This window comes from Pseudohalioglobus sediminis (assembly GCF_008370495.1).
Classification (GTDB): domain Bacteria; phylum Pseudomonadota; class Gammaproteobacteria; order Pseudomonadales; family Halieaceae; genus Halioglobus.
Genome location: NZ_VTUX01000006.1, coordinates 172,824 through 230,163, shown reverse-complemented (window position 1 = coordinate 230,163; position 57,340 = coordinate 172,824). Strand labels below are relative to the sequence as shown.

Annotated in this window: 57 protein-coding genes and 1 tRNA gene (2 of these 58 only partly in view); 37 read left to right on the top strand and 21 right to left on the bottom strand. The window is 57.7% G+C overall.

The window, feature by feature from the left end:
• Positions 1–52 carry the 3' end of an AraC family transcriptional regulator gene (locus tag F0M18_RS13750; RefSeq protein ID WP_149612021.1) on the top strand. 995 nt of this gene lie to the left of the window's left edge, so only the last 52 of its 1,047 coding nucleotides appear in the window; the start codon falls outside the window, past its left edge; the stop codon is at positions 50–52.
• Between the two features lie 19 nt (positions 53–71).
• On the opposite strand, the gene F0M18_RS13745 is transcribed toward F0M18_RS13750, so the two are convergent.
• Positions 72–659 carry a lytic transglycosylase domain-containing protein gene (locus tag F0M18_RS13745; protein ID WP_149612020.1) on the bottom strand — a complete coding sequence of 196 codons (588 nt, stop codon included), beginning with the start codon at positions 657–659 and terminating at the stop codon, positions 72–74.
• Positions 660–663: 4 nt separating this feature from the next.
• Positions 664–2,376, bottom strand: a complete 1,713-nt coding sequence (locus F0M18_RS13740) for a proline--tRNA ligase (RefSeq protein ID WP_149612019.1) — start codon at positions 2,374–2,376, stop codon at positions 664–666.
• A gap of 290 nt (positions 2,377–2,666) precedes the next feature.
• Between F0M18_RS13740 and F0M18_RS13735 the strand changes: the two genes are divergently transcribed.
• The 18 genes from F0M18_RS13735 to F0M18_RS13650 all read left to right on the top strand — a co-directional run bounded on the left by F0M18_RS13735 (position 2,667) and on the right by F0M18_RS13650 (position 15,925).
• Complete coding sequence (locus tag F0M18_RS13735) at positions 2,667–3,104, top strand: HU family DNA-binding protein (RefSeq protein WP_149612018.1); 438 nt, start codon at positions 2,667–2,669, stop codon at positions 3,102–3,104.
• 195 nt (positions 3,105–3,299) lie between these two features.
• Positions 3,300–3,578: an FmdB family zinc ribbon protein gene (locus F0M18_RS13730; protein ID WP_149612017.1), complete on the top strand. Its 279-nt coding sequence runs from the start codon at positions 3,300–3,302 to the stop codon at positions 3,576–3,578.
• Between the two features lie 44 nt (positions 3,579–3,622).
• Positions 3,623–5,404 (top strand): aspartate--tRNA ligase, encoded by a 1,782-nt coding sequence (gene aspS / locus F0M18_RS13725; RefSeq protein ID WP_149612016.1) that lies wholly within the window; start codon positions 3,623–3,625, stop codon positions 5,402–5,404.
• Between the two features lie 21 nt (positions 5,405–5,425).
• Positions 5,426–6,169, top strand: coding sequence for a YebC/PmpR family DNA-binding transcriptional regulator (locus F0M18_RS13720; protein WP_149612015.1), 744 nt, complete (start codon positions 5,426–5,428; stop codon positions 6,167–6,169).
• A gap of 130 nt (positions 6,170–6,299) precedes the next feature.
• Positions 6,300–6,818 (top strand): crossover junction endodeoxyribonuclease RuvC, encoded by a 519-nt coding sequence (ruvC, locus tag F0M18_RS13715; protein WP_149612014.1) that lies wholly within the window; start codon positions 6,300–6,302, stop codon positions 6,816–6,818.
• A 10-nt stretch (positions 6,819–6,828) separates the two neighbouring features.
• The gene (gene ruvA / locus F0M18_RS13710; RefSeq protein ID WP_149612013.1) at positions 6,829–7,443 is read left to right on the top strand and encodes a Holliday junction branch migration protein RuvA; all 615 of its coding nucleotides are present in this window, start codon (positions 6,829–6,831) and stop codon (positions 7,441–7,443) included.
• On the top strand, positions 7,440–8,498 hold the full coding sequence (gene ruvB, locus F0M18_RS13705; protein ID WP_149612012.1) for a Holliday junction branch migration DNA helicase RuvB: 1,059 nt from the start codon (positions 7,440–7,442) through the stop codon (positions 8,496–8,498). The genes ruvA and ruvB overlap by 4 nt, the downstream gene beginning before the upstream one ends.
• Positions 8,498–8,908 carry a tol-pal system-associated acyl-CoA thioesterase gene (gene ybgC / locus F0M18_RS13700; RefSeq protein ID WP_149612011.1) on the top strand — a complete coding sequence of 137 codons (411 nt, stop codon included), beginning with the start codon at positions 8,498–8,500 and terminating at the stop codon, positions 8,906–8,908. Before ruvB ends, ybgC begins: the two co-directional genes overlap by 1 nt.
• A 19-nt stretch (positions 8,909–8,927) precedes the next feature.
• Positions 8,928–9,638: a protein TolQ gene (gene tolQ / locus F0M18_RS13695; protein WP_149612010.1), complete on the top strand. Its 711-nt coding sequence runs from the start codon at positions 8,928–8,930 to the stop codon at positions 9,636–9,638.
• Positions 9,639–9,674: 36 nt separating this feature from the next.
• Entirely contained in the window at positions 9,675–10,064 is a 390-nt protein-coding gene (gene tolR, locus F0M18_RS13690) for a protein TolR (RefSeq protein ID WP_149612040.1), read from the top strand.
• Positions 10,061–10,828, top strand: a complete 768-nt coding sequence (gene tolA / locus F0M18_RS13685; RefSeq protein WP_149612009.1) for a cell envelope integrity protein TolA — start codon at positions 10,061–10,063, stop codon at positions 10,826–10,828. The genes tolR and tolA overlap by 4 nt, the downstream gene beginning before the upstream one ends.
• Entirely contained in the window at positions 10,828–12,126 is a 1,299-nt protein-coding gene (gene tolB / locus F0M18_RS13680; protein WP_188109719.1) for a Tol-Pal system beta propeller repeat protein TolB, read from the top strand. Before tolA ends, tolB begins: the two co-directional genes overlap by 1 nt.
• A 50-nt stretch (positions 12,127–12,176) precedes the next feature.
• Entirely contained in the window at positions 12,177–12,698 is a 522-nt protein-coding gene (pal, locus tag F0M18_RS13675) for a peptidoglycan-associated lipoprotein Pal (protein WP_149612008.1), read from the top strand.
• 19 nt (positions 12,699–12,717) lie between these two features.
• Positions 12,718–13,650, top strand: coding sequence for a tol-pal system protein YbgF (ybgF, locus tag F0M18_RS13670; RefSeq protein ID WP_262500952.1), 933 nt, complete (start codon positions 12,718–12,720; stop codon positions 13,648–13,650).
• A 19-nt stretch (positions 13,651–13,669) separates the two neighbouring features.
• Positions 13,670–14,335, top strand: coding sequence for a 7-carboxy-7-deazaguanine synthase QueE (gene queE / locus F0M18_RS13665; protein WP_149612006.1), 666 nt, complete (start codon positions 13,670–13,672; stop codon positions 14,333–14,335).
• A gap of 2 nt (positions 14,336–14,337) precedes the next feature.
• Positions 14,338–15,012 carry a 7-cyano-7-deazaguanine synthase QueC gene (queC, locus tag F0M18_RS13660; protein WP_149612005.1) on the top strand — a complete coding sequence of 225 codons (675 nt, stop codon included), beginning with the start codon at positions 14,338–14,340 and terminating at the stop codon, positions 15,010–15,012.
• Between the two features lie 93 nt (positions 15,013–15,105).
• A tRNA-Lys gene (locus tag F0M18_RS13655) sits at positions 15,106–15,181 on the top strand.
• Between the two features lie 327 nt (positions 15,182–15,508).
• Entirely contained in the window at positions 15,509–15,925 is a 417-nt protein-coding gene (locus F0M18_RS13650) for a hypothetical protein (RefSeq protein WP_149612004.1), read from the top strand.
• 89 nt (positions 15,926–16,014) lie between these two features.
• On the opposite strand, the gene F0M18_RS13645 is transcribed toward F0M18_RS13650, so the two are convergent.
• The gene (locus F0M18_RS13645; RefSeq protein WP_149612003.1) at positions 16,015–16,368 is read right to left on the bottom strand and encodes a hypothetical protein; all 354 of its coding nucleotides are present in this window, start codon (positions 16,366–16,368) and stop codon (positions 16,015–16,017) included.
• Positions 16,369–17,330: 962 nt separating this feature from the next.
• Here F0M18_RS13645 and F0M18_RS13640 point away from each other — a divergent pair.
• From F0M18_RS13640 to F0M18_RS13620, 5 genes are all read left to right on the top strand, one after another.
• The gene (locus tag F0M18_RS13640) at positions 17,331–17,975 is read left to right on the top strand and encodes a hypothetical protein (RefSeq protein ID WP_149612002.1); all 645 of its coding nucleotides are present in this window, start codon (positions 17,331–17,333) and stop codon (positions 17,973–17,975) included.
• A gap of 90 nt (positions 17,976–18,065) precedes the next feature.
• The gene (locus tag F0M18_RS13635; RefSeq protein ID WP_149612001.1) at positions 18,066–19,958 is read left to right on the top strand and encodes a hypothetical protein; all 1,893 of its coding nucleotides are present in this window, start codon (positions 18,066–18,068) and stop codon (positions 19,956–19,958) included.
• Between the two features lie 122 nt (positions 19,959–20,080).
• Positions 20,081–20,476: a hypothetical protein gene (locus F0M18_RS13630; RefSeq protein ID WP_149612000.1), complete on the top strand. Its 396-nt coding sequence runs from the start codon at positions 20,081–20,083 to the stop codon at positions 20,474–20,476.
• 34 nt (positions 20,477–20,510) lie between these two features.
• Positions 20,511–20,834 (top strand): hypothetical protein, encoded by a 324-nt coding sequence (locus tag F0M18_RS13625; protein WP_149611999.1) that lies wholly within the window; start codon positions 20,511–20,513, stop codon positions 20,832–20,834.
• A gap of 112 nt (positions 20,835–20,946) precedes the next feature.
• Positions 20,947–23,163 carry a hypothetical protein gene (locus tag F0M18_RS13620; RefSeq protein ID WP_149611998.1) on the top strand — a complete coding sequence of 739 codons (2,217 nt, stop codon included), beginning with the start codon at positions 20,947–20,949 and terminating at the stop codon, positions 23,161–23,163.
• Between the two features lie 643 nt (positions 23,164–23,806).
• Here F0M18_RS13620 and F0M18_RS13615 read toward each other — a convergent pair.
• From F0M18_RS13615 to F0M18_RS13590, 6 genes are read right to left on the bottom strand one after another with little or no spacing between them, the layout of a single operon-like run.
• The gene (locus tag F0M18_RS13615; RefSeq protein WP_149611997.1) at positions 23,807–24,262 is read right to left on the bottom strand and encodes a hypothetical protein; all 456 of its coding nucleotides are present in this window, start codon (positions 24,260–24,262) and stop codon (positions 23,807–23,809) included.
• 40 nt (positions 24,263–24,302) lie between these two features.
• Positions 24,303–24,731, bottom strand: coding sequence for a hypothetical protein (locus F0M18_RS13610; protein WP_149611996.1), 429 nt, complete (start codon positions 24,729–24,731; stop codon positions 24,303–24,305).
• Between the two features lie 44 nt (positions 24,732–24,775).
• A complete protein-coding gene (locus F0M18_RS13605) occupies positions 24,776–25,387 on the bottom strand; it encodes a hypothetical protein (protein ID WP_149611995.1) in 612 nt (203 codons plus the stop codon).
• An 18-nt stretch (positions 25,388–25,405) separates the two neighbouring features.
• On the bottom strand, positions 25,406–26,230 hold the full coding sequence (locus tag F0M18_RS13600) for a hypothetical protein (protein WP_149611994.1): 825 nt from the start codon (positions 26,228–26,230) through the stop codon (positions 25,406–25,408).
• 34 nt (positions 26,231–26,264) lie between these two features.
• Positions 26,265–26,981: a lytic transglycosylase domain-containing protein gene (locus F0M18_RS13595; RefSeq protein WP_149611993.1), complete on the bottom strand. Its 717-nt coding sequence runs from the start codon at positions 26,979–26,981 to the stop codon at positions 26,265–26,267.
• A gap of 2 nt (positions 26,982–26,983) precedes the next feature.
• Positions 26,984–27,472, bottom strand: coding sequence for a hypothetical protein (locus F0M18_RS13590; RefSeq protein ID WP_149611992.1), 489 nt, complete (start codon positions 27,470–27,472; stop codon positions 26,984–26,986).
• Between the two features lie 130 nt (positions 27,473–27,602).
• Between F0M18_RS13590 and F0M18_RS13585 the strand changes: the two genes are divergently transcribed.
• On the top strand, positions 27,603–28,109 hold the full coding sequence (locus tag F0M18_RS13585) for a hypothetical protein (RefSeq protein ID WP_149611991.1): 507 nt from the start codon (positions 27,603–27,605) through the stop codon (positions 28,107–28,109).
• A 498-nt stretch (positions 28,110–28,607) separates the two neighbouring features.
• Here F0M18_RS13585 and F0M18_RS13580 read toward each other — a convergent pair whose 3' ends face one another.
• The 5 genes from F0M18_RS13580 to F0M18_RS13560 form a co-directional block, all read right to left on the bottom strand.
• A complete protein-coding gene (locus F0M18_RS13580) occupies positions 28,608–30,134 on the bottom strand; it encodes a sensor histidine kinase (protein ID WP_149611990.1) in 1,527 nt (508 codons plus the stop codon).
• 7 nt (positions 30,135–30,141) lie between these two features.
• Positions 30,142–30,864, bottom strand: a complete 723-nt coding sequence (locus F0M18_RS13575; protein WP_149611989.1) for a response regulator transcription factor — start codon at positions 30,862–30,864, stop codon at positions 30,142–30,144.
• Positions 30,865–31,385: 521 nt separating this feature from the next.
• Positions 31,386–34,028 (bottom strand): ATP-binding protein, encoded by a 2,643-nt coding sequence (locus F0M18_RS13570; protein ID WP_149611988.1) that lies wholly within the window; start codon positions 34,026–34,028, stop codon positions 31,386–31,388.
• Positions 33,991–35,289 (bottom strand): hypothetical protein, encoded by a 1,299-nt coding sequence (locus F0M18_RS13565; protein WP_149611987.1) that lies wholly within the window; start codon positions 35,287–35,289, stop codon positions 33,991–33,993. The genes F0M18_RS13570 and F0M18_RS13565 overlap by 38 nt, the downstream gene beginning before the upstream one ends.
• 112 nt (positions 35,290–35,401) lie before the next feature.
• Complete coding sequence (locus F0M18_RS13560) at positions 35,402–40,390, bottom strand: hypothetical protein (RefSeq protein WP_149611986.1); 4,989 nt, start codon at positions 40,388–40,390, stop codon at positions 35,402–35,404.
• 639 nt (positions 40,391–41,029) lie between these two features.
• Between F0M18_RS13560 and F0M18_RS13555 the strand changes: the two genes are divergently transcribed.
• Entirely contained in the window at positions 41,030–42,973 is a 1,944-nt protein-coding gene (locus F0M18_RS13555) for a RyR domain-containing protein (protein WP_149611985.1), read from the top strand.
• A 46-nt stretch (positions 42,974–43,019) separates the two neighbouring features.
• On the opposite strand, the gene F0M18_RS13550 is transcribed toward F0M18_RS13555, so the two are convergent.
• A complete protein-coding gene (locus tag F0M18_RS13550; protein WP_149611984.1) occupies positions 43,020–43,769 on the bottom strand; it encodes a hypothetical protein in 750 nt (249 codons plus the stop codon).
• A gap of 33 nt (positions 43,770–43,802) precedes the next feature.
• On the bottom strand, positions 43,803–44,213 hold the full coding sequence (locus tag F0M18_RS13545) for a zf-TFIIB domain-containing protein (protein WP_149611983.1): 411 nt from the start codon (positions 44,211–44,213) through the stop codon (positions 43,803–43,805).
• Between the two features lie 337 nt (positions 44,214–44,550).
• Here F0M18_RS13545 and F0M18_RS13540 point away from each other — a divergent pair, with 337 nt between their 5' ends.
• From F0M18_RS13540 to F0M18_RS13530, 3 genes are read left to right on the top strand one after another with little or no spacing between them, the layout of a single operon-like run.
• Positions 44,551–45,291: an efflux RND transporter periplasmic adaptor subunit gene (locus tag F0M18_RS13540; RefSeq protein ID WP_188109718.1), complete on the top strand. Its 741-nt coding sequence runs from the start codon at positions 44,551–44,553 to the stop codon at positions 45,289–45,291.
• Complete coding sequence (devC, locus tag F0M18_RS13535; protein ID WP_149611981.1) at positions 45,288–46,448, top strand: ABC transporter permease DevC; 1,161 nt, start codon at positions 45,288–45,290, stop codon at positions 46,446–46,448. Before F0M18_RS13540 ends, devC begins: the two co-directional genes overlap by 4 nt.
• Positions 46,449–47,552, top strand: a complete 1,104-nt coding sequence (locus F0M18_RS13530; RefSeq protein WP_149611980.1) for an ATP-binding cassette domain-containing protein — start codon at positions 46,449–46,451, stop codon at positions 47,550–47,552.
• 58 nt (positions 47,553–47,610) lie between these two features.
• Here F0M18_RS13530 and F0M18_RS13525 read toward each other — a convergent pair whose 3' ends face one another.
• The 3 genes from F0M18_RS13525 to F0M18_RS13515 are packed head-to-tail and all read right to left on the bottom strand — an operon-like array spanning position 47,611 to position 48,762.
• Complete coding sequence (locus tag F0M18_RS13525) at positions 47,611–47,931, bottom strand: DUF6482 family protein (protein WP_149611979.1); 321 nt, start codon at positions 47,929–47,931, stop codon at positions 47,611–47,613.
• Positions 47,932–47,958: 27 nt separating this feature from the next.
• Complete coding sequence (locus F0M18_RS13520) at positions 47,959–48,414, bottom strand: DUF3429 domain-containing protein (protein ID WP_188109717.1); 456 nt, start codon at positions 48,412–48,414, stop codon at positions 47,959–47,961.
• A 30-nt stretch (positions 48,415–48,444) separates the two neighbouring features.
• A complete protein-coding gene (locus F0M18_RS13515) occupies positions 48,445–48,762 on the bottom strand; it encodes a hypothetical protein (RefSeq protein WP_149611977.1) in 318 nt (105 codons plus the stop codon).
• Between the two features lie 197 nt (positions 48,763–48,959).
• Between F0M18_RS13515 and F0M18_RS13510 the strand changes: the two genes are divergently transcribed.
• Complete coding sequence (locus tag F0M18_RS13510; protein WP_262500951.1) at positions 48,960–49,394, top strand: c-type cytochrome; 435 nt, start codon at positions 48,960–48,962, stop codon at positions 49,392–49,394.
• Between the two features lie 26 nt (positions 49,395–49,420).
• On the opposite strand, the gene F0M18_RS13505 is transcribed toward F0M18_RS13510, so the two are convergent.
• Entirely contained in the window at positions 49,421–49,642 is a 222-nt protein-coding gene (locus F0M18_RS13505) for a hypothetical protein (RefSeq protein WP_149611976.1), read from the bottom strand.
• A gap of 15 nt (positions 49,643–49,657) precedes the next feature.
• The gene (locus tag F0M18_RS13500) at positions 49,658–50,452 is read right to left on the bottom strand and encodes an SDR family oxidoreductase (protein ID WP_149611975.1); all 795 of its coding nucleotides are present in this window, start codon (positions 50,450–50,452) and stop codon (positions 49,658–49,660) included.
• Between the two features lie 157 nt (positions 50,453–50,609).
• On the opposite strand from F0M18_RS13500, the gene arsM reads away from it, so the two are divergent.
• The 7 genes from arsM to F0M18_RS13465 all read left to right on the top strand — a co-directional run.
• Positions 50,610–51,461: an arsenite methyltransferase gene (arsM, locus tag F0M18_RS13495; RefSeq protein WP_149611974.1), complete on the top strand. Its 852-nt coding sequence runs from the start codon at positions 50,610–50,612 to the stop codon at positions 51,459–51,461.
• Positions 51,462–51,610: 149 nt separating this feature from the next.
• Positions 51,611–53,221: an acetolactate synthase large subunit gene (locus F0M18_RS13490; protein ID WP_188109716.1), complete on the top strand. Its 1,611-nt coding sequence runs from the start codon at positions 51,611–51,613 to the stop codon at positions 53,219–53,221.
• A gap of 275 nt (positions 53,222–53,496) precedes the next feature.
• Complete coding sequence (locus F0M18_RS13485) at positions 53,497–54,228, top strand: sulfotransferase (RefSeq protein ID WP_149611972.1); 732 nt, start codon at positions 53,497–53,499, stop codon at positions 54,226–54,228.
• Positions 54,225–55,259, top strand: a complete 1,035-nt coding sequence (locus tag F0M18_RS13480; RefSeq protein WP_262500950.1) for a glycosyltransferase family 2 protein — start codon at positions 54,225–54,227, stop codon at positions 55,257–55,259. The genes F0M18_RS13485 and F0M18_RS13480 overlap by 4 nt, the downstream gene beginning before the upstream one ends.
• 3 nt (positions 55,260–55,262) lie before the next feature.
• Positions 55,263–55,817, top strand: coding sequence for a haloacid dehalogenase-like hydrolase (locus F0M18_RS13475; protein WP_149611971.1), 555 nt, complete (start codon positions 55,263–55,265; stop codon positions 55,815–55,817).
• A 42-nt stretch (positions 55,818–55,859) separates the two neighbouring features.
• Positions 55,860–56,789 carry a UbiA family prenyltransferase gene (locus F0M18_RS13470; RefSeq protein WP_149611970.1) on the top strand — a complete coding sequence of 310 codons (930 nt, stop codon included), beginning with the start codon at positions 55,860–55,862 and terminating at the stop codon, positions 56,787–56,789.
• Positions 56,786–57,340: the 5' portion of a class I SAM-dependent methyltransferase gene (locus F0M18_RS13465; protein WP_149611969.1), read on the top strand. The gene runs 345 nt beyond the window's last position; 555 of the gene's 900 nt are visible here — the first part of the coding sequence; the start codon lies at positions 56,786–56,788; the stop codon falls past the right edge of the window. Before F0M18_RS13470 ends, F0M18_RS13465 begins: the two co-directional genes overlap by 4 nt.

Sequence of the window (57,340 nt, the reverse complement as noted above, 5' to 3'; positions counted from 1 at the left end):
TCACCGGTCATTCAAGAAGTGGACCGGGTTGTCCCCGGGTTCCTATCGCTGATACTCCGCTGGTTGGGGCACTATTCCGACCAGTCCAGCGGGTCGGTGCGCCAGTGGCGGCTCCACGCGCGATACACCTTGTTGGAGTAGACCCGACTACCAACACTTCCGTTATAACGGGCCAGTGCCTTATGCAGTCTTCCGTTTTCTTTCTGCAGGTAGAACTGCAGGATGCGGCAGCCATAGGCAAAGTTGGTCTTGTTGAGGGTCAGGTTGTCGTCGGGGCGGCCTATTTCATCCTTCCAGAATGGCATCACCTGCATCATGCCCTGCGCGCCCGCGCGGGACACGGCGAAACGGTCGAAGTGGCTCTCGACTTCGATCACGGCCAGCACCAGTTCCGGCGGCAGTTCTGCCTGGACTGCGGCCGCGTGAATGTCCTGCAGTAGTTCGAGTCGGTATATCGGGTCGGCGACGAAGCGGGTGAGGCGGCCGGACATGTCTACCAGCCAGACCTCGGCATCGTAGCGATCCTCGAAGCTGTCCGCGTCGGAAATGGTGTCCTCCAGAAAGCTGCGCAGGGCCTCTCTCTCCTGCGCGTCCTGAGGCTGGGCCAGCGCTGGCACGGCCAGCGTCAGCGCGACCAGCAGGGCGAGCGTACTGCGCAACCGCCTAGCCTCCGAGCTGCTCCAGCAGGAAGTCGATGATCCTGTCGCGTGGGACAAGTTGGGAGTCACTGTCCCTGCGCCCCTTGTACTCGATATTGCCCTCGGCAAGCGCGCGATCGCCGATAACGATGCGGTGAGGAATACCGATCAGTTCCATGTCCGCGAACTTGACCCCCGGGCGCTCGTTTCTATCATCGAGCAGTGTGTCCACGCCAGCATTGCGCAACTTTTGGTAGAGCTCTTCGGCACAGGAGGCGACGGCCTCCGATTTCTGCATATTCAGCGGCACTATGGCCAGCTGGAAGGGTGCCATGGCCTCAGGCCAGGTGATGCCGCGGTCATCGTGGTTCTGCTCAATGGCAGCGGCCACCACACGGCTCACGCCGATACCGTAGCAGCCCATGGCCATGGTGACGCTTTTGCCGCGTTCATCCAGCACCTGTGCCTTCATGGCATCGCTGTACTTGGTGCCGAGCTGGAAGATATGGCCGACCTCGATACCGCGCTTGATCTGCAATGTGCCCTTGCCGTCAGGGCTTGGGTCACCAGCGACCACCTCGCGCAGGTCTTCGACCCGGGGCAGGGGGCAGTCCCTGTCCCAGTTGACACCGGTGTAGTGAAAACCCTCCTTGTTCGCGCCGCAGACGAAATCCGCCAATACCGCGGCACTGCGATCAACGATCACATCGATAGGCAGTTGGACGGGGCCCAGTGAGCCGAAGCCGGCGCCGCAGGCTGCGCGCACAGCATCTTCTTCCGCCATCTGCAGCGGTGAGGCAATACCGGGCAGTTTTTCCACTTTGATCTCATTGAGCTGGTGATCTCCCCTCAGTACCAGGGCGACCAGCTGGCCTTCTTCCTCACCATGGACAACCAGCGTTTTGACGCTGTGGGATGGGTCGATGGAGAGTTTAGCCGCCAGCTCATCGATGGTCTTGACGCCGGGTGTGGGTATCTCTGCCAGTTCCGCCGCAGCCGGTGGCCGCGCGGAGCCCGGAGCCAGGGCTTCTGCCATCTCGACATTGGCGGCGTAGTCGCTGCCATCAGAGAAGGCGATATCGTCCTCGCCGGAATCTGCCAGCACATGGAATTCATGGGAGGCGCTGCCGCCGATGCTCCCGGTGTCGGCGATTACCGGGCGAAAGTCCAGGCCGAGCCGGGTGAAAATGTTGGTGTAGGTCTGGTGCATGACGGCATAGGTCTGCTCAAGCGACGGCTGGTCCACGTGAAAGGAATAGGCGTCTTTCATCAGGAACTCGCGTGAGCGCATGATTCCGAAGCGGGGGCGTATCTCGTCCCGTACCTTGGTCTGGATCTGGTAAAAGTTGACGGGCAGCTGTTTGTAGCTCTTGATCTCGTCGCGCACCAGGTCGGTAATGACTTCCTCGTGTGTAGGGCCCAGGCAGAAGTCCCGTTGGTGGCGATCCTGTATACGCAGGAGTTCGGGGCCGTATTGTTCCCAGCGCCCGGATTCCTGCCACAGCTCCGCCGGCTGCACCACCGGCATGGACACTTCCTGGGCTCCGGAGGCATCCATCTCCTCGCGCACCACAGTCTCTACTTTGCGCAGGACGCGCAGGCCAAGCGGCAACCAGGTGTAGAGGCCAGCAGCGAGCTTGCGGATCAGCCCCGCACGCAGCATCAGCTGATGACTTATGACCTCCGCATCTGCGGGGGTCTCTTTTTGGGTGGCGATGAGAAAATTGCTGGTGCGCATGGCGAAAGGTAGTTCCGGTTGGGGGAATCAGGGCGCCTATTCTATGCGTCAAGTCTGCCGGGGTAAACGGCGTTGGTAGCGGCTCGTTTCTGCCCTGAATCAACGAAATGCGCTGTGACGCTTAAAAAACAGGGTTTTTTTGCCGTCGATGTCGAAAAACGCTTGTATTATAGCGTTTCATTCGTTATACCTTGCCCTGTGACTTGTTGCGAGGCCGATGAAGTAGGGGATGCAGCGCTGCAGGGCATACACTTGATTCATGTTCACTATTAGGGAAGGTCGAAAATAAAATGGCGACTAAGAAAGCAGCAGCGAAAAAGAAGGCTCCGGCCAAAAAGAAGGTAGCGGCTAAAAAGGCTCCAGCCAAGAAAAAGGTAGCAGCCAAGAAAGCAGCTCCGGCGAAAAAGACCCCTGCCATCAGGGACAAAATGACCAAGAGCCAGATCGTTGCCAGCCTCGCTGAGAGCACTGATCTGAGCAAGAAGCAGGTCAATGCCGTTCTGGAAGAGCTGAATACCCTGATCGAGCGCAGCATAAAGAAGCGTTCGGTTGGCGAATTCACTATCCCGGGCGTGATGAAGATTACGACTGTGAAGAAGCCCGCGCGCAAGGCGCGTAAAGGCATCAACCCCTTTACAGGCGAAGAAACTGTATTCAAGGCGAAGCCGGCCAGCACTGCCGTCAAAATTCGTCCTCTGAAGAAACTGAAGGAATACGCCGCTTCCTAAGCGTCTATTCCTGACCGGCCGCTGCGGTGTGAATCTGCGGCGGCTGGCAGTCTTCTTTTCTCTATAGCGCCTCACGGTGCGGGGTTTCTGTCCCTCTCCGGTTTTGCCCGTCTGGCAGCTTGGCCTCCTCACCCGCTTGGGTTAAAATCCGCGCCTCTTTTTTATGCCTGTGTCTGATCCTGGGTGGTGATTTCCATGCCAATTTACGAATACGAGTGTCAGAAATGCGGCGGCCATTTGGAAGCGCTGCAAAAAATCAGTGACGAACCCCTTACCGATTGCCCGGAATGTGGTGCGTCAGCATTGAAGAAAAAGGTGTCTGCGGCGGCCTTTCGCCTGAAGGGCGGTGGCTGGTATGAGACCGATTTCAAGACCGGCAACAAGAAGAACCTGCACGGCGGATCGGATAAGTCTGCCGACAAGGCACCGGCTGCCGACGGCAAGAGCAAGAAAGACGACAAGAAATCGGCCTGAGCCTCCTGTCTGGCTCGGGCGTTCATTTTATACGGAATCGAATTATGCGCAGTCATTATTGTGGCGCCCTGGGCACCGCCAACATCGACGAAACGGTCACCATTTGCGGTTGGGTGGATCGTCGCCGCGACCATGGGGGCGTCATCTTCCTCGATATGCGCGACCGGGGTGGTGTGGTACAGGTGGTATTCGATCCCGATACGGAAGAGCACTTCGAGCGCGCCGACAAGGTGCGCAGTGAATATGTGCTCAAGGTGACAGGACGCGTGCGCGCCCGCGGGGAGGGCACGGTTAACCCGAATATGGCGACCGGCGAGATTGAGATACTCGGCAAGGAGCTGGAAATCCTCAATACGGCGGCAACCCCCCCATTCCAGCTGGATGAGCATACCGCCGTGGGCGAGGATGTGCGCCTGCGCTACCGCTACATGGACCTGCGCCGGCAGGAGATGCAGGAGCGATTGATCACGCGCTCGAAAATCACCTCGATAGTGCGCAACTTTCTCGACGGCGAGGGCTTCCTGGATATCGAGACACCGATCCTCACCAGGGCCACTCCCGAGGGTGCCCGCGACTACCTGGTACCCAGTCGCACGCATCCCGGCCAGTTTTTCGCACTGCCGCAGTCGCCCCAGTTGTTCAAGCAGTTGCTGATGGTGTCCGGCTTTGATCGCTATTACCAGGTCGCAAAGTGTTTCCGTGACGAGGATTTGCGCGCAGACCGCCAGCCGGAATTCACCCAGATCGATATCGAGACATCGTTCCTCGGCGAGGACGACATCATGGATATCACCGAGCGCATGGTGCGCGAGGTGTTCAGCACCATTCTCGACGTGGAGCTGCCCGCATTTCCGCACATGACTTACGCTGAGGCCATGGAGCGCTTTGGGTCAGACAAGCCTGACCTGCGCATCGATATGGAGCTGGTGAGCATCGACGACCTGATGCAGCAGGTCGACTTCAAGGTGTTCCGGGGGCCGGCTGACGACCCGGCTGGCAGGGTTGCTGCGCTCAAGGTGCCCGGCGGCGCCAGCATCAGCCGCAAGGAGATTGACGACTACACCAAGTATGTCTCCATCTTTGGCGCCAGGGGTCTGGCCTGGATCAAGGTTAACGACCTGGCCGCGGGCGTCGCCGGCCTGCAGTCGCCTATCCTCAAGTTCATGCCCGATGAAGTGGTCAACGAGATGATGCAGCGCCTGGGTGCTGCCGATGGCGACATCATTTTCTTCGGCGCAGACAAGTCGAAGGTGGTTAACGAAGCACTGGGTGCCCTGCGGGTCAAGGTGGCAGAAGACCTGGGCATGATAAGTGAGGGCTGGGCGCCGCTCTGGGTGGTGGACTTCCCCATGTTTGAAGACGATGGCAATGGCGCCTGGACGCCCTTGCATCACCCCTTTACCGCGCCGGCCTGCCCGGTGGAAGAGCTGCAATCCAACCCGGGTGGAGCGCTGTCGCGCGCCTACGACATGGTGCTCAACGGCTGCGAACTGGGAGGGGGCAGTGTGCGTATTCACCAGCGTGACATGCAGGAAGCGGTATTCCGTATCCTTGAGATCAGCGAGGAAGAGGCGGATGAGAAGTTTGGTTTCCTGTTGCAGGCCCTGCAGTACGGTGCGCCCCCCCACGGCGGCCTGGCTTTCGGGCTCGATCGCATGGTGATGCTGATGACGGGATCCACGTCAATTCGTGACGTGATCGCCTTCCCCAAGACCCAGACCGCCCACTGCGTCATGACCGACGCGCCGGGTGATGTGAGTTCCGAACAGATGCGTGATCTGCATATCCGCCTGCGCCAGCCCAAGGAAGCGCCCGCGGAATCCTGAGGCAGGGCAAGGGGTAGAGTCATGGCGGGGCACAGTAAATGGGCCAATATCAAGCACCGCAAGGCGGCGCAGGACGCCAGGCGGGGTAAAGTCTTTACCAAGCTGATCCGCGAGCTGGTGGTCGCTGCCAAACAGGGCGGCCCGGCGCCTGAGGACAATCCGCGACTGCGCGCAGCGGTAGACAAGGCACTGGGCGCCAATATGACGCGCGATACCATTGATCGTGCGATTGCCCGCGGCGCCGGTACCAACGACGCCGATGACATGGAGGAGCTGACCTACGAAGGTTACGCCCCCGGTGGAGTGGCGGTGCTGGTTGAAGTCATGACCGATAATCGCAACCGTACTGTTGCCGAGGTGCGCCATGCCTTCAGTAAGCGCGGCGGCAACCTTGGCACCGATGGATCGGTAGCCTACCTGTTCAGTCGCCAGGGTCAGCTTGCTTTCGCGCCGGGTGCCGACGAGGAGCAGGTGCTGGAAGTGGCGCTGGAGGCCGGGGCTGAAGACGTGGTCAGCCACGATGACGGCTCCATCGACGTGACCACCCCCTGGGAAGATTTCTCTGCCGTGAAAGTAGCGCTCGAAGCGGCGGACCTCGAGCCCGCAGCGGGTGAAGTCACCATGGTGGCCTCTACTTCAGTGCCGGTCGATGCGTCCGCTGCCGCACAGGTGATGGGCCTGGTGGATGCGCTGGAAGACCTTGATGACGTGCAGAACGTCTACACCAACGCCGATATTCCCGACGAGGTGCTGGCTTCACTCTGACCGGCTTCGATGCCCCCCGGCGGTTTTGGCGTGCCGGGCTGTGTCTGCCGGGTTTATATGGCAACGAATGCTGACCCGGCCTGTAAATTTGTACATAATGCGTTAACGGGGCACAGGGCGCAGAAATAACATGTCGCTAATTTTGGGAATCGATCCAGGTTCCCGTAAAACCGGCTTCGGCATTATCAGCTATGTTGCCGGTCGCAGTGAGTACATCACCAGCGGGGTTATCCGCCTGCCGGAGGGGGAGCTCGCCCCGCGCCTTAAAATTATCTTTGATAGTGTGTCGGAACTGGTGGCGCAGCACTGCCCCCAGGAGCTGGCCATTGAGCAGGTTTTTATGGCCAAAAGCGCCGGCTCGGCGCTGAAACTGGGCCAGGCCAGGGGGGCGGCCATTGTCGCCTGTGCGAGCCAGGGCATGGAGGTCTCCGAATATTCGGCACGGCAGATAAAGCAGTCAGTGGTGGGTACCGGGGCCGCGGATAAGGGCCAGGTACAGCACATGGTGAAGGTGCTGCTGAAGCTGCCGGCGGAGCCCCAGGAAGACGCTGCGGACGCGCTTGCGGCGGCCCTGTGTCACGCCCATACCCGGCAAAGTATGATCAACATGGCTGGCGCGAAATCCGTGCGCCGCCGCAGAATGCGTTAGGTTTCGGCACATGATAGGTAGAATCCGGGGCACCCTGGCACACAAGCAACCACCTGATATCCTGGTCGAAGTAGGTGGCGTAGGTTACGAATTACAGGTGCCGATGACCACGCTGTTCCAGCTTCCGGAGCTGGGCGCCGAGGTTACCCTGGTCACCCACTTCGTGGTCCGTGAGGACGCGCAACTGCTGTACGGTTTCGTGGACGAGCGCGACCGCGCCCTGTTCCGCCAATTGATCAAGGTGACCGGTGTCGGCCCCAAGCTGGCGCTGACCATTCTCTCGGGTATGGACTCCGCCAGTTTCGCCCGCTGTGTGCAACGGGACGATATCAGCGCTCTGGTGGCGCTGCCCGGCGTCGGCAAGAAAACAGCGGAGCGGCTGTTGGTCGAAATGCGCGACAAACTCAAGGACTGGCTCGGGCAGATTGAGGTCGACGGGTCTGCAGCGGGGCTATCCCCGGCTGCGCCGGTGTCGGACAGTATTGCCGACGCCGAGGGCGCGTTGATCGCCCTGGGTTACAAGCCTGCCGAGGCCGCGAAAGTGGTGGCCGCGGTCAATGACGATTCAATTCAAGGCAGCGAAGAGCTGATTCGGCGTGCGCTGAAGTCCATGGTGAGCGGATGATAGAGACCGATCGCCTTATCGCCCCCGAGGCAGAAGGCCCGCGTGAGGATGCCCTGGACAGGGCAATCCGCCCGAAATCACTCGAGGAATATGTCGGCCAGCGCGCGGTACGCGAGCAGATGAGCATTTTCCTTGAGGCGGCCAGGGGGCGCGAAGAGCCGCTTGACCATACCCTTATTTTCGGCCCGCCCGGCCTCGGTAAGACCACGTTGGCTAGTATTATTGCCAATGAGATGGGCGTGTCATTGAAGACCACATCGGGACCAGTGCTGGAGAAGGCCGGGGATATCGCCGCACTGATGACCAACCTGGAACCGGGTGATGTGCTGTTTATCGACGAGATTCATCGCCTGAGCCCCTTCGTGGAAGAAGTGCTGTATCCGGCGATGGAAGACTACCAGCTGGATATCATGATCGGGGAGGGCCCCGCGGCGCGCTCGATCAAGCTGGATCTGCCGCCTTTTACACTGGTGGGCGCGACGACCCGTGCCGGGCTGCTGACTTCGCCACTGCGTGATCGTTTCGGTATCGTGCAGCGCCTGGAGTTCTACGAGGTCGCCGACCTTGCCCATATCGTGGAACGCTCCGCCAATATACTGGGTATCGGTATCGACAAGCAGGGCGCTGCCGAGATCGCGCGCCGCTCCCGAGGTACGCCGCGGATTGCCAATCGCCTGCTGCGTCGGGTGCGCGATTACGCGGAAGTCAAAGCTGACGGGCATATCTCGGACAAGGTTGCAGACCGCGCACTGGACATGCTCAGCGTGGACCAGCAGGGCTTTGACCACCAGGACCGGCGCCTGCTGCTGGCCATGATCGAGAAGTTCGACGGCGGGCCAGTGGGTGTGGACAGCCTGGCTGCGGCGATATCCGAGGAGCGCGGCACGATCGAGGACGTGCTCGAACCCTATCTCATACAGCAGGGCTACATGCTGCGAACACCGCGCGGGCGTATGGTTACGCGCAACGCCTACCTGCATTTCGGCCTGCCGCAACCCGGCGGGCGTGAAGATGCCAACCTGCCACTGGACCTGGGCGAGGGGAACGACATCTGATGGCCGCGGAGGAATTTTCCCTGCCGCTGCGAGTCTATATCGAGGACACGGATGCCGGGGGCATTGTTTACTATGTCAATTACCTGAAGTTCATGGAGCGCGCACGTACCGAATTCATGCGGGCGCAGGGTTTTGGCAAGGACTATATCTTCAATCACGACCTGATGTTTGTGGTCCGCGATGTGGCCGTGAAATATGTGGCACCCGCACAGCTGGACGATGAGCTCACCGCCACGGTGTGCCTGGTGGCACTGAAAGGCGCTTCCATGCGCATGCAGCAAACCGTGCAGCGCAGCGGGCAGGTGCTGGCCAGGGGTGATGTGACCATTGCCTGTGTCGATCGCGCCGGCGTCAAGCCCCGGCGCATACCCGAACAAATGCTGGAGAGGCTGGCGCCCTTCACTGAATGAAGCAACTGAGGAACCTGAATTGGAAGAACAACTAAGCCTGATAGACCTGGTGTTGCAGGCCAGCTTTACCGTGCAGATGGTCATGGCCATTCTCATGGGCGCGTCTTTTCTGTCCTGGTACATGATCGTCCAGCGTTTCATATACCTGCGCAACGCCCGCGACGAGATGTATGACTTTGAGGAGCGCTTCTGGTCGGGAATCGACCTGGCCCAGCTGTATCGCGAGGGCAATGAAAAGGCCGCAGACGGCCATGCCATCCTGGGCATGGAAAGCATTTTCCGCGCCGGATTCAAGGAGTTCTCGCGTCTGGCGCAGCAGGCTGAAATGGACTCGGAAGCGATGCTGGAAGGGTCTCGCCGGGCCATGCGGGTGGCGCTGATGCGTGAGGAAGAACGCCTGGAACGGCACCTGCCGTTCCTGGCCTCGGTCGGCTCGACCAGCCCCTACATAGGCCTGTTTGGCACGGTCTGGGGCATCATGCACTCCTTCCGCGGTCTGGCCAATGCCACCCAGGCCACCCTGGCCACGGTGGCACCGGGTATATCCGAAGCACTGGTGGCCACGGCCATGGGCCTGTTCGCCGCAATACCCGCGGTGTTGGCATACAACCGCTTTTCGGCTCGTGTCGATGTTTTCAGCAACCGCTATGACACCTTCGTAGACGAATTTTCCAGCATTCTTTCCCGCCAGGCCTATGCCCTGCGGGCACGTGAAAAGCAGGCGGGGTAGGGCCAGGTGAGCAGAACCCGCGGCAAGCGTAAGCCCATGTCAGAAATCAACGTGGTGCCCTACATCGACGTGATGCTGGTACTGTTGATCATCTTTATGGTGACGGCGCCAATGCTGATGCAGGGCGTCAAAGTGGACCTGCCCGAGGCCGCCGCGGACCCGGTGGAAAACCAGGACAGCGAGCCGTTGATCGTGTCGGTCAACGCCAACGGCGAGCTGTTTCTGAACCTGGGCAATGAAGAGCAGGTTCTCGCCCTGGCGACAATCAGGGATCGTGTGTCCAAGGTGATGCAGCGCAACCCCGAGAAACCGGTCTTGATCTGGGGTGACGAGGCCGTGCCCTACGGAGAGGTGGTAACAGTGATGGTGGCATTACAGCAGGCCGGTGCGCCCAGTGTCGGCCTGGTAACCGAGAACCCGCAGTGACCACGGAATCGCTTTATGGCAGACCCGTTGCACCGCGCGTGGTGGTGCGTCCTGCGCTGGCCTCCCTGGCTCTTCATGGCCTGCTGGTGGCAGCGCTCACCATGAACTGGGTGACGACGGAGCCCGAGGTGATAAAGGTCAAACCAGCCCCGAAAGTGATCAACGCGCGCCTGGTGGACGTCAGCGAGTTCCAGCCGAAGCCCAAGCCCAAACCGAAACCCAAAGCGCAGGCCAAGCCCAAGACCGCCGCGGCAAAACCCAAACCTGTGGCCAAGCCCAAACCGAAGCCCGCGCCGAAAGTGGTGCCCAAGCCCGCGGCCAAGCCCAAGCCGGTCCAGCCAAAGGTGGAACCGAAGCCGGAGACGCGCATTACCGAGCAGGAGCTGGCGGCGATTACCCGTGCGGACCTGGCCCGGGCGCTGGACGAGGAAGAGGAGGTGCTGGAGGCAACCGCGACGGCCGAGGAGATGGCTGCCAGTTATGCTGCCCTGATACAGCAGACGGTGACCAACTACTGGAACCGGCCGCCGAGCGCCCGCAACGGCATGGAGGCCCTGCTGCAGATCCAACTGGTGCCCACGGGGGAAGTGGTCAGTGTGAGTGTACTGAAAAGCAGCGGCAATTCAGCATTTGACCGTTCGGCCATGAACGCGGTAGAAAAAGCGGGCAGTTTCCCGGAGTTGCGTAACCTGCCCACCCGGGAGTTCGAGAAAAACTTCAGGCGCTTTCGCCTGCTATTCAAACCAGAGGATTTGCGGTACTGATGAAAAGGCTGATATTGGCCCTGGCGCCCCTGTTGTTGGTGGTAACGGCGTTTCACGCCCGAGCCCAACTTACTATTGAGATCACCCAGGGCATTGATAATCCCACGGCGATAGCGGTGGTCCCGTTTGCCTGGCAGGGTCCGGGCACTGCACCGGAGGACGTTGCGCTGGTCGTGGATGCTGACCTGGCACGCAGCGGCCAGTTTGCGCCTGTGGAGCGTTCGGCCATGCTTGGCAGGCCCAGCAACCAGAGTGAAATCTTTTACCGGGACTGGCGCGCAATCCAGTCGGAATACCTGCTGATAGGCCGAGTAGTGGCCCAGGGCGCGGACATGCGCGTGGAGTACGAGTTGTACGACGTGAATCGCCAGCAGCAGGTGCACAGCGGCAATGTCACCGGGCCGGCGAATGAAGCGCGAATGCTGGCACACCGCGTGGCCGATGCGGTGTATGAGAAACTGACAGGTATTCCCGGCGCCTTTGCAACGCGGCTGTTGTACGTTTCTGTGACCCGGAATCCGGGAGGCAAGGATTACTACCGCCTGACCCTGGCGGACTCCGATGGCGCCCGCCCCATCGTGCTGCTTGAATCTCGGGAACCCGTGCTGGCGCCGGGATGGTCGCCCGATGGCACCCAGATCTCCTATGTTTCCTTCGAAACCGGGCGGCCGGCCATCTACCGCCAGAACCTGGCCACCGGTGCTCGCGAACAGCTGACCAATTTCAAGGGCCTCAACGGCGCCCCGGCCTGGTCCCCGGATGGCAATACCATGGCGATGGTGCTGTCCAAGGACGGCAGCCCCGATATCTACCTGATGAACCTGCGTACCAAGCAGCTGACCCGGGTGACCCGGCATTACGCCATTGACACGGAGCCGACGTGGATGCCGGATGGTCGGTCCCTGTTGTTCACTTCTGACCGGGGTGGCAGGCCGCAAATCTATCGCTATGACCTGCGTACCGGAACCACGGAGCGGGTGACATTCGAGGGCTCCTACAACGCCCGGGCGAGGGTGGCCCAGGATGGTCGCAACGTGGTCCTGGTGCACCAGCAGAGCGGACGTTTCCACATCGCTATACTGGACCTGGTGACAAACCGTTTGCAGGTGCTCACTTCTACCCAATTGGATGAAAGTCCCAGTATCGCGCCCAATGGCTCTATGGTATTGTACGCAACGAAACACGCAGGTCGCGGCATTCTTGCTGCGGTCTCGGTTGATGGGGGAGTGAAATTCCGGTTGCCCTCGCGGGATGGCGATGTGCGCGAGCCGGCTTGGTCACCTTATATGAGTCGATAGTCCGGCTCGACACAAACGTTATATAACTACGTACTTGAAGGAATGGTAATATGAAACATCTACCTGTTGCCGGTAAAATTGTAACCGTGCTGTTCACTGCAGCTTTTCTGGCAGCTTGTTCCGGTAGCTCCAAGAAGGAAGAAGAAGAGGCTGCCGCAGCCGCCGCAGCTGCTGCTGCCGCAGCGCAAGCCGAGCAGCAGGCTGCTGCTGCCGCCCAGGCTGAACAAACGCGTCTGCAGGAGCAGGCCGCAGCATTCGGCAATGTCTTCTATTTCGATTTCGACAGCTACAACCTGAAGCCGGAAGCAGTTGAGGCCCTGGACGCCCACATTGCCGCGCTGCAGGGCACGGAAGCGACGATCCGCCTCGAAGGCCACACCGATGAGCGCGGTACCCGTGAGTACAACATGGCCCTGGGTGAGCGACGCGCCAACGCGGTGCGTGACTACATGGTTGTGAATGGCATTCCCAGCTACCGTATCGAAACCGTCAGCTACGGTGAAGAACGACCTCTCGCCTACGGTTCAGGGGAGTCCAACTGGTCCCAGAACCGGCGCGTCGAGCTGAAGTAAACCGCCTATGGCATTACACATGAGCAAATTGCTTGTGGCGAGCGGGCTGGTCCTTGTGACCGGCCCGTTGTGCTTCATGGCCCAGGCCCAGGACTACATAGATCTCGAGGCAGAGCGGGGTGAGCAAACTGCGCCCGCAGCCCCGACCTCGACACCGTCGTCTGTGGGTCAGCGCGATCCTTACGGTGTACAACCGGCGCAGGCCTACCCGGCCACCAGTTACGGCGTCAACAATGCACCCTCGGCCGGACCGGCGGCGCCAGCCTCAAGCCCGCGTGCCCCGGCAGCCAGTTCCGGAGGCCAGAACCTGGGCACGATTTACCTGCAGATGCAGCAATTGCAACAGGAGGTGATGCGGCTCAACGGGATGGTGGAAGAACAGGCCAACGAACTGCGTAAACTGAAGTCACAGAGCCTCGAACGCTATGTCGATCTGGACAAACGGCTGAGTGCCGTGGGTGCCGGTGGCGCAGCGCCCGCCAGTAATGGCGGCAATGCCTCACCCGTAGTCGCCGCTCCGGTGGCAGGCCCCGGCGCTGCGGCGGGCGGCAAGGGTGCTGAGCTGCCCGGTGAGGCCGATGCATATCGCAGCGCCTACTCATTGGTCAGGGGGCAGCAGTTTGACCAGGCCGTGGATGCATTTCGGCAATTTCTCCGTGATTACCCTGATGGCAGGTATGCGGCTAATGCCCACTACTGGCTGGGAGAGTTGTACCTGGTGATTGCCCCGCCGGACCTGGAATCTTCCCGGCAGTCATTCACACTGCTGCTGAGTCAGTATCCGGACAACCCCAAGGCGCCGGATGCGATGTACAAGCTGGGCAAGGTACAGTTTCTGAAGGGTAATCGTGAAAAGTCCCGAGAGTACCTGGAGCGTGTCGTGAGTGAATACGGCAGCACCAATAGCTCCGCGGTACAACTGTCTCGCGACTTCCTGCAAGAGAACTTTTAGCCCGCACGCGGTTTAGCCCATGTCCAGTCTGGTGCACAGTGAGGATGCCCTGCGCATCACCGAGATCTTCTATTCGCTACAGGGCGAGACCCGGACCATGGGCTTGCCCACCGTATTTGTGCGCCTGACCGGTTGTCCGCTGCGCTGTACCTATTGCGACACTGAATATGCCTTCACCGGTGGCGAGCTTATGGCCATTCAAGACATCCTTGCCCGTGTGGCGGAGTATCAGCCAGCCTACGTTACCGTGACCGGTGGCGAGCCCTTGGCGCAACCCAACTGCCTGCCGCTGCTCACGCAGCTCTGCGATGCAGGGTACGAGGTCTCGTTGGAGACCGGCGGTGCCATGAGTCTGGAGGGGGTGGATAGCCGCGTGGTATCGGTGCTCGACCTCAAGACGCCTGCCTCTGGCGAAATGCAGCGCAACGACTACGACAATGTCCCCCGCCTGCGCAGTCAGGACCAGGTCAAGTTTGTCATCTGTGACCGCGAAGATTACGAGTGGGCGCGCTTCAAACTGGATGAGTTGAAACTGGCGGATCGCGTTGCCGATGTGCTGTTTTCACCCAGTCACGCTGACCTGTCAGGCAGGCAACTCGCCGAGTGGATACTGCAGGACCGCCTGCCTGTGCGAATGCAACTGCAACTACACAAGATTTTATGGGACGACCAGCGGGGGCACTGAACATGGGCGAGAAGCGAGCTGTAATCCTGGTTTCAGGCGGACTGGACTCCACCACGGTGCTGGCAATGGCCCGGGACAGTGGCTACGCCTGTTACACGCTGAGCTTTGATTACGGGCAGCGGAATCGTGCCGAACTGGCCGCTGCCGAGAGGGTCTCGGCTTCTCTCGGTGATGTAGAGCACAAGGTGGTGACGCTCAACCTGGACAGCATTGGCGGTTCGGCACTGACCGATGCCAGTATCGCCGTGCCCGAAGCGGCCACCGAGGGCATTCCGGTGACCTATGTGCCAGCCCGCAATACGATTTTCCTGTCTATCGCGCTGGGCTGGGCCGAGGTGCTGGAGGCTCGGGACATTTTTATCGGTGTCAATGCGGTGGATTACTCCGGATACCCCGACTGCCGTCCCGAATTCATTGCCGCGTTCGAGGATATGGCCAACCTGGCCACACGTGCCGGCGTGGAGGGCAGTAAAACGACCCTGCATACGCCGCTGATGCAACTCGGCAAGGGTGATATCATTCGCAATGGACTGAAACTCGGTGTGGATTACGCCTTGACCGTGTCCTGCTACCAGGCAACGCCGGACGGCCTGGCCTGCGGCAAATGCGACAGCTGCCGCCTGCGCCGCCAGGGATTCCTGGATATTGGCGTAGATGACCCAACTCGCTACATCTAAGCCACTGATTCCCGTCGCTTTTCGCCGTCAGAAAAAAAACCGGCCGGGTCTTGAGTTTTGAGTTCAAATCCGTAAGATACCCACCTCTTCTGAGGGTCGTTAGCTCAGTTGGTAGAGCAGTTGGCTTTTAACCAATTGGTCGCTGGTTCGAATCCAGCACGACCCACCAATATCACTGTGCAAACAGTGGCTTAGAAGCCTCGCAATGCGGGGCTTTTTTGTGCGTGTCCCATAAAACTCTATTTGTCCCATACCGGGTGGGCTTTCCAGTCTAAATCGCCGAGTTATTGCTATCGCTGATAGCCAGTGACAATCGCCGAACAAACAAAGCATATTGTGTCGCTACCTACCTTTTTTTCCAACGAGCCGCCAGCCGCTCATGTATGCGCCGTTATCGTGCTCGTAACCCATGCCTTGGTATGAGTCTCCACTTGAGGAATTTTTGAGGGCCAGGCCGGTAGGCTCCCCTGTCTGAGAATGAGGGAGGTAACACTGGATGCGACTAAAGATTATGCTGTTAGTCGGGATGGCTACTGTGCTGCTCACGATCCTGCTTGATGCAATGGGCATAGACCCCTCTTTCGCCTTCTGGGTATGCGGTGCTGCATTTGGCCTCGTGTGCTTGTTTTCCATGTGGTTGGTAGGGCCCGAAATGGAACTAACATGGGAATTTTTGCTATTCACCGGATGCGGACAGCCAGCGATCTGGGCTCTAGAGGTACATGGGCCAGTAGAAGGCCTCATGCTCCTGCCAGCTCTTCGCAATCTGGAAAACTCGGCCTCGGGTTTCTTTGAGCAGCCGCCATGCGGCACCGTGGTCGCCAGCGGTGATCGGGATTTCGAGTATTTCATCTGCGAGCAGTGCCTCGCGCATGACAGCACACTACCGCTGGCGCTTCGCCGTTCTCTATGACGCAGCAACCGAGGTCGGCAATAAACTTAGCGAGAATTCGAAAGTGTTGGCGGGTGACAGTTTTGCAATCAAGTAGAGCCCGTCTCGGTTCACCGTTTGTCATGGCGCAGAAAGATTTTACTTCTTCGCAATGCCTCCCCGGCCAGAAGAAAGAGACTAAACGCGACTGTGAGGGTGCTCCCCAGGCCGCCCATCACATAAAGCCAGAACCAGGTTTCGTCGATTATCCGCCCAATGATGAACCACGAGCTTGCTTCGGAATAGTAGAAGGAGCAGTTGTCATACCAGCTGTCTTCATACCGCCATACACAATCGATTGCCCTGGTTCCAACGTAGTCAGATAGGAGGAACCAGCACTGGGAGATAAAAAAGGCCATCGCCAGTGCACTTCCGCTTGCAAAGGCCATCAGGTGGAGCACTCGTGTCCGAACTCTCTTATTCATGAGCCTCCAGCCGAAAGGTTGTCTAGATCGTTTTCGTGAGGTTGTCAGACTAGACGCGCGTCCAGTCCCTGTGAAGTATCTGATAGCAAAAGCCGACCTGGATTGAGGTTCCCTTGAGGTTGCTAGCGCTACACTGCCGGGCAAGTGTTGATGATGCGTTTTCCTCTGCTCTGCGTGCCGGCTTGCCTCAAGGTTGGCATGGCCCAAGCCCGAGCCAAACGCTGGAAGGAGCAGCATGGCAATTTCTAACATAGTAATGCCTGTCTGCGTTGGTGAATCAGATGTCAGCCGAATCCGTCTTGATGTTATCGGTTCGGCCTTCTATGCTGGCGTTGCAGGCAAAGCGGTTGTACCCACGGCCGTACTCCAGGGTCACGCGGGAAGGGACATCTATATTCTGTATGGGCCGTTCGCCTCGCAGCTGGCTCGAATAGAGCCAGTTGAACTGGATGCAGGACCACGGAGACACGCCCTGCTGACCACCTTGAGCTATAGGGGCAATATCTCCAGCATAGATGCGGATAGGTTACAGGGCGCGGTGAGTTTGCTTTCAGCCAGTCGGGATCGAGAAATACCCAGTGATTGTGCCGTGATCGGCTACAACCTAGGCGCCGCTATCGTATTCGAGCGGTCCAGTGCCGGCACACACGGGCTCGAGCCGCGTTATAGCAGCGGGAAGGGTCGAGTGGGAGAAACCATTGACTCAGTGCAGATGTTTGACGTCTACCAGAAGGGCAGGAGACCAGATAGCGCTGCCCTGTGCCCGGGATCCATCGTTGTTCACAGTGGCGAAAAGGCTGCTGAAATAGTATGCGGTATTGTTCTTCAAACGGTTCAGACGGTGCCCTACGGGCGCCGGTATTTCTGTGCCTCGGCAGCGGATGCACTGCCTATGCACCATGCCGGGGCATATTAGCTACAATCTTCTTCCAACTTGGGAGAGTGACGGAGTTGGTAGTGTGATGGATTGGTTGGCCACTGTGGGGTTGAGAAAAGTCGGTGATACAGTCAATAGAATTGCTGGCTGGCTGATCGTAATCAGCATGCTCGGCCTCGTTGCATGTAGTTCATTCCAGGACAAGGCCAAGTTGCGGAATGTTGCCGTCATGGATGCATCGGTCGATATTGAGCGACTATTGGTTGAAGCCCGCCTTGCAATCCGTGTTGCCGCAGAGCCTCAATCGGATTGGGAGGCGCTGTACTACTACGGCGAGCGGCGCTGCCTAAAAGGTGGTCCATCGGTGCACCAAAAGCGCGATGAAGCCGGGGTGGTCGAACTGCATCCAACCTGTGAGCCTTTGACCATTTTTGAGCCCTATTGCAAATTCAAGCCAGAGCAAACCGGTGGGGAGACTATCCTCGCTGGGACCTGGAGAGTCACCTCGGGTCATGCCGTCCGTGTCAAACAGCCAGCCGAGGGCAGGGCCTTCAAGCTTTCCCTGAAGCCCGAGCCCACCTCTGGCAGGAAGCCCGCTGCAGCTTCCCTGCTGTGCGTGAATCCGGCAGAGATGCAAGCCCAGTACGGTAGCGAGGTGACGAGGGAAGACCTGGTGCTGCTGGAGCTGATGCTGGCCAACAGAATTCAATTCCTCCAACGCTCACACTAGGGCGAGCAGTTTTTGAGCCCAGTTTGAGAAACATTGCTCGATCATACGTTCTCCCGTAGCCAGACAGTGGGCGTTATAGGAGAGCGAACAGTGAAAGTCCAGATTCAACCCAGCAAATTGAAACTCTCGTGTATCCATGACATGTCCCCGGCGGCTATGGCGGATTTCATCACGGTGCTCGTCCAGGCGGATCCCTCGGCATTCCGAATTCGCTTCCAGGCGACTATAGAGGCCGCGATAGAGTCGAGCGAGGGGTTGGTCAAGGCGGCTTTGATTCGAAGCCTGGATACCTGCCGGTTGCCCATTGAGCTAAAGCTCGCGCTACCCGCTCTTAGTAATACCAGCGATGAAGTGGTCGAGGCAACGCTGCACGCGCTCAGCTGCGCCGCTTCTCTCTCGCCTCGCTGTCATTCGTATGGTGGTGAGGGATTGATGCATATCAGCAGCTCGGGCCACGACCCAGAGAGCTTGGAACTGGAGCCTACATTCGGCAACTTAATGGCCGCCCTGGAAGCCCTGGCCACTTCCAGTTGTAGGCCCATCGAACTGCGGCTGGCGGCACTTAAAACTGCTCACCAACTTGGCCACCCGACGTGTATTGATCTCGCTCTGGACTTCCTTGAAGCGAGCCGTTACTCGGATATGTATCTGGAGGAAGTGGCGCGTTCTTTTGTGACGTGGGGCGAACCGGCTCTGGTGGACCGATTGATGGACGTGCTGTTGCCATTGGACGAGACATGGGTCGGCCTTGCGCTGGAGTCATTGGGATCGCAGCTCAGCTCGAGGCATTTACTGATGATCAGGAGGTATCTGCAACAGCCCCAGTCCGTAGAGCTTAACAACGCCGTCCGCGCGTTATCAACCTGCGACCTACCCCAAGCACTGGAGATGCTGCTGTGGATCTGCGGGCAGGGCTCTGAGCGTTACGGAAACACGTTCTATGGGGCCCTGGCTGCTCTGGTGGCGCGGCGTCATCCTCTTGCCGTTGACTTCGCTGAACGCGACTTGCAAGAGGCTGGTGGTAGCGTACCCGCGTTCGATGCCATCGAAATCTTTCCCCAGGCTATGGAGAGAGAAAAACTGTCCCGGTTGGTGGAGCGCGAGGCCGAACCACGGCCCGGCCGTGCAGATGTTGGATGGCGTGCCCTACAAGTTGCAGAGCTAGCTGCGAACCCACGGCTACTGGACATGGCTGAAAGATGTCTCGGCAGTGAGTGCGTACTGAGTCGAGAAGAAGCGATTCGCATACTCGCCAGCTACGCGTGCGACACGCGGGTTGGTGCGCTAATTGACGATTTCACTAGCCCTACACAGTCCGAGCAGGAAGGCGCTCCTTATTCAAATCTGCGATATTTGCAGGGCCTCATTGCCGGCTTGGGTACGCGGAAAGACGAGCGCTACGTGGGTGCAATATGGGAGCTTATGTTGCTTGCTGACGCAGCGATGGTCACCAAGGCTGGAGTGGCGGCTATCGCCAATTGCTCAGCTCGTACTAAGCACTGGTATCTCAGAAAGCTGCTGCCTTGGTGCGGCAGGTCCGGTGTAAGTGATCATTTTATGAGTGGGAGAGACGCTCAGGCCTTAGCGGTGGAGTTGCTTACCGGTGAAGCTACTATGCATCAAGCCAGGCAACTGATCCTGAACGGTTTGGAGAGCGATGACTGGTCAGCTTTCTGTGCGGCGGTTGAGGCCATCGACTGCCAGGTGTCGAACGGTGACATCCTCTCAGCCTTACTCGAGGGGGTAAGGCGGGAAGACCCTGGCTCGCCTGCCGCTTTGAAAAAGCTGACTGAAGTGGGCGGTTACAATGTGGGCGCTGCCCTTATTGAAATGGCCAGCCAGGAAAGTGACGCACACACTGCGCTCGGCATACTCGAAGCAGCCTCCCAACTGGTGCCGATCGAGCACTTGCTGCCTGCAACAGAAGAACTGCCGATTTTTTCTCGAGCAGAGCGCGGTGCGTCATTCTGGTGCGCAGATTGAACGAGCTTGCTCGGGCTAATGGGTTTTCATTGATTTTTTTCAATCATTCCCCTATAAAACTCGAGATACAGAAAATGTGGACAGTTAGGGCCAGCGACCACCCAAGCAAAGGATTGCGATCAATGCCGATTGTCAAATCAGTTCAGCCCAAAGCTTTATCAAACAGCGGAAGCCTGTGTAGACCTTTATACAACGGTGACAGTAATCGCGTCCGACAGACACCTGTTCTTGCTGAGCCTCCAGAGTTCCGGCCCGCTAATGCTTTGGTAGCCGCCTTTTTGTTAGTTCTCGCATTATTTTTTATTTCACATACAGCGACGGCGCAGGAGATCGCGTTGTACGACGCGGTTTGTATAGATCCCGATGATGAAAACCTTCCCGAGCATGGTCTGACGGGGCAGACCAAAGAGGTCGCGGAGACCTACTGCGACATGAAAAACGATCCGGCGATAGGGCACCGGTGCGAGGTCCGGACTTCATCTGGCCGGTCAAGTACAGCAAGCCAACCCAACCAGTAAGACCCCTTTACTTGCATTTAAGGAGATTTGACAAATGACATCGTACCAGAAGATTCTGAAAGCTTTATTGGCAACTGTAGTAGCACTAGGGTTAGGAACGGCTTTCGCACAAGAGAAACAAGAAGGCGTCTGGCGCTCCGGGGAAAACTTCGCGCCAGTCAACGTAGGATGCATGGCAAAGTGGGTATGCATGCCCAGTGAAGACATCATGTACTCCGGTGATCAGACGTTGAAGACAACCGAGCCAGAGACGACGATGGGCGTGTGCAACGCTGCAGGCTCAGCAGACCAGTGCAAGGTATGCATGGCATCAGCGCCTGAAACACCTTGTGAGTGGTGGCTGGACGATGTTGACTAGCAAATAACCGCTGTCAATTTTACGGCCCTGGCTCAAAATTACACATATATTGGTACAGAGACGCTAAATAAAGCGACTACATCGAATCATTTTTGTATTAAGGCACAGCGCGATGCTCCACAGCACCCGATTAACGCAACTAGTATTCTTTCCTTGTTTGATTTCGCTGGCAGCTACAGCCTTTGGGCAACAGTCCGAACAGGGCTCGATAGTATTGCCTGTGAAAGTACTAAACTCCGGATATTATCCCTATGAGGTTGAGGGTGATAGTGCTAGCAAGAGCGAATTCGAACGCTACTCTCTAGGCAAGGGGGTAAACCTCGACGAGCTTTCAAAAGCTGGCACTGCGTTTATTTTCTCCGACGAAATACGACAATCGATGACATGCTCAACTGATAGTTTCTCTGGAGCACTCAATTGGAAAACAGTTAACGACGAGACAACGTCTCACACCGCTACCGTGGATAAGAGCGCGGCTTATGCCTCAGCGAGCGTCGACAGCCCGTACTTTTCCATCGCTGCAAGAGTCAACCAATCGCTTTATCGCAACAATTTTGAAGATGAAAGAAGAATAACGACGACACGAGAAGCTATAGCTGATATCAGCTGTGAGTTGAAATACAGCCTTCTTCTCAACTGCAAAGATGGGAGCTGCTTGTCAACAGATGTGCAAAACCTCATCGCGCGAGCGGAAACAGAACCCGAAGTCGCCAGGAATAACTTTAAGCTCACTTACGGTGATGGCTTCGTTAATCAAATCGAATTTGGAACCCTAATGGGGTCAGAAACCTATTATCGTTTCGTTACACAAGGTCTGAATGAGGCCGAAGAGCGCGAGCTACGCGCTAGTGCCAGTAGTTTGTTGACCAGCGGCTCGTACACAAAAATCGACGCGAAAATGCGGGAAACATTGAATCAACACACGAGCAAGCGTCAACAAATCTTGACAATTGCAGGTGGCTATAGTGCCATTCAGGCGGCGACTGCAGAGGGTACGTGTTTAGAAGCACTAGCAAAAGTAGACGTTTTCCAGCAAGAAGATGTGAGGAATACAGCGCTTGAAAACGTTACTCAGAACGCATGCGTGAAGTGGGAGGAAAGTCTGGCTGAAAAAAGCGCTCGAGGGTACATCAAACCCTTAAGGGTACATGTTGATTCGTATCGCAGCATAAAGCATTTAATTCCAAGTATTGAGCCACTCTTGCCACCTCTGCCGAGCGCGACAGGGGTTGAATGGCAGATGATCCAGAACACCGGCTCTGTTCCAAGTGACTCAAAACAGCTACACGGCCCATTGGTAAAGTACGAGTTCTTTGAGCCAGGTACAAAATATGGAGCGGAGATACTGGCAGTCCCCTACCCAACACTTTACGAACTCAATATACAAAATGATCCCGACTCTCCAACAGCGAGAAGACTAGATTTGAAGTTTAAGGTTCCAAACCTTGCATCAGGACCACTGTCTATAATCGTTCAGCGTCACTGGAGGGAGTATTGGCTAGGAAGAAATGCAAACAACAATCTTCCTCCCGAATCTGAACTTGAACTCCGGCAGTCACTGTACAGCCTAGAGTTACAAAACTATGATGACGAGATCATTGCGAAGAGCAATGACCTGCGTTTAGCTGGCGCAGGTAGTTTTTTCGAAAAGCCACTGCGTCTAACATTGCCTTTAGACAGTGTCGATAGCGCACAAAACACTTACACTAGCTCCAATGAAAGAGATATTTTCATTGTACCAACCGTCGACTACCTAGGCGCGTTCCGTATTCGCCTTCCAAAGATTCGATTGCCAATCCCCATCGTCTGCGATGAAGGGGCGTCTTCTACAGCGAACAACAACTGCACTTTCTTTGTCGACATAGATGAATTGCTAGAAAGTACGGCAACAACTCCCTCTGATATCATCGCTAGTATGGCTAGCAGTGTCGAGGACTTGCTTAGTAATTCAGAGTATTGGGATCAAAACGCTTCGTGGTTCAGATACCGAATGCAATATGGAGGCGCTGGAAAGGCGTTGGGGAAGACAGCGTCCCAAATGGGCCTCGAGAATGCGAGAGGCAAATTCGAACAGGAGCCCGAGAAATGGAGTAAGTGGTCAATAGACAGTAGATTCCGCTGTGGAACAAATGTTCAACCTGGTGAAATTGTAAAGTTTGAGACCGACAGCGATATGCACACCACGTTCGACGGCGATGGCTCTCCGCACTGTAATGCTGCATGGATTCTTGACTGCGTGGGTCCAGAAAAATTTTTCAAGTACGCTGTGGATTCCAATAAAGGCAACTTCACTAACTATACAGGTTATTGTCTAGATTTCGATTTTTAGCGAAGTAAACGGCTACTTCATGAGATATGGATATTCTCTTAGCAAAATCGCGGCCCATCGCCGTTCTCACAGCAGCGGTTGTTTCGTTTCCCGTTGTATTTTTACTCACTCCGCTGGTTTTTAGCTCCGAGGAAGCAATCCATCAATCCTGCATGCAATCACGTGAGGTAGGTAGTAATCGGGTTAGATTGGGCAATCAGTCCGTCAGTTGTGCATTGTTGGAAATGAATAGAGGAGCCATGTTTCGAGACATGGAATCGATTCGCTCGGTATAGGAAGTGTGAACCCTGATAGCGTTTAATTCATTTTTGAAATCAACCATCAGCGCGTGTGTCAGAACGAAATGCTCGGGTGGCTCAATTACAGTTAGCTCTGCGGTTACTTGGTTATAAGGTTCACCGTGCTCAGCCCATGATAAAACAGGCCCGAAAATCAATACCAACCTGCAGACGAGATATCGACATCCACCCAGATTCATCAGTATCGCTGCTCGATGTGCTCTGCAGCCTCATGGCTATGCGGCTCGGAGATTAATCTCACGGAATTCCCCTACGTGACCGCATGGGTCGCCGCGACAAGGTGTCGCTTTAACGTCATCTAGCCGCTGTTGTTCCTGTCTCATTCGCAGTTGAAAATCGTGCAACTATCTGACCGCTGCACCCTTGTCTCCAATAGTAACAACTGCGTTAGGATGCTCCTGAAGTGCGTCTAACGCTTCCTCAAAGATGTGGTCGTCGATTACGCCATACCACTCTGATACATTCTTCCGACGAAACCCAGGAGGAAGGGTTTGAACTTCGATTACAAAAGCACCTCGCGGTAGTTCCGGTGCCGAAGACTTGGAGAGCACATTGCCAGGCGCGAGCTGCAAAACCTCGCCTTCTACACCCGCAAAAACCTGAAGTCGACCACTGGCTAACATCTGAAGAAACGCGTCATCAGAATCAAACGCGATATAGCCCCCTTTTCCTTGAGAGGCCTCTGCTACTGCACTCACCGCCGATGGGTGAGCGTTCGATTGATCGAGCTGATTACTCGTAGCTGCCACTGATACGACCAAGATCAGCACACAAAAGCGCATCACATCGGTCTGCAGCATTTCAGAAGTCGACCTCCGGCTGGTTCGTCTGATCAGAAGTTTATTGAGAGGCATGCTCTACTTCCAGCCGTGCCACCTTCTCACCAAACGTGAGTTCTACGATCGTTCGCATTGCGTAACCCAAGAGGCCGCCCGCAATCGTGGTGGTTAAGGCTAAGCTCAAAGAAGGGAGCATACTTGAGCTGGTAGAAATCATGTTGCCACTGCCGCTAAGCGCTCCCTGAAGCCCGATTGCAGTGAAGATCACGCCAACACCGAACGCAAGATCAGCACTATGATCTAGCAACGCGAGATACCGAATCGTTTTCGCGATATCGGGGGCGCGCTGACGCAACTCGTAAGTTAGCAGAACGGTACAGGTCGCAAACATAACGAGCACGGCTAAGAAAACAGGTACCGAGTCACCCAACAAATTCAGCCATTGGCGGATCTCCGGGGTGACTTTCTCAAGGCAGAGCTGGGCAACCACGACGCTACCCGCCCCAAGCACAACGTATATAGAATGCGCCAGCATTAACGAGCGGCCATGCGCCGGTTTTCGGCAGAGCAGGCACTGTCAAGGGCGTTCAACACGTCCATGGTTTGCTCGAAGTAGGCCTGCGACGCGCGAAAACCTTCTTTGTCTCCCAGCACCTCAAGTTTGCCCACCCGTTTCTGGCTCAGCTCGGCCTGAAGGTCGCGTTTCAAGTCCGCCTTGCGTTCTTCTGACGACAGGTTGTAACACAGGCTGCCTGGGAGAGATTTCAGCGAATAGAACTCGTCGTCGAAGTAGCGACTGAAGAGTTCTTTGCCTCGATTGCCAGTTACGTGCCCCTTATCAATTGATCGACGTACGTAGCTGGCGAAGAGGTCAAGATTACCTTCCGCTGTGTTCTTTCTGGCGATGGCGATAAGCTCACTGGAGTAGAGCTCGAAGTTGCCGGCGCATTGGTCCAGCTTGAGCTTGCTTTCCACCTGGGCGATGGCCGCATTCAAATTGCTGGTACTGTCCAGAGCGCAGCTTTCAAACGCCAGGTATGAACTTGGGTTGCTGGCGCATGCGGTGCTCAGAATTATTGCACCTGCCATGCCGATTACCTTGGCGGCAGATGCGGCTATTGCTTTCTTCATGGTCTCGTTTGACATGGTCGTAACCTCCGTCAGTTAGTCGATGAACAGGTCTTGGTAGTTATCCCTGGCGTCCGCAACTTCCAGGCCCACGGTGGAAATTTCCTGAGCCTGGTCCGCTTCGCCGTAAAGGAAGCCCTTAACGCTGGATACGGTGGCCGCCATCTGCTCGTTAAAGGAGCCCCATTCCAAATTGATGACGTTTTCCGTCATCTGTGCGCTAATCTCGGTTTCGATCAACTCCATGTAGTACTGTGCGCCTCGCATATCGTTATACACCTCGGCCGCTAGGACGGGCGCGTTAGACGACTGTGAGCTTGAGCGCTTAACCATCTCGTAGTGTCGGGAGAAGGTCTGGCTCAGTCGGCCCTTTGGCTTGCCGTCAACGGTCACAGCGGGCTTGAACTCTGAGCGTTTTGCCCGGCCGGCAATGGCACGCTGGAAATCTGCGCCCGTCATCTTTCGGCCAACCTCGGTACGAAGTCGGCCTTCTACCGCCTCCACCGTATCCTGAATCTTGGGCTTTAGCGCGTTGAGCTCTTTCGTCCATGTTTGCAGGAAGCGGTTGTAGCTCTCGCGCATGTTGCGCTCTAGCGCGGCACAGCCTTCGCTGAAACTGTCATTGCACTGAGTGGCCGAGTACAGCTTCTCGAGCTTCTCGAGGTCTTTTACATCCTCGTAAACGGCGCTCTCCAGCTGTCCTGTGGCAATGCGCATGTCATTGAATTGATCCACGACCGGGGCCGGGAACAGGTTGATTCTTGGCCCGGTGTCAGCCGCGCTAGCGCCGGACGTTGCAGCCGTGATGCCCACAGCGATAGCCAGGCTTCTGGCGGTGGTTGTGATTATCGATGTTTTCATAGCCTCTCCTCCTGGAGTGGTTGTCCGTGTACTTTCAGTTCTCAGCGGCTTGGAGTTTTGCCAGCCACTGCTGAGCATCTTTACAGCCTCTATCTGCCTCACAGCGCCAGCGCACCCGTTTTGCGGTGGTGTCCAGTGCCAAGTCGATACCCGGGAAGATTGATTCCACAGTAGTAGAGAAAGCCCGTGCCTCGCGCGCCGAGCCAAACGGCGGCAGCCACGCCCACCCCGCTATGGCTGTATACCGGGAACTGGCCACCTCCAGCCGCAACGGTTTCAGGGTTTGGTAATGCTCACGATAGCCAAGAACCGAATCGACGTATTGCTCAACGCTACCAGGCATCCCCCGCTTGCGCAGCGCGTTGGGGCCCATGTTGTAGGCCGCCAGTGCAAGCCTCGGGTCGCCTTTGAACTCTTCGAGCATATATTTCAGGTAGCGTGCACCGGCGTCGATATTGGTGCACGGGTCCAGCAGCACCGCCATCCTGGTGATGCCGAGGTCCTTTGCAGTGCCAGGCCATTGAATCTGCATCACTCCCACGGCATTGGCATGTGAATAGGCCAGTGGGTCGAAGTTACTCTCGGCGCGGGCAACGCCCATAAGTAGCGCCAGAGGCAGCCCATGTTTGTTTGCCGCTTGGTCAAAGCACTCGATGAATGGAACCGACAACTTGTTGCCCGGATTTGCCGAGGCGTTCAGGCAGAATGTGGCGGCCAGTATGCCTAAAGTCATAGCAAAGCGTGGTGTCATAGCTAGAGCTCCTGGGGGGGCGCTACGCCTGTGGCATCGTGAAATGCTTGTAACTCTTCCCTGGCAACGGTTTCGTTAGCGGAAAGAAGAACAATTACCCACCTCTGCTCGTCTATCTCGCGCGCTTGCAGGTCCAGTTCGCCAGCCGTCAATGTAGCTACCATGTCGATGAAGGCTGTTGCCTGTGCTTGGTTGTCGAAGGCCGTCCAGACCTGTGTTACCTCGGGTTGTGGTGAGCCAGGCACCGCCTGCGCAGAATTTGGTTGCGATCCAGCGGTCAGCACACCGCTAACGGCTGTGTTCGTTACAGCTTCTGTACGTGTAGTTGCGCGAACAGCCGGTTCGCGAGGCGGCGTTGGGTGGGCTGAGTAGGATCCCGCTTCCGCAATGCGTTCGGCCGGTACTTGGCCATTGATGAGCGGGTGCCAGACCGGCCTGGCAACCATTGCCAGTGTCGCACCCGCAATAAGGCTGAGTGTTTTTCCAATCATGGTCTTCTTCCACGTTTCTCCCAATCGTGGAGAAATTTTCGCACTTCTTCCCTCAAAGCGGCCTCAAGCCACGCTTCAGGCTCGCTCGTCGATTTCTTCTCAGCCTGATCACCAGTGTCTGCAACTAGTGATGACAGTACGCGAACGACGGCATTGGCCGATTGATTCATGGTTTCACCTGCTTGATTGTCAGGCATCAGCGAAGCCAGTCGACAGCAGCTATCACCTTGTCGCCCTTTCTCCGGAACCGTTTGAAGCCGTCAAGATTAATTGCGCCCGCGCATTTCCTCCCGAACAGTTTTTGTGGCTCGTGGGTCAGTCCTTCGGCACGAAGCTCTACAATGTCGCTGCGTCCTGCCTCAACATACCCGTGGACGTCGGCGAACTGCTCATGATGGAAGTTCTTGCTGCCGCTGCGGCAGCCATTGAAGTAACCGGCTGGAAGCCTGAAAGCGTATTCGACGGGATAGTCTGCCTTGTTGCGTATGCGCAAGCGGAATACAAGGTCGGCAAGGCCATCTCGCCGCACAACCTGGGCGCCATCGAGATAGTCAACGTCGATGTAGTATCTCGCGTCTCCCGCGGGCGGGCGGGTCTCGTTGTTTACCCTGAGCCAACTCTCGGGACCAGGATTTAATGCCACGCGAAACTCGCGTTGAACATTCGGAAAATCCATGCCCTCACGTGGCGAAACGGTCACAGAGAACACGTGTAGACCCTCCCGCTCGGCGCTCTCACGTAAAGTCAGTGTGATATCAGCAGTCGGCCCGCTGTTCAGGGAGAACTCATGATGAGAGAACAAGTGGTCTGTGAAGTTTACAAGTGCACTCCTCCCACGGCTTGAGATTCGCTCGGCCCAGCGAACGTAGACTCCAAACGTCCTATCGGCAGACGAGCGGGTCTCACAGGCAATCCAGGCCATCATGACCGATGGCAAGTCGTGAATGGAGTGACTCAGGGTGAGATCAGGCTCCGCAATGCAGCTATACCTGTCCAGATCGGCTGTTAGCGCCTGTTGGGTGCAGCATCCCAAGACACCGACAACCAGGAGTCTCTGAAATAGGTATGCAATAGAGGTGTTTTGAGCTCGTTTGTACATGGCCCCAATGCTAAGCCATGTAACCTCAACTCAAGCTCAAGTATGGGTATCAACGTTCCCAGTGTGATAGGGGAGGGTGACTTCGATCCTGACGCCGCCGGCTTCACCGCCAAGCGCAGACCTGCCAATTTCGAGAGAACCAGAGAGGTACTCGACCAGGCGCTGAATCATGAAGAGACCCCAGCCTGTTCCCGGACTGTCGTCACGAAGCCTGCGGCCGGCTTCCACAAGCACTCCGTAGTTTTCTTCGGGTATAGCGCTGCCATCATTTTCAACGCGCAACACCAGCGAATCAGGTAGCGCTGAACGGTCGGATTTGTTTTTGGGACCCCGGGTCTCGGCAAAATAGGTGACGGAGAGCTCACCATATTTTACCGCGTTCCTGCCCAACTCAGTAAGCAGTAGCAGCATTGCTTCCCGTCTTATCGGATAGTTAATGTTTGTGGGTACATTAATGCTTATGTCGCAAGATCTCTCCATTATTTTGCAGTAATCAAGTACGCGTGATCTTGCGACCTCACAAATCTCCGTGACGTTTACCATTTCGGACAGGGTAAGTTGATTGGCGACATCGGCAATTGCCATATAACCGTTTAAAACATCACTCATCCAGTCCAGTTGAGCATCTACCGTATGGCGCAGTGTTTCATTCTCCGACAAAGCAATTTCGTGACGAACTATGCCAATGGGGGCGCCAACTTCATGGTGTATGTCTTTTAGAAGCAGTTTTAGGTGCTTTATGTGTTCATAGTTGGTCTGGTTGGTTATGTTGATGCGTTCTACCAAATCACTCAGCTCTCCCGGGTATTGTATTCTCATCGCGTCGGCTTCTTGTCTGCCGGATGTGTCTGACGAGATTAACTGTAGAAGTACGCTTCTGAAGCGGCGTGTTTGGATGTGCACCAGTGTCACCAGCACAGCGGTGAATACCAGGAAAACTGAAACGAGATTGATTGCGAGAGAAGCGCTGTGCCTGGTTATTTTGCCCAGTGCATTGTCAGCCCCCGCAACTATGACAATGGCCTTGTCATCGTCAGGCCAATAGGGCAGCAACAGGCTGAAGTAGGGCGAGGTGGTCGAGAACGAGTTTTCATAAAGACTGAAGGTTGCGCCAGTGGTAGCCAACAAGTGTGCTGTTTTGTAAAGTTGCTCTTCGCTTAGCCAGTGGGTCACAGGCTTCACTCCAGAGTGGGTTTCAAACTCCCTGTTCCAGTGCCTGTCGAAGCTCTCTTCAAGTCGGCCCCCGTTATCCAGCTCGTAGTGGTAAATGGGTTCTTCCTGATGTATGTCGAAAACGGCGCCCGCAGCTTCCTCCAGCGGCACACTGGACATGCCGTCATACTCTGCTTTCAATATTGCGCCGGCCAATTCGCTTGTGTCCTCGTACATGATGGGTAGTCCCTCGACGGTGTCTGATATCCTGGAAGACATCATCAGGATGTTTTCACCAAATACGTCGCGCTTGTAAGTTTCGACATTGATGAACCAGAAAACTACGAGCAGAACAAGCACTACCGACCAGAGGGAAAGACCCAGTTGTAATCCAAATGACTTTTTGTTCATGATTTTTTTAAAGCAGAATTAGCTGGTAACCGGTGCCCCGGTGCGTCTCGATTGCTACCGGTGGTGCGGGGTTCAACTCAGCAATTGCATCGCGTAGCTTGTTGATCTCTGTGTTCAAGTTATTTCCTTCCCCAATGGCCGCGTCCCAGGCGACCTGCTCCAGTTTTCTACGACTCACTACCTCAGGCGCATTCTCCATAAGGCAATGGAGTATCCGGCGCATTTTCTCCTTGTCTTTAAGAAAAGGCGATGAGTTGTACTTGAATTCACCTTTTGGAGTGAGCTCAAGTCCTCGATGGGAGAACTTGCTTTCATAGGACTTTTTTCTCCTGATTAACGACTTTATCGCTTCGACCGCAGGCTCGGGTCGCTCGCTTTTCGAATATTCACCTACCAGGTTTTCTGCATCGTTATGTCCCTTAGGTACGTACGCACCATCGAGTCCAAAGCATTTGGCGATGCTGCCGGCTGATGTGTCTGAAGTTAACACCAGAATTGGCACCGGAAGATGCATTCTCTTTTTTTCTTCCCTACGCAGCCATTGCATGAAGTCAAAACCCTGGTTGCGACTGCCGTCTAACTGCAAATCCACGATGACAACGTCAAAATCGCCTTCCCAATAGTGCTTCATAGCCCGGTCCGCGGACTGAAAATCCTGCAGCACGAAGTTGCCTTCTGCCTCGAGAATCTTCCTGAAAGATCTGACGAACGCGATATTGTCCTCAATCATTAATATGGTATGCACAGCCCACTTGCCCCAAACACTTAACCTGGTGACAGGCAATAATAGCCTTAATTAGCTAATCTGTCGGCCCGTGACTGAAATCAACACACTGTCAGGAGAGGGCGATACTGATTCCGGGTGATGGCTGGTATCTGTGAATAAAGTTACGCCTGAAAACCTCAAAAGAATCTCAAGCCAATTGGTGGACCAGATCCCTTGGCTCATCGGCCCAATGCGTAGAGCAGTTGGCTTTTAGCCGATTGGTCACTGGTTCGACGACCCGGTTCGACAAACTCGCCCTCGGGGCGAGTTTGCAACGAGCCGCGAAGCGGCGAAGCCCCCGCAGGGGTCGCAACGGCCTAAGGGACGTTGTGATTCATCCAGTACGACCCACCATATAAGCAAAAACGGTCACCCATCGGGTGGCCGTTTTTGTTTATGGCCTGGGTTCGTCTGGAGCGGGCCAGGCTGCGGGACTACACCGGGTGACACACTCTGCCTGATTCCGGAAGGCCCACCTGACAACATCACGCTACAGCCGCACCGGTCCCGCTAAGCTCTATATCCCGGATGAGGAGCAGAAATTCGTCCACTTCCAGAGAAGCGCCGGCGTCCCAGGATGCCCGGAAGGTCTCCTCGTTCATCGCCTTGCGGGTTAGCCTGATATCGGCCTCCAGGCGCTCCGCATTGAACGATTCTATTGGCGATTCGGTTTCTGCGCGCAGGGCTTCGGCGAAACCGAAAAACAGTGCCGCGTCGGAATACTTTTTGCGGTGTTTGCAACTGAGTCCCGCAATGATTTCCGCGCAATAGGCTATCGCGACTTTTTTACCGCGATGGGCGAAAAGATCCAGGCTTTGTGCATAGTGCTCATAGGCCTGCTCATAATTTGCTTCAGCCTCTGCAACCTCGCCCAGGTTCACCAGTGCACTGGCTATCGAGTCGGTGTCACCTGACTCGCTGCCGGCGCTCAGGGCTGCTTCGTAGTAGGCGCGTGCGCCCGCCAGGTCACCCTCGAGATGATTGATCACCCCCCGGGCGGCCGAGGCGAATGACAGGCCATGAAGATCGCCAGGCACCATTGAGAACAGTTGCAGTGCCCGGTCGAGCTTGTCAGCGGCCTTCTCCATATCACCCTGTCTTTCAGCGATGGCGCCAAGCTCGCCGAGTACATTGGCTTGCCCGGCGTCATCCTGCAACTCACTGTAGAGATCCAGCGCCTTCAGGCAGGCGCGTTCCGCAATGTCGAGGTCATTTTGAAACCGCGCAACGGATCCCAGTGCTCGCAACGCCAGCGCGCGCACGGCTTTCTCCACGTCCGGTCTTTCTTCCAGCGCCTGTTCAAACAAACGCCTCGACGTCGACAGGATGCCGCGCTCGAACCAGTAGAACCACACGCCACCGCCAATCCTGAGCGCCCTGTTCCAGTCGGGGTTCGCCAGGTTCAGGCAATAGTCGATGGCCGCCTGCACATTCACCTGTTCCATTTCCAGCAGTGCAATACGAGCGTCCGATCCGGCGCCGCGTAGTTCATGGAAGGAGTCATCGGCCAGCCCGGTTACCCAGTCACAGAACCGCTCCCTGAAATGGGATAACTCGCCGGATTCCTCCAGTTTCATCAGCGCATACTCTCTCAGCGTATCGAGCATGCTGACCCTGGCCTCTTCCTCGCCATCTTCCAGGGTATGAAAGCTGAGATTGGCCAGGCTCTTGTCAACCAGGCCCTCAACCTCGATATCGACGATGAATTCGTCTTCCGGATCGCAGACCTCTTCTGCAGCTTCCATGGCAAAGCCGCCGGTAAAAACCGCCATACGACGCCAGAGTCGTTGTTCGTCCTCGCTGAGTAAATCGTAGCTCCAGGAAATCAGTTCCCGGAGGCTGCGCTGGTGATCGAGCAGTTCCTCGGTGCCGCCGTCAAGCACGGCGAAACGCTGGTCCATGGACTTCAGTAACTCGGAGGTGTCCATGGCGCGCAGTCGTGAGGTGGCCAGTTCGATAGCCAGCGGCAGTCCGTCCAGGCGATGGCAGATCTGCAGCACTTGCCCGGCATTCTCCTCAGTGAGTTGGAAACCTTCGGACACCGCCCGCGCTCGGGCAAGGAAAAGCTGGATCGATTCGGAGGCAACGATCTCCTCATAGCTCGCCTTGTTGATATCCGGCAGCGAAAAGGGCGGTACTTTTACGGTGCGCGCGCCGCTGACCCGCGGGGCCTCCCGGCCGGTGAGCAATATCTTGATCCCGGGACATTTCGATACCAGTGTATCGATCTGCGCGACGGCGGATTGCACCTGCTCAAGGTTGTCGATCAGCAACAACATTTCCTTGTTCTGCAGGGCGTCGATAACTGTTTCGATAACCGGTCGATTGTCGTTCTGCTTGATGTCGAGGGTGGTGGCGATGGTGCTCGGCACCAGGTCCGCCTGGCTGAGTGCCGCCAGGCTGATGAGGAATACGCCGTCCTCGAATTCCGGCAGCATATCGTGGGCAACGCGCAGGCCAAGCCGGCTTTTGCCGGTGCCGCCGGGCCCCATCAGCGTGACCAATCTCGTGTCACTCTGCCTCAGCAAGCCGGATACCTCGCGAAGCAGTTGCGTCCTGCCGACAAAACTGCTGCCGGGTTGAGGCAGGTTGTTGGGTCTGGGAAGGTGACGCCGCAGCAGTTTACGCAGGTGGACGGTAAACAGGTCGGTGAATTGCTCTGCCTCGGCAAAACTGTGGTAGGCGGCCGTCGCTGTCTTGTCTTCGGCGCTCAGGAACCACTTGTCGAAGAAAGCGGCAACGGCGGCGCGTTGCGATGTATCTGGATCGCCTGCTGTAAAGGACTTCCTGTAAACCAGGAGTTCAGGCCTGCCCGCCTGTCTGGCGCCCTGGAGTGCGGATGCAAACTCCGCCTCGGTGCGCGATGGCGAAATTGCATCGCCACCATTTGCAGGGTGCCCACCGGGCCAGTGCGCCAACTGGCCGCCGATGATGGCAATAAAAATATCAAAGTCAGCAGCCTGCTGTGCATGGGCTCCGGCACTGTCTGAGCCGACCGCGGATACCACGCTGTCCAGCGTCAGTGCCTCCTCGAACTCAGGCTGCAGGCGATTCACTACCGCCAGCGCCTGTTTGCACTCCGCGCTGACGTCAGCGGGGGATGAGATAAACAGTTTTACCCGTTTCATCCTTCACCTTGATCGAGGCCAGGGAGCGCAACAGTTTGGTCACACTCATCGAGCGCAAACGCGACGCGGCACGCTCTATGGAGAGGGGCAGGCCGCCCAGTTGACGGCAGATTTCCGATACCGTGGCTGCATTGTCTGCATTCAGCTCGAAGTCATCGCGCACGGCCCGGGCCCGCTCCTGAAATAGCTGCACTGCCTCTGCGTCCTGAATGTCTTGTAAGGAACTGGCATCATTCTTGGGCAGGGTCAGCGGCGGCACTGTCAGGGTATGCTCACCGCTGACCCCCAGTGGTTCATTGCGACTGGTCAGAATCTTCAACCCCGCGCTGGCCTCGAGCAGGTCAGCCAGGAGCGGTGCAGCCGCTTCCGCCTGTTCCAGCCCGTCAAGCAACAGCAGCAGCTCCCTGTCTGTCAGCGCAGCCTTGACCTGCTCCATGGGCGGGCTGTCGCCTGTAAGCGCTAATTCGATGGCGTCAGCGATCGTGGCGGGCAGGCTTTCCGCGTGGGCGCCGGGTTGCAGCCGAACCAGGAACACACCGTCGGCGAATTCGGGCAGCAGGCCCCGGGAGGTGCGCAAGGCGAGGCGACTCTTGCCTGCGCCGGTCGCGCCGGTCAGCGTGACCAGGCGCACATCGTCGCGCAGCACGAGATCGCTGAGCTGGTGTATCAGGTCAACCCGGCCCAGAAAGCTGCTGATGGGCGCCGGCAGGTTGTTCGGCCGCGGCAGGAAACGCCGCAGCACTTCCTGGAGGTGGGCGGCAAACAGGTTCTCAAATTCATCGGTGTGCTTGAACTCGTGATAGCTGCCGATACGGCCAAGGCCGTCCGGGCTGGAGAACCACTTGTCAAAAAACGACGAGACTTTCTCCAGTTGCTCGCTGGATGAGCCATCCGGCGTCACCATCTTGCGATAGAAGAGCATGTCGGGCTTGCCATTGGCATGGTAACCGGCGACGGCCATTTCGAACTCGAACTCGGTTCCCGACGCATAGAGCGTCCCGTCGCGCCGCGTGAATTGTGGGCCCAGCGGGCTGCCCAGGCGGCTGCCGATGATGGTCGCGAAGATATCGAAATCTGCGGGTGAGCGTATTTGCGATTGGAAATCCGCCGTGGCCAGCAACGGCTCCTGTTCCCAGAGCAGGGGCTCGAGCTTGAGCGTGCCGTCGAAGGTCTGCTGTAGCGACTCGACCACCTGCAACGCGCGCTGGCGTTCCCCGGCTACGTCGCCAGGGGACGAGATAAAGATTCGAACACGATTCATCCTTGACCCCGGGTGACGGCAGGGTGCCAGCGTGTGGCCCCTGTCCGCATATTGTTGTCACCGACCTTACGTTACAACGACCCAAGAACGCAACTCACGTGTTGCCCAAGCCTCAGGGCTCGTAGAGCTTCACGTCCGTGCTGTCGACGAAGCCCTGCCCCTGGCCACCGGAGACACCGTCCTGCGTCTGGAACAGGAAACGGAACGGCGCAACGCCGTCCCAGTTCAAGCGCCTGGCGTCGAAGGTGAAGCTGATACGATCGCTGCTGACCGCGCTGGCGCTTATCTTGAGGTTCTTTGGCCCGGTCACGCTGCCATCGGCGTACTTGATCTGCGTGTTGGTGTCGGGCAGTACCAGCCGATACTGGATGTCCGCTGCTATGTCAGCGGCCAGGATTACATCTATGGTCAGCTCGGTGCCTTCCGAGGTCACCCCACAACCGATGATATCCGCCGCCGGGATACTCACGTCACCCTCCTGGTCGCTGCACAGGGAGATGGTCTTCTCGTCATTACCGAGACCGCCGGCGGAGCGCACTTCGACCCGAATGGTGATGCTGTTGCCGGTGAAGCCGCTGTAGTCATAGTCGATCGTCACCGTGGCGCTGCCATCGGGGTTGTTGACCAGTTCGAACAGCTCGGGGTCCGGTTCATCGAGTTCCAGTAACAGTGGCTCTGAGCCATCGCCAAAATCGACCACCATGTAGGGCGCGACCAGCTTGTCGAAGTCACCGATCTCCACAACAACCTGGGTAGAACTGCCCTGGCTGATGATCGACGTCCTGATGGTTACTTCTATAGCACGCAACAGTGCACCCTTCAGAGTCTTGGCCGTGATATTGCCTGCCTCGTCGATGTACTGGAAGGACAGCAGGTTATCGAACGCGTTGGGCAGCACCAGCTCGAAAAGGCCATCGCCATTGCGCGTGGTGGTAGAGTAGGGCGTCGCCGTCCCGGTGCCGCCGGGCAGCCCATCGTCATCGCGGTAGACCAGGGCGATCACCTCGCGTATGCCGCTGGGGTCCTCTGCGTCCAGTGTGGCGTTGACGATACCGGTTGCGGGGTCGCCAAGCAGGTCCTGGCGTGTCACCTCGGGCGGTTGCCGGTCACTGTCCAGCGCAACCGTGGCCGGGTGCAACAGCTCGAGGTCGATGCTGTTCCATATACGGAAATCACCGTTGACCTGGTATCCGTCAGCGTCCTGGGCTGCCGGAGAATCGGTGCACTTGAACTGCCCCGGCTGGATTACCAGGGACTGCAGCAGGCCGTTCGGGGAATCAAAGGTATTCACCGAGGCAATCAGTGACGGTGACAGCGTCTCCACGCAGGGCTGCGGCTCGCTGATGTCTGTTACCAGGTCATGCGTCTGTGCCGGGAATACCGGGTCCTCGTCCAGGTAAGTGGTGAAGGTGCCGCCTCGCAGTGCCACAGCGTGTACCGAGGTGGTGCCCACGGGCCTGAGTTCGAATGGCTTGAGCACAGGTAACAGGGGGCGACCGACAATGGCCTGGGCATTGCCGGATATGCTGTACCAGATGCCCTTGTCGTTGCTGTGCAGGTCGATACTGCCACCGGCGCTGCTATTGATGGTCGGCCCCCCGGTGTCGGTTTCTTCCAGGTTGACCACCAGTTCATCACCAGTGGAGGTCCCCGAGGCACTGCCAGCAGCCGACGTGGCCAGCGTACTTGTGGTCACGGAGGACTCCAGCGTTGCCTGCGGCATGCCGAACAGGTTCAGGCCCACCAGGCTCTTCTCGTCGTAGACGCCAAATTCAAACAACCCGGCTCCATATTGCCACTTGGCCTCGGTAAGGGCCTGGCCCAGCGACATGCCCTCGGCGAAGTTGGCGATGACCAGCGGCATGATGCCTTCTGTGCCGCGGTCGGCGACATCGGTGTCACCGTAAGCGAAGTTGTAGGAACCCACCCAGGTGCCCAGCTCCTGAACCCAGTCTTTCGCAGGGTCCAGCGGCAGATCCAGTATCTCCGGTAATCCCCAGGCATCTGGTACTGACAGGCCGCTGTGGCAGCCGATGCTGAAGGTGACACCGTTGATCGCTATAGCCGGTCCGTCAGCGTCCGGGTCTTCGTAGATGCTGGCTGACTCGGTGGACAGGAACACTTCGCCGAGGGGATCGATTATTTCATCCGCGCACAGTTCCGGGAACATTTGCGGTCGGTACTGGCAGTTGAAGCCTTTCGCCGTCAGTCCTGCGTTATAGCTCATATGGGCGTTCACCGCGTTCACCGCACTGATCGGCTTGCTGCAGTTCTCGCCGGCGCCGAAGAACTGGCAGCGCAGTGTTGCCGCATCCCAGCTATCGTCATTGCGGGTGGTGTTGGTGCCCGGATAGTCGCTGTCGAGGATGTCGTTGATGACGTCCGTACCGTCGATAAAGAAGTCGTAACCGGTGGACTGCGTGCCGGCGCCCGGGGTTCCCGCCTCGACACTGAGTATATTGATGACGCCGCCAGTCTCAACGAAGCGCTGTGCGTTGGCCAGAATCTCCCCGGGTGTTTCCACCAGTCGCGAAATGGAAATGTCTTCCAGGTACAGCAGGCGGCCATTGAACGGCTGCGGGTCCGCGTCCACGTAGAAGGCATCGGTGAGCATGTAGCCTTCCGAAATCGCCACGCCCAGGGGCGTGCCGGGCAGCGTGAGCAGGTCGGCGGCGAACAATGCCTCGTTGCCAGTCTGGGTTTCGTCCGGCAGGTAATAGGGCATGATGATGTCCAGCGAGCCCATCAGCTGCACAAACTGCGTGGCCTCGGTCCTGGCGCTGTCGATCGCGCCCTTGATGTTGGCGGCTACTGCATTTTGTGCCTGCACGTTGCAGGGTTCCATATCCGCCGTGTCGTACCAGTTGCCGGGTACGGAAATCACCGTTGCCTGCACGCTGGGGTGACTGAAGAAGGGGTCCATGGCCAGCATCCATGCCTCCCACTCCGCATCATCCATATCGAAGGTCGCCATCATCCTCTGCTTCTGGGTGACGATGAGCGTTTTACTGCCATAGGCGCGCAGTGTTTCGATGCCGGTGCTGGGGTTGGCTACCAGCGGCGTGCCAGCGCATGCCGGTCCGAGCAGTGATGCCGTCTCGGGTGGGATAGCCGCCTCCACTTCGAGGTTGAAAGGTGCCGCGGAGAACGAACCCGCCTGCGGGATGACCGCCAGGTACAGGCCCTGTTCGCCGGGCCCGATTTCCACCAACAGCTGTTCCGTATTGGTGCCGAACTCGGCGGAGAGCCCTTTGACGAATACCGCTTCATTGGTCAGGTCGCCGCTGCCGAGGGCCCCGAGGTCCTGGAAGGAAACGTCGATGCCGGAAATATTGCTGCCATCCGGTGCCCCGGCCAGTTGCGAGAGGGGGAAGTTCTCGAACAGGAAGCCCGGTTGTTCCCAGAGGCTGGTAGTCAGCGGTGCGCTGACAAAGGGCGCGCTGACGAAAGGTGCGCTGACGAAGGGCGCACTGACGAAGGGGGCGCTGACGAAGGGCGCACTGACAAACGGCGCGCTGACGAAGGGTGCACTGACAAAGGGTGCGCTGACGAACGGTGCGCTGACGAAGGGCACACTGACAAAGGGTGCGCTGACGAAGGGCGCGCTGACGAAGGGGGCGCTCACCCACGGCGCGGCACTGATAGTCTCCGTCGAGCCATTGAGCAGCACGATGTCGTAGTCCACCGGGAACTTCGCAGTCACGCTGACTTCGGTTCCTGCAGGCAGCGGGCCGCCATTGGGCAGGCGAATCTCGTAAACCGCGAGGCTGTTCGGGTCTTTCAGGCCGCCCAGGCTGCTTTGATCGGTGGGCAGGACCTGCGGCATGCCAACGGTGGAGCCCGTGTTCGCGGCGACGCGATCCTGGAGCGCTGCCACCTCAAGCACGCTAATTGTGAAGTTATCGCTGCCGGTGCTGCCGCTGTCATCCGTTACGCTGCAGGAGCCGCTGATGTCGCCAGCCTGCTCCGGTGCTGTGAAGCTGGTGCGGGCGACTCCGGAGGACAGTGCCGGCACGTTTTCTGTGTCGATTTCGATGTCGCCGGTCGTGCCACCGGATACGGAAATATCGACGCTATGGGTATCCGCGGCGCCCGGGTCGGCAAAGCGACAGACCAGGTCTACCGAGGCACCTGGCAACACTTCTACGTTGAGCGCATTAACCAGCGGTTCCTGATTCTGTATGGTGATAGAGGTGCTGGCGGTGGTCGATTCCTCGCCATCAGTGACTTCGAGGTTGATAGTCCCGGTACCGTCGTTGGGGAAGGAGTACACCACCGTCCTGCCGATGATGGGCTGTGGCGACACGCCGGCAAACTCCGCGGTCCAGATGCAGGCCAGCTCGCTGTTTTCCGGGTCAACGGAGTCCAGGCAGTCAAAGACGACAAAGTCGCCCTCCACGGCCGGGCCGGATTGGCCGGGATTGAAATTGATGCTCGCCGTGGGCGGTGCGTTGACGCCGTCGACATAGAGCCAGGACGACAGCGACTCATTCTGGCCTGCCTCCAGCTCGATTCGCAGGGTATATATCTCGCCTGCCGCCAGGCCACTGAACTGTATGTCCTGCCAGCCGCTGTCGATGACATCCTTGCGCTTGCCGGTGTCAATCGTGGCTTCACAACTGGCCCGGCAGTTGTCCCCGGCGGCGTTGTTGAACTCGAAGGTATTGTCTGAGGCTAGTTCCAGGCCGCTGCTGTCGGACAAGCTGATGCGCAGAATGTCATCACCCCGGTGATCTGTTGAAAACAGGCGCAGGGCAATGGCCAGGGCGGGCGACTCGGCAACGAACTCCTGCGAGATACCATTGACGCCCCGGTTCTGGGTCTCATTGTTCAGCTTGGGCGTGCCCAGGCGCAACATGTAGTCCCCCAGTCGTGGGGAGACCTGCCCATCGGGAGCCAGTTCAAAGCTGTTGTAGATAGGGAACAACGCCGGCCCTTCCGGACCCTCTATGACTTCGACGGTGTCGGCAGGTGGTGCCGGGTCAAGCTGCCAGCCGCCCAGGTCATTACCCTCGAAACCGTTGTCGAAGCCGTCCGCTAGCGTCGCTGTCGGAATTGCCAGGGCAGTGGCCAGGCCGACCAGTCGGCATACCCTCGTCACGTTACGAGTTATGTAGCAGTTTCGCCCCTGAGATCGGTGACCTGGAGAGTTCAGTTTCATGATTCGCCTTCCGCTTATAACCAGCTTTTGGCCGGAGTCAGAATTTCCATTTCTCATACACACCGACACCGCACCAGGGTGTTTACCCGGTGCGGGCGAGGCTCTCAAGGAGACATTGGTTCCGTCTCCCATTGGGTACTAGTCACTAACTATAGTCAAGAAATGGTTTTTTAAAAGAAAAACGCTTGACATTTCGCAGTCAGTATCCCCTGTTTTTAGAGGGTTTTTGCATTCGAAGACTCCCACTTTCCCCTTACTCGCAGCAACATTTGTTCCACGTTGCCGGTGCGCAGTGCGATGGGTGAGTAATGGGTGTCGAAATGCTGCGAAACGTCATAAACGTCTGTGATTGGCGGCGGAATCCGCAAAGCGTTCGCTCAGTCAGCGAGGGTGCACAGTAATCAGTCCTGCACCACTATGCAGCAGTCCCTGTGTTACCTGGCCATGGAGCGCACCGAAAAGAGTCGCTCACTATTGGCCAGTGCGCTGGGGCGCTTAGCTGCCTGTCCATGGCCGCTTTCTATGTAACGGCTTTGCGGCTAAAGTGATTGCAAAAACGACAACATACAATTTGAGCCCATGACGCCAGCAAATGAGTCCTTCCACGGCCGCAACCGTCGCCAGCCTGAGCCCGAGCGCGTCAATCTGATCGCCCGTCATGAGTGGACTATCGTGGGCTTGCTGGCGGCCCTCGCTTTTCTGCTGGGCTGTGTCGGCTACGCCCAGACCCTGACGTTTGCTGACCAGGGGGGAAGCTACACCCGCTGGGACGTCGTCTACGGGGCTTTTCGGCTCTTCATCTTCGAGGCACCGGATGAGACGGCGGGCTGGCCTGTCTATCTGCAGGTGGCCCGGGCCCTCGCGCCGATGGTCGTGTTATACACGGCCGCCAAAGCGGTCTGGACCGTGGTCGAGGAGGAAGTGGCGCTCTACGGTTTGCTGTTTCGCAAACGGCGTTTCGTGGTGGTCTGCGGCATCGGTGAAACCGGTTTTCGTATCGCCAGGGATTACTGCCTGAACTCCGACAAGCATGTGGTCATCATCGATAACGATCCACTGAACGCGATGGCCGCGGAGCTGACCAACTACGGCGCGATTCATGTCTGCGGCAACGCCATGGATACCCTGACCTTGATGAAATCGCGAGTGGTCTACGCGAAGGAGTTATTCCTGTGCACCAGTGATGACAAGGCGAATATCGCCATCGCCAAGGCGGTGGAACGACTTACCCGCAGGCTGACGGATGCCGAGGTGCGACAGCTGGAGTCAATAGCGCGGCGCCGCGAACCATCAGTGGGTGACGACCCGCCGGATGTGTCCTTGCGCTGCTTCCTGGCAGTGGATTCACCGGATATTTACGAAGTGTTCAGCGTCCACAGTTTTCTCGAGGTCAACAGTTCGCGATTCGCGATTCGCCTGTTCAGCCGGCGCGAGACCATAGCCCGTAATATCTTCAGGCTGTGCGCCCCGGATTTGTATTACCGGCCCACCAGCCGAGCCAGTAAACCCATGCATATCCTGTTCGTTGGTTTTCAGGCCCTGGTGCGTGAAATGATCCTGCAGACGGCACTCACGGCGCACTACACGGACTTTCGCCTGCCGCGGGTCACCGTGCTGTGTCAGGACAGCGAGCGAGACCAGGTGGAACGCTTCCGTCACCGTCACGTACAACTGGATAACACCGTGGAAATCGATTTCGTGTACGCGGACCCGATGACGATAAAGCCGAAGCAGTGGCATGAAATGCAGACTGCCACGCATTTCGATGTCTGTTATGTGGGACTCGAGAAAGATGTTGAGGGTATTCTCACGGCGCGGCGTCTCAACCGGTTGCGTCGGCACAGCGGGCTGCCGCCGCTGAATTTCGTCGTCTGCCTGAACCAGCAGAGTTTCCTGGCCGAAATTATCGATGATGATTTCGAGCCAATCGAGATGGACAAGATCGGGCTGCCTAAGCATGAGCCCATAGAGTATTTCGAATGCCTCGACGAAACCATATGCATTGATGTGATCGTCAACGAAGCACTGGATGCGATGGCGCGTACGCTGCACAACGCCTATATCGACACGCAACTAGGCAATGGCGTGGATGTGCGCAGCAACGCCTCATTGGTACCGTGGTCTGCTCTGCCGGCACACAAGAAAAAGGCCAATCAGCACGCCGCCGCACATATGGATGTCAAGCTGCGTATAGCCAATTGCGTGGCCTGCAGTATCGACTCGAGTGAGGCGGAAGCCCCGTTTCCACCGGATGACCTGATGATGGAGCTGCTGGCCCACCTGGAGCACCGCCGCTGGATGGCCGACAAATACCTGGCGGGTTACAGCTACGGTGAGGTCAGGGATGAGGATCGTATGTTGCACCCGGACCTGGTGGCCTGGCAGGAGTTGACTGAAGAGGACAAGGAAAAGGACCGGGCCAACATTCGCCAGATACCGCTGCTGTTGAAGATGCAGGGCCAGAAAGTCTGTCGCATGTATTCGGCGCTTAATGCGCCGCAAGTTGATTCAGTAGAGAGCTAGCTATGAGGCTGTGGTCCGGCGGCGCGCGCGAGTAAATGGTCTGTGTTCAAGGGCGTTGTGAAGAGCCCGGGTCATCGGCGGAGATGTTGCCGGTAGCGGGGCGAAGACCGAGTAGTGATTCGATGCCTTCATCGCCGCGCACGTTAAGGATTATCCTGTGCAGAATACCGAAGGCCGATCCATAGACCAGTGCGTCGGTGATCATGTCTTCCGTATCTACTGCTTTCGCAGCCCGCTCCAGTTTGGTGAACGTGGTCGTAAAATTATCGGAGTGACGTCGACGTATTTCGGTGCCAAAGAATATTTCCTGTAATTCCTCAGGCTGCTCGCGGTGGGCGATGGCGAGGCTGATCATCTTACGCACAAACCAGGACGGGTCGCCGGTGCTGGCATGGTTGCGCTGTTCCTGGAACTCCTCGCCCGTGATTTCTCCCGAGCCTGTTGGCCCGCACACGGACATATAGTGAAAGCTGGCAATGGAGCCCAGTTGTTCCTGCACCAGTTCCAGTAATTTAAAGTAACTCTCGCGCTGTGAGTGAACCTCCAGCCGGCGTGCGCTTTGCTCCTGTACGCCGATTGCACGGGTGTTGGCGGTGATTTCCTTTTGTTGCATGAAATGCCCGATCACCAGCCACAGAAATGCCAGTGGTGCAAAAGCGCCCTCGAGAAAGCTGCCGATATCAGCTGTCGGGAGAGCGACGAACTTCCCGAGGCCGACTATGGAAACGAGATAGACTAGCCCGGCACTGATCCAGACCACGGTGACCGCGAGGCCAAATACAATGCGCCAGTCCACGGCCGCGCCCTGCTGCCAGCCTACTGTATGTGATCAGGGCGCAACGATATCCCGGTTGCCCTTGATCAGGCTGCGGAACCAGTCCAGGACCGATTCGTCCTTAAGGTCGGTAAATTCGCCCGCATCCATGAACATCCCGTGCTCGTGGCATACCTCGTACCAGATGTGCTGCTGTTTGGCATCGTAGGACTTGTGCATGCGCTTGCCGCAGTGCGGGCAATCGATATCCTCACGGCTATCAAATTTCCAGCCCTCTACCGGATCACCGTGATCGACCAGCTCACTTTTTTCAATCTGTCTCATGCGATGAGCCTCGTCATCATCGAACCAGAGGCCTTTGCAGTTGGTGCAGCGGTCGATTTCGATTTCATCGTGGACTACCACCTCCATACCGTGGTGGCATTTTGGGCATTTCAGGTTGTGTTCGTCCGGGTTATGTTCCATCTAGAGGCTCCGATTGAGGTTCGTTGTTGATATTGGTTTAGTCCTCATACCCACAGGTATGCGCTGATAGAACCGAATGCAATGAGTAAAGTGCATAAATTAAAGACAATCAAGCATTTTTGCCAGCCTGATTACAACAGGTTTCATGTCGTGGAGCATCGGATGCGAGGGTAACTGTGTGGCTGAGCGTGCCGGTGGGCGGCAATGACTGAAATTTCCCAAAAAGGCATTTATCAGTTCCAATGTAAGCCGGCTTTTCTGCTATCCTGCGAAGATAATAACAGTCTGAGGCGTGACCACGATGCGGTTTTTCCTTTCGTTATGCTTGGCAGTGGCGATGTTTGCCCCGCGAGCGCTGCTGGCCGAACCTCGCGTGATAAGCAGCCTGGGCCGAATCGAGCCGGCAGGTGGTGTGGTCATGTTGGCCGGTCCATCGGGGCTTGGTTCCGTGATCATGGACCTCAAGGTGAGTGAAGGCGACGCTGTCAAGAAAGGTGACGTGATCGCCGTTCTCGACAGCTACCCGGTACGCAGGGCGGAACTGGACCAGGCGCAAGCGCAGCTGGAAAGCGCGCGTAACCAGTTACGGCGAGAGCAAAAGTTAGGCAAGGCCATGGCAACCTCCGCTTCCAAGCTGGAGGCGCTTGAACTACAGGTGAAAGGGGCGGGTGCCGCCGTCGCCGCTGCCCAGGCCATGCTGAACCTGTCGCTGGTAAAAGCACCTCACGATGCGCAGATTCTTTACGTTCACGCCCGACCGGGCGAGCGGGTTGGCGTGGAGGGTGTGGTTGAAATCGGTCGCACAGACAAGATGTACGCTGTGGCCGAAGTTTATGAGACCGACATCATTCATGTGGCTCCGGGGCAAGAGGCCTCGGTGCGCAGCCCTGCGCTGGAGTCGCCGGTTTCCGGAACGGTTGAGAATATCGGCCTCAAGGTGGGGCGCCTGGACGTGCTGGGTATGGACCCTGTTGCAGAGGCCGATGCCCGCGTTATAGAGGTGCATATTCTGCTGGACGATGTCGACGCGGTTAAAGCCCTGACCAATCTTCAGGTGGAGGTGGAAATCCAGCCTTGAGATTAGCGCCATACAAGATCGCCTGGTTGCAGATCAGCCACCAGAAGTTGCGACTGCTTGCCGCTGTTCTCGGCGTATCGTTCGCAGTGGTGCTGGTTTTCGTGCAGCTGGGTTTTCAGCAGGCGCTCTATGACAGTTCGGTGCGCTGGCATACTGCTCTCGGCTATGATCTGGCGCTCATTAGCCCCAAAACCACCTATATCGTCAATCCGCCCGGCTTCCCCCGAAATCGGCTTTACCAGGCGCTCGGCTTCCCGGGCGTGGAATCGGTGACACCGGTTTACATTGGCATAGGTAACTGGCGTAACCCGGACGACCCGGTAAAGGTTCGCAATATATATGTTATGGGATTTGATCCATCGGCAGCGGGTTTTCGTCTGGCGGGTGACCCGAATCAGGTGCAGAAGCTGCGGCTGCCCGACAGGGTGCTTTTCGACCGCTTCTCTCGGGCTGAGTTCGGTGCTGTTGCCCGGCAATTCGAGGCTGGTGAGCCGGTGAGTACGGAGATAAACGATCGTGATGTGACCGTGGTGGGCTTGTTCGAACTCGGTACGTCTTTTGGTATCGACGGTAGCATCATCACCAGCGACCTCAATTTTCGGCGAATATTCCCTGACCGACAGCCCTCAAGAATAGAGTTGGGGCTGATTCACCTGCAGCCCGGGGCAGATCTGCAGGCGACCCGGGAGCAGATTAGTTCGACGATTCCTGGAGACGTGCGCGTGTTGACGCGTGATGAATTTGTCCAGCATGAGGTGGACTACTGGAGCAATAGCACACCAATCGGCTATGTCTTCGGCCTTGGCGTGGCCATGGGGCTCGCGGTGGGGGTGATCGTGGTCTACCAGATACTGTTTTCGGATGTACAGGATCACCTGCGCGAGTACGCCACCTTGAAAGCGATGGGATACAGCAACTTCTTCCTGTCAAGAGTGGTTCTGAACGAGGCCGTCATGCTGGCGTTAATCGGCTTTGTACCGGGAATTCTGCTTAGTTTGCTGGTGTATGCGCAGGCAACAGAAGCCACCAATCTGCCTGTAGAGATGACCGTGGAGCGCGCTGTGCTGGTGATGGTGTTGACCATCGTGATGTGCGCGGGTTCTGGGTTACTGGCGCTGCGGAAGCTGCGATCCGCGGATCCGGCGGAGGTCTTTTAGGTGAGCGCTGAAGCCCCTGTTCCGGTAGTAGTTGAAAACGTCTCCTACGTCTACCGTACCGACGTCAGCGACCGCCAGGTGCTCGACGATGTCAGCATGCAGATCGCGCCGGGGGAAATCGTGATCCTGACCGGGCCGTCCGGCTCTGGCAAGACTACGCTGATCACCTTGATCGGTGCCTTGCGGGCGGTGCAATCGGGGAGTGTACAAGTCCTGGGTCGAGAAATACTCAATGCCGGCGAGCGTGATCGCTGCCGCGTGCGGCAACAGGTCGGCTACATTTTCCAGCACCATAACCTACTCGATTCACTCACAGTGGCCCAGAACGTCATGATGTCGCTGCAACTCAGCCAGCAGAAGCTCTCTCGCAAGGAGCAGCGACAGCGGGTCATCGAGGTGCTCGAGCGGGTGGGCCTGGGAGAGCATGTCGACAAGCACCCCCGGGCCCTGTCCGGCGGGCAGAACCAGAGAGCCGGTATTGCCCGGGCGCTGGTAACGCATCCCCGCCTGATACTGGCAGACGAGCCTACCGCATCGCTGGATAAAGAGTCCGGCCGGAATGTTGTTGACCTGATCCAGGAGCTCTGTCGAGAGCAGGGTACCAGCGTGGCACTGGTGACACACGACAATCGCATTCTTGATGTTGCCGATAACATCATGCACCTCGAAGACGGCAAGATTCAGACGGTCAGCGAAGCCATGGCCACGCATTCCAGCCGCATGCTCAAGCTCCTCAACAAGCACGACCCGGGCGCTGCACAGTACCTTTCCGCGTTCGCACTGGCGCTGACCCGTGTAGCGATGGCAGACAGCGGTATCGACGATGCGGAGCGAACTATGATTCGCACCGTGCTTAACGACTCTTCCAAACTTTCGCCCGGAGAAGTCGACCTGGTGATGGAGCTGGCGCTATCGCAATTGCGCTGTCGTCAACAGGATGGCGATGGCGGCTCGGCCGTTTTTTCCGCAGATCAGGCGCAGCATTTTCTCGATTCGCTGTATGCGGTCGCGGCAGCAGACGGTGAGGTCAGCCCCGAAGAAAGGGTGGAAATACAGAATATAGCCCGGGAGTTGGGATTCCCTGTGGATTCCGGGCGACTTTAGCCTGACCGGCCGTGGCAGCTGTCTGCCTTGCGCTGGCTGGTGCCGTGCACAGGAGTATTCAATGCACCACCTGTGGCGGGTACAGCTCGAGAGAAAGTGGAATTTCCAGGGTGTTGCCCTGGTCTCTCACAGGTTGACCAATCATTTCGTCGTAAGCGGACAGCTGGCGCAGCACGATGGAGGCTACCGGCATGGTCTGCAGGGCTTCACGCGCGCGTTGCAGGCTGTGACAGCGGAAGGTTTTCCCGTTGTTTTCCGCAAGCAGGTAAGTGCTGTCGTCGATGGTAATGGTGACCTGGTAAAGCGCCTGTTCCAGCGAGTGAATGACGACGGGCACAGGCTGTTCCAGCCGGGTGAATTCAGCAAACGTGATTTTCATAGTCAGGTCACCTCCAAGGGTCGTGCGTTAGCGCCAGTTCCAGCTGAGCATGGCCGCGATGATAAGTGCGGCACTGGCAACAGAGCTGAGCTGTAGGCGCAGTCTGGCATAGTAATCAGGTTGCGGGGCGAACAGTGCATGCCGTCTCTCAGTCCACAGTACAACGAAAAAGCATGTTGCCGCAGCGAGAAAAAATGAGCCGGCTGGCATCAGTACAAAGGCCGATAATAACAGCAAAAACAATACGTTACTCAGCACCAGTACCGAGGTGTATCGCTTCAGTAAAGCTATTCCCCACCAGGCTCCGAGGAGAAAAGTCAGTATGCCGAAGGCGTAGGCAGACAGCAGGTTTGACCACAACGTGAGGCGCGCTGAATCAACAAGCATTCCAGCCGGAAGCGCAAGGAAGGGAGCCAACCCGGCGCGGCCCAGCCAGGTTGCGGTGGCAGGAACGGATGGAGATTGGACGAGGGTTCCTGACACGAGCCGGGCGCGGGTGAGTTGGTGCAACTATCAGGCTTCGCGGTCGAGCTGCCAGACGCAGCGTGATGCACTGCTCAACTCACGCACCGGCTGCAGGCGTTCAGCCTGCCTGCTCTCAGCGTTACGAAACACGGCCACAGTCATGGCAGCCCCGCCGAACACCAACAGGTGCGCCATCCAGACGTAGCCGAACTGGTAAATGGACAGGAAAGAAAGACTGAATACCATGCTCCACATCCATCCCAGCACTTGCATCAGGTAATGCTGCGAGGCCAGGTCCAGATGGCGCAGGGGGTTGTGGCGGTTGTCCATTACAGCCTTCCAGCTGCTGTTGATTGCTTCTTTCATCGTGCTGACTCCATTGCGTGTTCATAATTGCTACGACAGTTGAGCGTCCGCGGTTCACGTTAGTCATTTGCTTCCCGCCCGTTAAGAGATCCCCTGCAAACAAAGACCTGCGTTGCTGTGACCTGCAAAAGCCGTGTTTATGAACTACCTGGCGAGAAACTGCGTAGAGACAGTAGACTCAAAAGGAGATACCTACAGTGAAACCCGTCACCATTACTCTCATGCTTTTTGGCCTGTTCGCGTTCGGCCTACCGATCCTGGCAATGCAGAACAACCCCCACCAGCAAGCTGGCGTACACGGCTGCACCGGCGACTGTTACGATGCCTGGAAGGCGGAAACCGGCGGGGTGCTGCAGCTCGCGCAAGCCCAGGCAGCGGCCAGAGCCGAAGCGTCGCCGGAAGAACTGGGCAAGGCAGCGTATGTGGGCTGTGTCGCCTGTCACGGCGCCGGCGGTGAGGGCGGTTTAGGCCCGCAGCTGGCAGGCCAAAGTGCGGCCGATATTGCGGACAAACTGCTGCGCTATAAGAACGGTGAGACCATCGGTAGCCAGAGTAATCTCATGTGGTCGCAGGCCGCGCAGCTCTCAGATACTGACATCGACAACCTGGCTGCTTTCATCGAAACACTGTAACTACGGCAGGGCGCCGGTGGTCTTCGCTACCACCAGCGCCACCAGCGTTTCTTCTGGTTTTCCCTGGTCGGCCGATGATTCGCAGGGACACCGTGCTGGGCGTACCATTGTTCCCACTCGTGTGGCGTAAGGGTGGTGGGAACCTTGTCCTGAGTGGCCCTGCGCAGCGCATTCCCGCGCAGGCTGGTATCACTGGCCTCCTCCTGCTCCCCGAGTAATTCACGAATTTTTTCGTCACGTGAGGTCATTTCTGCTTCATGCCTTCACCACGGGATCGGCTCGCCCTGCCAGTCATAAAATGCGCCAGTAGTACCCGGGCGCACATCAGCAAGCACCTTGAGCAATGCCGCGGCGCTTTCCTCCGGCGTCAGCACGCGATTGCGATAACCTCGAGAGATGAACGGCTCCGATAGAGGTGACTCGACGGTACCGGGATGCAGCGCCACCACGCTGACGTTGCGATGACTGACACCCCATTCCCGAGACAGGGTGCGCAATAACATGTTTTGTGCGGCTTTTGTCGCGCGATAGCTGTACCAGCCCCCCAGTTTGTTGTCTGCGATGCTGCCTACACGCGCTGACAGTGAGGCCAGTACCGCTGGTTCATCGTGTCTCAGCAAGCTACTGAAGCCCTGGGCCAGCAGCGGCAGTAAAACCGCATTGATAGTGAATGAACGTTGCAGCTGGCCTGCGGTGATATCACGCAGGCGCTTCTCGGGCTGGCAGTCCTCGCTGTGCAGCATGCCCACCGTGTTGATGACACAGTGCAGGCGCTCGACCTCGTCAGCGACGGCGATTGCGGCTGCAGTGACGGACTCCGGAGCTTCGGCATCAAGGTACACATGAGTGACGCGCGGATCATTGCTGTCGTGTTTCTGCGTGCGGCCCAGAATGAAGGCTCGCTGCAAACCCGGCCGTCGCAGCAGCGCCGCGAGCAGGGCCCCGCCGATGGCACCATTGCCGACTATAACCGCGTTGAAGCCCGCAAGTTGCAGGAAACCATTGTCAACGGGTGATTCGGTTGAGCGAATAGATGATGGCGAGTTTTCGCTTTCCATAGGGTGACGCTGGCAGGCCGCTTATGTTTTCAGATGCAATTGGTACGGCGTGGCCCGGTGCACGGATGACGTGGCAAACCGGGGGTGACCAGCAGGCGTTTGTACTGTGCACAAGCCTGGCGTAGGCTCAGGGCTTCGAACAGCAGAGGTTGGCGTTATGTCAGAATCAATCAAGCGCGCGGTACAGCAGGGTTACGGCGGTGTGGCTCGAGAAGGGCTCGGTTCACACCAGGCAGGTATTCGCGGCATTGCCGAGGCTTTCGGCTATTCAGCTGAAGCCCTTGCCGGCATTCCCGACGAGGCCAATATGGGTCTCTCCTGTGGCAACCCCATCGCTATTGCCTCCCTGCGACCGGGCGAAACCGTTGTGGATCTGGGCTCGGGGGGTGGGCTGGATGTTTTCCTGGCGGCGAAAGAGGTGGGGCCGGACGGACTGGCTATCGGCGTGGACATGACCGCAGAGATGATTGCGCTGGCGCGTGCCAATGCGAAGAAGGGCGATTACAGCAATGTTCGCTTTGAGCAGGCTGAGATTGAGTCGATGCCGATTGCAACGGCTTCGGTGGAATGCGTGATATCCAACTGCGTGCTCAACCTCTGTGCTGACAAGGATGCAGCACTTGCGGAAGTACATCGTATTCTCAAGCCAGGTGGGCGGCTGGCGATATCGGATATTGCTCTTAAACAGGCCCTGCCGCCCGAATATCGTAACGAGGTGGCAGCGTGGAATGGCTGTGTAGGCGGGGCGCTGACCATCGAGGAGAACCGCTCCGCCCTGGAGCGTGCCGGTTTTGCCGACGTTGTGATCCAGGACACTGGCGCTGATCTCAATGTTTACAAGGAAGGTGGCAATGCGGCCTGTTGCGGCCCCGAGCCCAGTTGCTGCGACTCAGCCGGCGATGAAGGCGCCGAGACGGTGGAGTTCCACCAGACCATGACCCAGTTGCTCGACAGCATTGATGTGAACGAGTACGCGGCCAGCGTGAGGATCTTCGCCATAAAACCATAACAAGCCCGGCTGCAGCGCCCGGTTACCGTCGGTGGCCTGCGCCGGCCAGGGCCGGCCATGGATCGCTGCAGCGAACTGCCAAGTTGATGACATTCTGCGTGTCCGCGATCGTCTATACTGATCTGATACTGAAACGTTGGAGAATACCCATGAATGGAGCCCAATCCCTGTTTAATGCGCTCACTCGCGCCGGTCTGGACACCTGTTTTGCCAACCCCGGTACCTCGGAAATGCAGCTGGTGTTTGAGATGGGCAAGTCGGACGCTGTCCGTCCCGTACTCTGCCTGCAGGAGAACGTGGTAACAGGGGCTGCCGACGGTTATGCGCGCATGGCCGGCAAGCCGGCGTTTACGCTGTTGCATGTGGGCTCGGGCTTTGCCAATGGTATCGCCAACCTGCACAACGCCGGACGCGCGAATACGCCGCTGGTCAATATCGTGGGTGCCAATGCCACCTATCACCAGCCCAATTTCCCTGACCACGAACTCATTGGCGGCAAGATCACTGAGCTGGCCAGGGCGGTTTCTCACTGGACCCGGGAAGCGAAATCCGCCGCAGAAATGGGCGCACTGGGCGTCGAGGCGGTGCGCAATGCGATGGTGGGCGCGGGCAGGATCAGCACCCTGATTGCCCCCACGGACTGTCACTGGGATCCCGCTCCGGACGCGCCCGTAGATATCTCCCCGATCGAAACGCCAAAGGTTGCCCCGAGCACGGTTGAGCAGATCGCCGGTTTGTTGGCCAATGGCCGCAAGACCGGTTTGATACTCGGTGCCGGCGCACTGCGGGAGCAGGGCCTGGAAATTGCCGGCAGGATCGCGGCGAGTACTGGCGTACAGTTGCTCAGCGAGACATTTCCCGCGCGCCTTGCCCGCGGAGAAAGACGCGTCCCCGTACAACTGGTGCCGTATTTCCTGGAGATGGCCCAGTTCTTTTTCGCGGAGTATGAGCAGATCATCCTGGTGGGTGCACTGCCGCCGGTTTCGACCTTCGCGTACCAGAACTCAGCTATGTCCAAGTTGCCGGACAGCTGCGACCAGGTGACTTATGTCACCGCTGAGCAGGACGTTGTCGACGCACTCGAGCAGCTCGCTACTGCCGTGGGCGCCGGTGATGGCGCGGTGGCGCGTACCGAGCGAATTGAGCCGGAGGTGCCCAGCGGTGAACTGACATCCGCAGCGATCGGCCAGAGCGTCAGTGCCTTTATGCCGGAAGGCGCCATCATGGTGGACGAGGCGGCGACGGCCGGCCTGGATCTGTATGCGCAGACCGGGGCAGCCAGGGCGCATGAGTACCTCTACGCCATTCCGGGGGCGGCGATAGGCAATGGCCTGCCGGTAGCACTGGGTGCCGCCATCGCCGCACCGGAGCGTAAAGTGATAGCCCTGCAGGCGGACGGCAGCGGCATGTATACCAACCAGGCTTTGTGGACTATTGCCCGCGAACAATGCGATGTGACCATTGTGATCCTCAAGAATGACGCCTACGCCGTATTGAACGTCGAACTGGCACGGGTGCGCGAGGACGAACCCACTGCCAAGATGCTGTCGATGCTGGAGCTGGACAGGCCCAGCATTGACTGGGTGAAAATGGCCGAGGGCATGGGCGTGGCTGCGGTGGCGGTGAATACGGCAGAGGCATTCCACGCTGAGTTTGAGCAGGCCATGGCAGTCAAGGGCCCCCGGCTGATCGAGGCGACGATAGCCCAGGACCTGCAACCCGTGGTTGACCTGATCATGGCGCAGCGGCAGGGCGGCTAGGGACAGGACGTAGGTAAACACAGCGGGCGCGGCCTCACCGCGCTCGCAATCTGGTCCATTGCGGGTCGTTGCCTACACCCTGTCCGGGTGAACAGCTTTCCGTTGCTCGATGGCCAGCGGGTTACGTCCGTTTGGCCCGATTGAGGCCGCCGTCGGCCCGCTTGCTATGTTTTCCCGCGGCTGGCAACGGGTAGTCTCAGTCTATATACTCGGCATGTATTCCTGTGAAACTATAATAATTTCCCCCTGATCCAGAGGGGCAGAGTTACCGCCGCGTGAATGAAGCCAGCCTGACACCTGACCCAGCCCCATCCTGTCCCCAGCGCATCCTGTGTGTCCTGGGCATGCACCGCTCCGGCACCAGCTGTCTTACCGGCTCACTGCAGGAGGCGGGTTTGTCGCTGGGCGAGTGCCATACATGGAACCCGCACAACCTGAAGGGTAACCGCGAAAACCAGCAGATCGTGGATATCAATGACGCCGTGCTGGCGGCTGCGGATTGTGCCTGGGATAACCCCCCCGGGTCTGACCTGCGCTGGCCTGAAGCGCAGCGCCGCGAGGTGCTGGAACTGTTTGCCGGTTACGCAGATCAGTCGCCCTTTGGTTTCAAGGATCCGCGCACCCTGCTGGTGCTGGAGGGCTGGAGAGAATTGTTGCCGCATATGCAGTTTGTCGGCATCTTTCGCCACCCTGTCGCCGTGGCGCAGTCGCTGCACAATCGCAGCGGGATGCCGCATGAACAGGGCCTGGCGCTCTGGTATCAGTACAATCGACGCTTGCTGCGTTTTTACCGTCAGCAGACTTTCCCGCTGTTGTGTTTTGACGAGAGCGAAGGACTGTTCAGGGAGAAGCTGCGCGCCGTGTTGTCGCAACTGGGGTTTGCCTCGTCGGCCTGGCAGGGCGACTTCTACGACGGCGAACTGAAATCCTCACCCGCCTCGGATGAGATCACGCTGCCCTGGCAGTATCGCAGGCTGTATCGCAAACTGAGGCGCCTTGCCGAATGAAGTCCAATATGCTGAATCACCTGAAACGCATCATCAATGGCGATGTACCTACTGCGGCGACAGAGGATTTACCCCCCGCGCTGAGCCTTGTTGTGATCGTGTATGACATGCAGGTGCAGGCAGAGCGCACCTTGCTTTCCCTGAGCCCCCAGTACCAGGAGGGAGTGAGCGAGTCCGACTATGAAGTGATCGTGGTAGAGAACGAATCGGCCAACAACCTGTCGCGAGATTTTGTCGAGCGCCTGCCTGCCAACTTCAGCTATCACCTGCGAGCCGAGCGCGAGTCAACGCCGGTGCACGCGGTTAATCATGGGGTGGGTATAAGCCGGGGGCGCTATGTCTGTGTCATGATTGATGGCGCCCGCCTGGTAACCCCCGGTGTGGTCAAGAATATTCTGCGAGGCCACCGCCTGCACGAGCGTTCGGTAGTTACCGTACCGGGCTACCACATTGGTAACCAGTTGCAGCAGACAGCTGTGGAGCAGGGCTACGGCGTGGAGCAGGATCAGGCACTGATCGATTCGATCGCCTGGCCAATGGAAGGCTATCGCCTGTTTGAAATTGCCTGCTTTAGCGGGTCCTGCGTCCCGGGCTTCTTCCTGCCCAATAGTGAGAGTAACTGCATCAGCATACCGCGAGACCTGTGGGCCACGCTGGGCGGCCTGGATACCCGGTTCGACCTGCGCGGCGGCGGCCTGGTGAACCTGGACCTGTATAAACGCGCCTGCGAGTTCCCGGGCGTAGAGCATGTCATGTTGCTTGGTGAAGGCACGTTCCACCAGTTTCATGGCGGTGTGACAACAGGTGGCGAGGCCGGACAGATTCGCGACGCCCTGATAGAGAAAATGAAGGCCCAGTATATCCAGATTCGCGGTTACCCCTATGAGAGTCCCCGGGGGAATCCTGTATATCTTGGCGAGTGCCCGGTGCAGGTGATGCGCTTCATCGAGTATTCCTCAGCGCGGGCGCTGGCCAGCCAGGAGGGTAATGCCTCCGCACCCGCAGCGACCAGGTTGAGCGCACAGGGTTAACCCTTGCCTGCGCCGGTCCGGGGCGGCCCGAACGAGCCGCTGGTCGTTGATCTCGACGGAACCCTGATTCGCGAGGACATGTTGCGTCTTGCCCTGGTGGATATCCTGCGTAAGAGCCCCACGCGCCTGCCGACTGTCTTGCTCGGCCTGGCCGGGGGGCGGGTGGAATTCAAGAAACGCGCCGCCCTTGCAGCAGTGGTGGACCCCGCTCGACTCAGTTACAACCAGCGCGTATTGCAGTTGGTTCGGGCGGCCCGGCAGCACGGTCGTGAAGTCGTGCTGGCAACGGGAAGCCACCGCCTGCCGGCGGCCCTGGTCGCCGAATATCTCGGGCTGTTCGATAGTGTGCTGGCATCGGAGGGGCCGTGCAACATGAAGGGCCCGGCGAAAGCCGAGGCATTGGTGGCCCGCTATGGTCTTACGGGCTTTGACTACGTCGGCAACTCGCACGCGGATATTCCGGTGTGGCAATGTGCGCAAAGAGGCTTCCTGGTAAATGCCGATGCCGGGCTGGAATCCCGGCTGCGCCGCCTCAAACTCAATGTAGAAGGCCTGTGATACTATCCGGCCACTCTGAATCGGTACCCTCAATTGTCCTCCATGCTGCGTAACTACATCGCCATCGCCCGACCTGATCACTGGTTCAAGAATATCTTTATGCTGCCCGGTATCGCCCTGGGCCTGTACTTCTATCCACATGGTGTTACCGGTACGGTGGCGCTGCATATCGTACTGGCGTTCATCTCCGCCAGTCTGCTGGCCTCCGCGAATTACACGATCAATGAATGGCTGGATGCCGATTTCGACCGGCATCATCCACAGAAGAAGAACCGTCCCTCGGTATCGGGGCTCATCACCCGAACAGGCGCCTGGACGCAATGGCTGCTGTTGGCTGTCGTTGGCCTAGTGCTGGCCTACCAGATAGGCAGGGTTTATTTTTATCTGTCGTTGTTCTTTATCTTCATGGGGCTTTGCTACAACGTGCCGCCCCTGCGCACCAAGGAAATAGCCTACCTGGACGTACTGACGGAATCGATAAACAACCCTATTCGTTTGCTGCTCGGTTGGAGTGCTGTGCTCACCGCCATGCTGCCTCCGTCATCGATCATTATTTCCTACTGGATGGGCGGTGCCTTCCTGATGGCGGTGAAGCGCTATGCGGAATACCGGCACATCGATGACCCGAAGCAGGCGGCGTTGTACCGTTCCTCGTTTCTTACCTACACTGAAAACAGCCTGTTGTTATCGGCGTTTGCCTACGCACTGACCTGTACCTTCCTGTTGGGTATCTTCCTGATCAAGTACCGGGTGGAATATATTCTTTCTTTCCCGTTTATTGCCCTGCTATTCGTCTACTACCTGGCGCTCGCGTTCAAGGAGGAGCCTGTCGCACAGACGCCGGAGAAGCTCTATCGTGAGCGGGGGTTTTTCACCTACTCGATATTTCTGGTGTTGTTGATCGTACTGCTTTCGCTGGTAGATATTCCCACCCTGGAGATACTGCTGGTGACACTGGATCTGCCGTCGTGAACGCCATCGAACCTGCCGGGCCAACGTGCTGGATATGCGCCTGCGGCGGTGCGTCGCTCAAGCGCCGTGGTGTCAATGCGGAGAGCTTGAAGCCGGATGATTTCCGCATCACCGATGCCGGTTACGGTATGACCGGTGATATCTACCAGTGCAATCACTGCGGCTTCCTGTTCTGTCCCGGCATGGGTGATGTGCTGGGCATGTACCAGCAGATGAATGACCCAGAGTACGAGGCTACCCGGGAAGAACGTGCCTTGCAGGCGCACAAGCTGCTGGCATCGGTGAGCAAGTTCAAGTCCGCAGGGGCATTGCTGGATGTGGGAGCCGGCAGTGGCATCATGGTGCAGGCAGCACTGGCGCGCGGGTATTCCGCCGTTGGCGTCGAGCCCAGCAAGCAACTGGTCGAGCAGGCGAGGGCGCACGATATACCTGTGCTCCCCGGCACGCTGGACGACCAGCAGTTCCCCTCGCGCTTTGACGTGGTGGCACTGGTGGATGTGATAGAACACGTAGAGCAACCGTTGCATCTGTTGCGGCAGGCGGCGGCAAAC

Coding starts and splice junctions, on each gene's coding strand:
- F0M18_RS13740 (WP_149612019.1), bottom strand. CDS start 2,376: ATGCGCACCAGCAATTTTCTCATCGCCACCCAAAAAGAGACCCCCGCA.
- F0M18_RS13735 (WP_149612018.1), top strand. CDS start 2,667: ATGGCGACTAAGAAAGCAGCAGCGAAAAAGAAGGCTCCGGCCAAAAAG.
- F0M18_RS13730 (WP_149612017.1), top strand. CDS start 3,300: ATGCCAATTTACGAATACGAGTGTCAGAAATGCGGCGGCCATTTGGAA.
- aspS (WP_149612016.1), top strand. CDS start 3,623: ATGCGCAGTCATTATTGTGGCGCCCTGGGCACCGCCAACATCGACGAA.
- F0M18_RS13720 (WP_149612015.1), top strand. CDS start 5,426: ATGGCGGGGCACAGTAAATGGGCCAATATCAAGCACCGCAAGGCGGCG.
- ruvC (WP_149612014.1), top strand. CDS start 6,300: ATGTCGCTAATTTTGGGAATCGATCCAGGTTCCCGTAAAACCGGCTTC.
- ruvA (WP_149612013.1), top strand. CDS start 6,829: ATGATAGGTAGAATCCGGGGCACCCTGGCACACAAGCAACCACCTGAT.
- ruvB (WP_149612012.1), top strand. CDS start 7,440: ATGATAGAGACCGATCGCCTTATCGCCCCCGAGGCAGAAGGCCCGCGT.
- ybgC (WP_149612011.1), top strand. CDS start 8,498: ATGGCCGCGGAGGAATTTTCCCTGCCGCTGCGAGTCTATATCGAGGAC.
- tolR (WP_149612040.1), top strand. CDS start 9,675: ATGTCAGAAATCAACGTGGTGCCCTACATCGACGTGATGCTGGTACTG.
- tolB (WP_188109719.1), top strand. CDS start 10,828: ATGAAAAGGCTGATATTGGCCCTGGCGCCCCTGTTGTTGGTGGTAACG.
- pal (WP_149612008.1), top strand. CDS start 12,177: ATGAAACATCTACCTGTTGCCGGTAAAATTGTAACCGTGCTGTTCACT.
- ybgF (WP_262500952.1), top strand. CDS start 12,718: ATGAGCAAATTGCTTGTGGCGAGCGGGCTGGTCCTTGTGACCGGCCCG.
- queE (WP_149612006.1), top strand. CDS start 13,670: ATGTCCAGTCTGGTGCACAGTGAGGATGCCCTGCGCATCACCGAGATC.
- queC (WP_149612005.1), top strand. CDS start 14,338: ATGGGCGAGAAGCGAGCTGTAATCCTGGTTTCAGGCGGACTGGACTCC.
- F0M18_RS13650 (WP_149612004.1), top strand. CDS start 15,509: ATGCGACTAAAGATTATGCTGTTAGTCGGGATGGCTACTGTGCTGCTC.
- F0M18_RS13645 (WP_149612003.1), bottom strand. CDS start 16,368: ATGAATAAGAGAGTTCGGACACGAGTGCTCCACCTGATGGCCTTTGCA.
- F0M18_RS13640 (WP_149612002.1), top strand. CDS start 17,331: ATGGATTGGTTGGCCACTGTGGGGTTGAGAAAAGTCGGTGATACAGTC.
- F0M18_RS13630 (WP_149612000.1), top strand. CDS start 20,081: ATGCCGATTGTCAAATCAGTTCAGCCCAAAGCTTTATCAAACAGCGGA.
- F0M18_RS13625 (WP_149611999.1), top strand. CDS start 20,511: ATGACATCGTACCAGAAGATTCTGAAAGCTTTATTGGCAACTGTAGTA.
- F0M18_RS13620 (WP_149611998.1), top strand. CDS start 20,947: ATGCTCCACAGCACCCGATTAACGCAACTAGTATTCTTTCCTTGTTTG.
- F0M18_RS13615 (WP_149611997.1), bottom strand. CDS start 24,262: ATGCTGCAGACCGATGTGATGCGCTTTTGTGTGCTGATCTTGGTCGTA.
- F0M18_RS13605 (WP_149611995.1), bottom strand. CDS start 25,387: ATGTCAAACGAGACCATGAAGAAAGCAATAGCCGCATCTGCCGCCAAG.
- F0M18_RS13600 (WP_149611994.1), bottom strand. CDS start 26,230: ATGAAAACATCGATAATCACAACCACCGCCAGAAGCCTGGCTATCGCT.
- F0M18_RS13595 (WP_149611993.1), bottom strand. CDS start 26,981: ATGACACCACGCTTTGCTATGACTTTAGGCATACTGGCCGCCACATTC.
- F0M18_RS13590 (WP_149611992.1), bottom strand. CDS start 27,472: ATGATTGGAAAAACACTCAGCCTTATTGCGGGTGCGACACTGGCAATG.
- F0M18_RS13585 (WP_149611991.1), top strand. CDS start 27,603: ATGACAGTACGCGAACGACGGCATTGGCCGATTGATTCATGGTTTCAC.
- F0M18_RS13580 (WP_149611990.1), bottom strand. CDS start 30,134: ATGAACAAAAAGTCATTTGGATTACAACTGGGTCTTTCCCTCTGGTCG.
- F0M18_RS13575 (WP_149611989.1), bottom strand. CDS start 30,864: ATGATTGAGGACAATATCGCGTTCGTCAGATCTTTCAGGAAGATTCTC.
- F0M18_RS13570 (WP_149611988.1), bottom strand. CDS start 34,028: ATGAAACGGGTAAAACTGTTTATCTCATCCCCCGCTGACGTCAGCGCG.
- F0M18_RS13565 (WP_149611987.1), bottom strand. CDS start 35,289: ATGAATCGTGTTCGAATCTTTATCTCGTCCCCTGGCGACGTAGCCGGG.
- F0M18_RS13555 (WP_149611985.1), top strand. CDS start 41,030: ATGACGCCAGCAAATGAGTCCTTCCACGGCCGCAACCGTCGCCAGCCT.
- F0M18_RS13545 (WP_149611983.1), bottom strand. CDS start 44,213: ATGGAACATAACCCGGACGAACACAACCTGAAATGCCCAAAATGCCAC.
- F0M18_RS13540 (WP_188109718.1), top strand. CDS start 44,551: ATGTTTGCCCCGCGAGCGCTGCTGGCCGAACCTCGCGTGATAAGCAGC.
- F0M18_RS13525 (WP_149611979.1), bottom strand. CDS start 47,931: ATGAAAATCACGTTTGCTGAATTCACCCGGCTGGAACAGCCTGTGCCC.
- F0M18_RS13515 (WP_149611977.1), bottom strand. CDS start 48,762: ATGAAAGAAGCAATCAACAGCAGCTGGAAGGCTGTAATGGACAACCGC.
- F0M18_RS13505 (WP_149611976.1), bottom strand. CDS start 49,642: ATGACCTCACGTGACGAAAAAATTCGTGAATTACTCGGGGAGCAGGAG.
- F0M18_RS13500 (WP_149611975.1), bottom strand. CDS start 50,452: ATGGAAAGCGAAAACTCGCCATCATCTATTCGCTCAACCGAATCACCC.
- arsM (WP_149611974.1), top strand. CDS start 50,610: ATGTCAGAATCAATCAAGCGCGCGGTACAGCAGGGTTACGGCGGTGTG.
- F0M18_RS13490 (WP_188109716.1), top strand. CDS start 51,611: ATGAATGGAGCCCAATCCCTGTTTAATGCGCTCACTCGCGCCGGTCTG.
- F0M18_RS13480 (WP_262500950.1), top strand. CDS start 54,225: ATGAAGTCCAATATGCTGAATCACCTGAAACGCATCATCAATGGCGAT.
- F0M18_RS13470 (WP_149611970.1), top strand. CDS start 55,860: ATGCTGCGTAACTACATCGCCATCGCCCGACCTGATCACTGGTTCAAG.